The 53,964-nt window shown below is 71.4% G+C and carries 55 protein-coding genes; 28 read left to right on the top strand and 27 right to left on the bottom strand.

Going from position 1 to position 53,964, the window contains the following annotated elements; genetic code table 11:
* The 4 genes from AAG827_RS08445 to AAG827_RS08430 all read left to right on the top strand — a co-directional run.
* Window positions 1–3,609 (top strand): multifunctional oxoglutarate decarboxylase/oxoglutarate dehydrogenase thiamine pyrophosphate-binding subunit/dihydrolipoyllysine-residue succinyltransferase subunit (locus AAG827_RS08445; protein ID WP_341925472.1); only part of this gene is annotated, 3,609 nt, incomplete at its 5' end.
* A 10-nt stretch (window positions 3,610–3,619) separates the two neighbouring features.
* Entirely contained in the window at window positions 3,620–3,796 is a 177-nt protein-coding gene (locus AAG827_RS08440; protein ID WP_192143457.1) for a DUF6104 family protein, read from the top strand.
* A gap of 6 nt (window positions 3,797–3,802) precedes the next feature.
* Complete coding sequence (locus tag AAG827_RS08435; protein ID WP_341925471.1) at window positions 3,803–4,471, top strand: hypothetical protein; 669 nt, start codon at window positions 3,803–3,805, stop codon at window positions 4,469–4,471.
* Window positions 4,472–4,480: 9 nt separating this feature from the next.
* Window positions 4,481–5,107: an acetoacetate decarboxylase family protein gene (locus AAG827_RS08430; RefSeq protein ID WP_341925470.1), complete on the top strand. Its 627-nt coding sequence runs from the start codon at window positions 4,481–4,483 to the stop codon at window positions 5,105–5,107.
* Between the two features lie 4 nt (window positions 5,108–5,111).
* Here the strand turns inward: AAG827_RS08430 and AAG827_RS08425 are convergent, their stop codons facing one another.
* Genes AAG827_RS08425 through AAG827_RS08415 form a run of 3 tightly spaced genes read right to left on the bottom strand, consistent with a single transcriptional unit; the run spans window position 5,112 to window position 7,707 of the window.
* Complete coding sequence (locus tag AAG827_RS08425; RefSeq protein WP_341925469.1) at window positions 5,112–5,354, bottom strand: hypothetical protein; 243 nt, start codon at window positions 5,352–5,354, stop codon at window positions 5,112–5,114.
* Window positions 5,355–5,377: 23 nt separating this feature from the next.
* A complete protein-coding gene (locus AAG827_RS08420; RefSeq protein WP_341925468.1) occupies window positions 5,378–6,565 on the bottom strand; it encodes an acyl-CoA desaturase in 1,188 nt (395 codons plus the stop codon).
* Window positions 6,566–6,582: 17 nt separating this feature from the next.
* Window positions 6,583–7,707, bottom strand: a complete 1,125-nt coding sequence (locus tag AAG827_RS08415; protein WP_341925467.1) for a ferredoxin reductase — start codon at window positions 7,705–7,707, stop codon at window positions 6,583–6,585.
* A 128-nt stretch (window positions 7,708–7,835) separates the two neighbouring features.
* Between AAG827_RS08415 and AAG827_RS08410 the strand changes: the two genes are divergently transcribed.
* On the top strand, window positions 7,836–8,453 hold the full coding sequence (locus tag AAG827_RS08410) for a TetR family transcriptional regulator (protein ID WP_341925466.1): 618 nt from the start codon (window positions 7,836–7,838) through the stop codon (window positions 8,451–8,453).
* A gap of 21 nt (window positions 8,454–8,474) precedes the next feature.
* On the opposite strand, the gene AAG827_RS08405 is transcribed toward AAG827_RS08410, so the two are convergent.
* From AAG827_RS08405 to sodX, 5 genes are all read right to left on the bottom strand, one after another.
* Window positions 8,475–9,167: an SDR family oxidoreductase gene (locus AAG827_RS08405; protein ID WP_341925465.1), complete on the bottom strand. Its 693-nt coding sequence runs from the start codon at window positions 9,165–9,167 to the stop codon at window positions 8,475–8,477.
* The gene (locus tag AAG827_RS08400) at window positions 9,164–10,141 is read right to left on the bottom strand and encodes a zinc-binding dehydrogenase (RefSeq protein WP_341925463.1); all 978 of its coding nucleotides are present in this window, start codon (window positions 10,139–10,141) and stop codon (window positions 9,164–9,166) included. The genes AAG827_RS08405 and AAG827_RS08400 overlap by 4 nt, the downstream gene beginning before the upstream one ends.
* 68 nt (window positions 10,142–10,209) lie before the next feature.
* Entirely contained in the window at window positions 10,210–11,169 is a 960-nt protein-coding gene (locus AAG827_RS08395) for a hypothetical protein (protein WP_341925462.1), read from the bottom strand.
* 43 nt (window positions 11,170–11,212) lie between these two features.
* Entirely contained in the window at window positions 11,213–12,400 is a 1,188-nt protein-coding gene (locus tag AAG827_RS08390) for an NADP-dependent malic enzyme (RefSeq protein WP_341925461.1), read from the bottom strand.
* A 58-nt stretch (window positions 12,401–12,458) separates the two neighbouring features.
* Window positions 12,459–12,773 carry a nickel-type superoxide dismutase maturation protease gene (gene sodX / locus AAG827_RS08385; RefSeq protein WP_341925460.1) on the bottom strand — a complete coding sequence of 105 codons (315 nt, stop codon included), beginning with the start codon at window positions 12,771–12,773 and terminating at the stop codon, window positions 12,459–12,461.
* A gap of 49 nt (window positions 12,774–12,822) precedes the next feature.
* Here sodX and sodN point away from each other — a divergent pair, with 49 nt between their 5' ends.
* Window positions 12,823–13,221, top strand: coding sequence for a superoxide dismutase, Ni (gene sodN, locus AAG827_RS08380; protein ID WP_309647549.1), 399 nt, complete (start codon window positions 12,823–12,825; stop codon window positions 13,219–13,221).
* A gap of 97 nt (window positions 13,222–13,318) precedes the next feature.
* Here the strand turns inward: sodN and AAG827_RS08375 are convergent, their stop codons facing one another.
* Window positions 13,319–15,703 carry an excinuclease ABC subunit UvrA gene (locus AAG827_RS08375; protein ID WP_341925457.1) on the bottom strand — a complete coding sequence of 795 codons (2,385 nt, stop codon included), beginning with the start codon at window positions 15,701–15,703 and terminating at the stop codon, window positions 13,319–13,321.
* Window positions 15,704–15,735: 32 nt separating this feature from the next.
* The gene (locus tag AAG827_RS08370; protein ID WP_341925456.1) at window positions 15,736–17,127 is read right to left on the bottom strand and encodes a serine/threonine-protein kinase; all 1,392 of its coding nucleotides are present in this window, start codon (window positions 17,125–17,127) and stop codon (window positions 15,736–15,738) included.
* Window positions 17,128–17,308: 181 nt separating this feature from the next.
* Here AAG827_RS08370 and AAG827_RS08365 point away from each other — a divergent pair, with 181 nt between their 5' ends.
* The 3 genes from AAG827_RS08365 to AAG827_RS08355 all read left to right on the top strand — a co-directional run bounded on the left by AAG827_RS08365 (window position 17,309) and on the right by AAG827_RS08355 (window position 20,406).
* Window positions 17,309–19,027, top strand: a complete 1,719-nt coding sequence (locus tag AAG827_RS08365) for a serine/threonine-protein kinase (protein ID WP_341925455.1) — start codon at window positions 17,309–17,311, stop codon at window positions 19,025–19,027.
* Between the two features lie 133 nt (window positions 19,028–19,160).
* The gene (locus AAG827_RS08360) at window positions 19,161–19,586 is read left to right on the top strand and encodes an anti-sigma factor (protein WP_341925454.1); all 426 of its coding nucleotides are present in this window, start codon (window positions 19,161–19,163) and stop codon (window positions 19,584–19,586) included.
* Between the two features lies 1 nt (window position 19,587).
* Entirely contained in the window at window positions 19,588–20,406 is an 819-nt protein-coding gene (locus AAG827_RS08355; protein ID WP_341925453.1) for an RNA polymerase sigma factor SigF, read from the top strand.
* A 16-nt stretch (window positions 20,407–20,422) separates the two neighbouring features.
* Here the strand turns inward: AAG827_RS08355 and AAG827_RS08350 are convergent, their stop codons facing one another.
* On the bottom strand, window positions 20,423–20,851 hold the full coding sequence (locus tag AAG827_RS08350; RefSeq protein WP_341925452.1) for a hypothetical protein: 429 nt from the start codon (window positions 20,849–20,851) through the stop codon (window positions 20,423–20,425).
* A 203-nt stretch (window positions 20,852–21,054) separates the two neighbouring features.
* Here AAG827_RS08350 and AAG827_RS08345 point away from each other — a divergent pair, with 203 nt between their 5' ends.
* Window positions 21,055–21,306, top strand: coding sequence for a WhiB family transcriptional regulator (locus AAG827_RS08345; RefSeq protein WP_091111408.1), 252 nt, complete (start codon window positions 21,055–21,057; stop codon window positions 21,304–21,306).
* A gap of 3 nt (window positions 21,307–21,309) precedes the next feature.
* On the opposite strand, the gene AAG827_RS08340 is transcribed toward AAG827_RS08345, so the two are convergent.
* Complete coding sequence (locus AAG827_RS08340) at window positions 21,310–22,785, bottom strand: histidine kinase N-terminal domain-containing protein (RefSeq protein WP_341925451.1); 1,476 nt, start codon at window positions 22,783–22,785, stop codon at window positions 21,310–21,312.
* Window positions 22,786–22,843: 58 nt separating this feature from the next.
* Between AAG827_RS08340 and AAG827_RS08335 the strand changes: the two genes are divergently transcribed.
* From AAG827_RS08335 to AAG827_RS08315, 5 genes are all read left to right on the top strand, one after another.
* The gene (locus AAG827_RS08335; RefSeq protein WP_341925450.1) at window positions 22,844–23,722 is read left to right on the top strand and encodes a DUF2785 domain-containing protein; all 879 of its coding nucleotides are present in this window, start codon (window positions 22,844–22,846) and stop codon (window positions 23,720–23,722) included.
* Between the two features lie 13 nt (window positions 23,723–23,735).
* Window positions 23,736–25,406: an acetolactate synthase gene (locus AAG827_RS08330; RefSeq protein WP_341925449.1), complete on the top strand. Its 1,671-nt coding sequence runs from the start codon at window positions 23,736–23,738 to the stop codon at window positions 25,404–25,406.
* Window positions 25,406–25,909, top strand: a complete 504-nt coding sequence (locus AAG827_RS08325; RefSeq protein WP_341925448.1) for a GNAT family N-acetyltransferase — start codon at window positions 25,406–25,408, stop codon at window positions 25,907–25,909. Before AAG827_RS08330 ends, AAG827_RS08325 begins: the two co-directional genes overlap by 1 nt.
* On the top strand, window positions 25,909–26,304 hold the full coding sequence (locus AAG827_RS08320; RefSeq protein ID WP_341925447.1) for a hotdog domain-containing protein: 396 nt from the start codon (window positions 25,909–25,911) through the stop codon (window positions 26,302–26,304). The genes AAG827_RS08325 and AAG827_RS08320 overlap by 1 nt, the downstream gene beginning before the upstream one ends.
* Window positions 26,305–26,544: 240 nt before the next feature.
* On the top strand, window positions 26,545–27,000 hold the full coding sequence (locus tag AAG827_RS08315) for an NUDIX domain-containing protein (protein WP_341925446.1): 456 nt from the start codon (window positions 26,545–26,547) through the stop codon (window positions 26,998–27,000).
* Window positions 27,001–27,012: 12 nt separating this feature from the next.
* On the opposite strand, the gene AAG827_RS08310 is transcribed toward AAG827_RS08315, so the two are convergent.
* Window positions 27,013–27,183: a DUF1272 domain-containing protein gene (locus AAG827_RS08310; RefSeq protein WP_341925473.1), complete on the bottom strand. Its 171-nt coding sequence runs from the start codon at window positions 27,181–27,183 to the stop codon at window positions 27,013–27,015.
* Window positions 27,184–27,303: 120 nt separating this feature from the next.
* On the opposite strand from AAG827_RS08310, the gene AAG827_RS08305 reads away from it, so the two are divergent.
* Window positions 27,304–27,687: an NUDIX hydrolase gene (locus AAG827_RS08305; RefSeq protein ID WP_341925445.1), complete on the top strand. Its 384-nt coding sequence runs from the start codon at window positions 27,304–27,306 to the stop codon at window positions 27,685–27,687.
* Window positions 27,688–27,705: 18 nt separating this feature from the next.
* Here the strand turns inward: AAG827_RS08305 and rsrA are convergent, their stop codons facing one another.
* From rsrA to AAG827_RS08285, 4 genes are all read right to left on the bottom strand, one after another.
* Window positions 27,706–27,990, bottom strand: a complete 285-nt coding sequence (gene rsrA / locus AAG827_RS08300) for a mycothiol system anti-sigma-R factor (RefSeq protein WP_341925444.1) — start codon at window positions 27,988–27,990, stop codon at window positions 27,706–27,708.
* On the bottom strand, window positions 27,987–28,649 hold the full coding sequence (locus AAG827_RS08295; protein ID WP_341925443.1) for a sigma-70 family RNA polymerase sigma factor: 663 nt from the start codon (window positions 28,647–28,649) through the stop codon (window positions 27,987–27,989). Before AAG827_RS08295 ends, rsrA begins: the two co-directional genes overlap by 4 nt.
* Window positions 28,650–28,721: 72 nt before the next feature.
* A complete protein-coding gene (locus AAG827_RS08290; RefSeq protein ID WP_341925442.1) occupies window positions 28,722–29,369 on the bottom strand; it encodes an alpha/beta family hydrolase in 648 nt (215 codons plus the stop codon).
* Entirely contained in the window at window positions 29,366–30,130 is a 765-nt protein-coding gene (locus AAG827_RS08285; protein WP_341925441.1) for an SOS response-associated peptidase, read from the bottom strand. Before AAG827_RS08285 ends, AAG827_RS08290 begins: the two co-directional genes overlap by 4 nt.
* A 109-nt stretch (window positions 30,131–30,239) precedes the next feature.
* Between AAG827_RS08285 and AAG827_RS08280 the strand changes: the two genes are divergently transcribed.
* From AAG827_RS08280 to rsgA, 3 genes are read left to right on the top strand one after another with little or no spacing between them, the layout of a single operon-like run.
* Window positions 30,240–30,770 carry a DoxX family protein gene (locus AAG827_RS08280; RefSeq protein ID WP_341925440.1) on the top strand — a complete coding sequence of 177 codons (531 nt, stop codon included), beginning with the start codon at window positions 30,240–30,242 and terminating at the stop codon, window positions 30,768–30,770.
* A gap of 21 nt (window positions 30,771–30,791) precedes the next feature.
* Entirely contained in the window at window positions 30,792–32,060 is a 1,269-nt protein-coding gene (gene aroA / locus AAG827_RS08275) for a 3-phosphoshikimate 1-carboxyvinyltransferase (protein ID WP_341925439.1), read from the top strand.
* A 10-nt stretch (window positions 32,061–32,070) separates the two neighbouring features.
* Window positions 32,071–33,069, top strand: a complete 999-nt coding sequence (gene rsgA / locus AAG827_RS08270; RefSeq protein ID WP_341925438.1) for a ribosome small subunit-dependent GTPase A — start codon at window positions 32,071–32,073, stop codon at window positions 33,067–33,069.
* A gap of 3 nt (window positions 33,070–33,072) precedes the next feature.
* Here the strand turns inward: rsgA and AAG827_RS08265 are convergent, their stop codons facing one another.
* Entirely contained in the window at window positions 33,073–33,522 is a 450-nt protein-coding gene (locus AAG827_RS08265; protein ID WP_341925437.1) for a DUF2231 domain-containing protein, read from the bottom strand.
* Window positions 33,523–33,558: 36 nt separating this feature from the next.
* On the opposite strand from AAG827_RS08265, the gene AAG827_RS08260 reads away from it, so the two are divergent.
* The 3 genes from AAG827_RS08260 (at window position 33,559) to AAG827_RS08250 (ending at window position 35,595) form a co-directional block, all read left to right on the top strand.
* On the top strand, window positions 33,559–34,458 hold the full coding sequence (locus tag AAG827_RS08260; RefSeq protein WP_341925436.1) for an inositol monophosphatase family protein: 900 nt from the start codon (window positions 33,559–33,561) through the stop codon (window positions 34,456–34,458).
* A gap of 68 nt (window positions 34,459–34,526) precedes the next feature.
* Window positions 34,527–34,958 carry a CBS domain-containing protein gene (locus AAG827_RS08255; RefSeq protein ID WP_341925435.1) on the top strand — a complete coding sequence of 144 codons (432 nt, stop codon included), beginning with the start codon at window positions 34,527–34,529 and terminating at the stop codon, window positions 34,956–34,958.
* A 268-nt stretch (window positions 34,959–35,226) separates the two neighbouring features.
* Window positions 35,227–35,595, top strand: a complete 369-nt coding sequence (locus AAG827_RS08250) for an FKBP-type peptidyl-prolyl cis-trans isomerase (RefSeq protein ID WP_341925434.1) — start codon at window positions 35,227–35,229, stop codon at window positions 35,593–35,595.
* Window positions 35,596–35,665: 70 nt separating this feature from the next.
* Here AAG827_RS08250 and AAG827_RS08245 read toward each other — a convergent pair whose 3' ends face one another.
* Together AAG827_RS08245 and AAG827_RS08240 are read right to left on the bottom strand one after the other, a co-directional pair.
* Window positions 35,666–35,911, bottom strand: coding sequence for an RNA-binding S4 domain-containing protein (locus tag AAG827_RS08245; RefSeq protein ID WP_341925433.1), 246 nt, complete (start codon window positions 35,909–35,911; stop codon window positions 35,666–35,668).
* Window positions 35,912–35,916: 5 nt separating this feature from the next.
* Window positions 35,917–37,206: a DUF445 domain-containing protein gene (locus AAG827_RS08240; protein WP_341925432.1), complete on the bottom strand. Its 1,290-nt coding sequence runs from the start codon at window positions 37,204–37,206 to the stop codon at window positions 35,917–35,919.
* A gap of 68 nt (window positions 37,207–37,274) precedes the next feature.
* Between AAG827_RS08240 and AAG827_RS08235 the strand changes: the two genes are divergently transcribed.
* From AAG827_RS08235 to AAG827_RS08220, 4 genes are all read left to right on the top strand, one after another.
* Entirely contained in the window at window positions 37,275–37,685 is a 411-nt protein-coding gene (locus AAG827_RS08235; protein WP_341925431.1) for an adenylyltransferase/cytidyltransferase family protein, read from the top strand.
* A 98-nt stretch (window positions 37,686–37,783) separates the two neighbouring features.
* Window positions 37,784–39,358 (top strand): MXAN_6640 family putative metalloprotease, encoded by a 1,575-nt coding sequence (locus tag AAG827_RS08230; RefSeq protein ID WP_341925430.1) that lies wholly within the window; start codon window positions 37,784–37,786, stop codon window positions 39,356–39,358.
* Window positions 39,359–39,498: 140 nt separating this feature from the next.
* A complete protein-coding gene (locus AAG827_RS08225) occupies window positions 39,499–40,107 on the top strand; it encodes a hypothetical protein (protein ID WP_341925429.1) in 609 nt (202 codons plus the stop codon).
* A gap of 66 nt (window positions 40,108–40,173) precedes the next feature.
* Window positions 40,174–41,001: a patatin-like phospholipase family protein gene (locus AAG827_RS08220; RefSeq protein WP_341925428.1), complete on the top strand. Its 828-nt coding sequence runs from the start codon at window positions 40,174–40,176 to the stop codon at window positions 40,999–41,001.
* Between the two features lie 4 nt (window positions 41,002–41,005).
* On the opposite strand, the gene AAG827_RS08215 is transcribed toward AAG827_RS08220, so the two are convergent.
* Both AAG827_RS08215 and AAG827_RS08210 read right to left on the bottom strand, forming a co-directional pair.
* On the bottom strand, window positions 41,006–42,715 hold the full coding sequence (locus AAG827_RS08215) for a hypothetical protein (protein ID WP_341925427.1): 1,710 nt from the start codon (window positions 42,713–42,715) through the stop codon (window positions 41,006–41,008).
* A 425-nt stretch (window positions 42,716–43,140) separates the two neighbouring features.
* Window positions 43,141–45,009 (bottom strand): GMC family oxidoreductase N-terminal domain-containing protein, encoded by a 1,869-nt coding sequence (locus AAG827_RS08210; protein ID WP_341925426.1) that lies wholly within the window; start codon window positions 45,007–45,009, stop codon window positions 43,141–43,143.
* Window positions 45,010–45,150: 141 nt separating this feature from the next.
* Here AAG827_RS08210 and AAG827_RS08205 point away from each other — a divergent pair, with 141 nt between their 5' ends.
* The gene (locus AAG827_RS08205) at window positions 45,151–45,483 is read left to right on the top strand and encodes a metalloregulator ArsR/SmtB family transcription factor (protein ID WP_341925425.1); all 333 of its coding nucleotides are present in this window, start codon (window positions 45,151–45,153) and stop codon (window positions 45,481–45,483) included.
* Window positions 45,480–47,150, top strand: a complete 1,671-nt coding sequence (locus tag AAG827_RS08200) for a SulP family inorganic anion transporter (protein ID WP_341925423.1) — start codon at window positions 45,480–45,482, stop codon at window positions 47,148–47,150. The genes AAG827_RS08205 and AAG827_RS08200 overlap by 4 nt, the downstream gene beginning before the upstream one ends.
* 3 nt (window positions 47,151–47,153) lie before the next feature.
* On the opposite strand, the gene serA is transcribed toward AAG827_RS08200, so the two are convergent.
* The 5 genes from serA to AAG827_RS08175 all read right to left on the bottom strand — a co-directional run.
* Window positions 47,154–48,347, bottom strand: a complete 1,194-nt coding sequence (serA, locus tag AAG827_RS08195; RefSeq protein WP_341925422.1) for a phosphoglycerate dehydrogenase — start codon at window positions 48,345–48,347, stop codon at window positions 47,154–47,156.
* Window positions 48,348–48,447: 100 nt separating this feature from the next.
* On the bottom strand, window positions 48,448–49,431 hold the full coding sequence (locus AAG827_RS08190) for an ABC transporter substrate-binding protein (RefSeq protein WP_341925421.1): 984 nt from the start codon (window positions 49,429–49,431) through the stop codon (window positions 48,448–48,450).
* On the bottom strand, window positions 49,428–51,539 hold the full coding sequence (locus AAG827_RS08185; protein WP_341925420.1) for an ABC transporter permease subunit: 2,112 nt from the start codon (window positions 51,537–51,539) through the stop codon (window positions 49,428–49,430). Before AAG827_RS08185 ends, AAG827_RS08190 begins: the two co-directional genes overlap by 4 nt.
* Window positions 51,524–52,585, bottom strand: a complete 1,062-nt coding sequence (locus tag AAG827_RS08180) for a glycine betaine/L-proline ABC transporter ATP-binding protein (RefSeq protein ID WP_341925419.1) — start codon at window positions 52,583–52,585, stop codon at window positions 51,524–51,526. Before AAG827_RS08180 ends, AAG827_RS08185 begins: the two co-directional genes overlap by 16 nt.
* A gap of 100 nt (window positions 52,586–52,685) precedes the next feature.
* A partial coding sequence (locus tag AAG827_RS08175; RefSeq protein WP_341925418.1) for an NAD(P)-binding protein occupies window positions 52,686–53,964 on the bottom strand: 1,279 nt, incomplete at its 5' end.

Here is a 53,964-nt window from a genome sequence, read left to right as displayed (position 1 = left end):
ACCAGCAACGGGTCGGGCACCACCTCGACGAGCCAGGCGAGCAACGGCTCCGCCAACGGGACGACCGGCAAGGCACCGGCTGCGGCGACGCCGAAGCCCGCTGAGAAGACCGCGGAGAAGTCGGCGGCCCCCGCTGCCAAGGCCGAGGCCAAGCCGGCCCCGGTCGCCAAGCCGCGCCCGGAGTCCAAGGCTGCTGAGCCGGCCAAGGGCACCAGCAACCCGATGCCCAAGGAGACGCGCCCCGCCGAGCCCGCCGCGGCGAGCGACGAGCCGACCTACACCGTCCTGCGTGGCGCGCCTGCCCGCACCGCGGCCAACATGGACGCCTCCCTGACGGTGCCCACAGCGACGTCGGTGCGCTCGGTCCCGGTCAAGCTGCTGTGGGACAACCGCACCGTCATCAACAACCACCTGGCCCGCGCCCGCGGCGGCAAGGTCTCCTTCACGCACCTGATCGGCTACGCGCTGGTCAAGGCCGTGCGCTCGATGCCGGAGATGAACAACGGCTTCGAGGTCCGCGAGGGCAAGCCCAACCTGATCACGCCGGCCCACATCAACCTCGGTCTCGCGATCGACGTCCCCAAGCCCGACGGCTCGCGCCAGCTGCTCGTCCCGAGCATCAAGGCCGCCGAGACGATGGACTTCGCCGGCTTCTGGACCGCCTACGAGGAGATCGTGCGCAAGGCGCGCGACAACAAGCTCGCGGTGACCGACTTCCAGGGCACCTCGATCTCGCTGACCAACCCCGGTGGCATCGGCACCGTGCACTCCGTGCCGCGCCTGATGGCCGGCCAGGGCGCGATCATCGGCGTCGGCGCCATGGAGTACCCGCCGGAGTGGCAGGGCGCCTCGGCCGAGGCGATCGCCCGCAACGCGATCAGCAAGGTCATGACGCTGACCTCGACCTACGACCACCGCGTCATCCAGGGCGCCCAGTCGGGTGAGTTCCTCAAGCGCATGCACCAGCTGCTGCTCGGCGAGGACGACTTCTACGACGAGATCTTCCGCTCGCTGCGCATCCCCTACGAGCCGATCCGCTGGAGCAACGACATCTCGACGTCGCACGACGACGAGATCAGCAAGCAGGCCCGCATCCTCGAGCTCATCCACGCCTACCGCGTGCGCGGGCACATGATGGCCGACACCGACCCGCTCGAATACCGCCAGCGCAGCCACCCCGACCTCGAGGTGGAGTCGCACGGCCTGACGCTGTGGGACCTCGACCGTGAGTTCGCCACCGGCTCCTTCGGGGGCGAGGGCCGCCGCTTCATGAAGCTGCGTGGCATCCTCGGCATCCTGCGCGACTCCTACTGCCGCACCACCGGCATCGAGTACATGCACATCATGGATCCCGAGCAGCGCCGGTGGATCCAGGAGCGCGTGGAGCAGCCGCACACCAAGCCGCCTCGCGAGGAGCAGCTGCGGATCCTGCTCAAGCTCAACCAGGCCGAGGCCTTCGAGACGTTCCTGCAGACGAAGTTCGTCGGGCAGAAGCGCTTCAGCCTCGAGGGCGGCGAGACCACGATCCCCGTCATCGACGAGATCTGCGAGGCGGCCGCCGAGGCCGACCTCGACGAGGTCACGATCGGCATGGCCCACCGCGGCCGGCTCAACGTGCTGGCCAACATCGTCGGCAAGAAGTACAGCCAGATCTTCCGCGAGTTCGAGGGCAACATCGACCCGCGCACGGTCCAGGGCTCCGGCGACGTGAAGTACCACCTCGGCGCCGAGGGCGAGTTCGAGGCCGGGTCCGGTGACACCATCAAGGTGTCCGTCGCGGCCAACCCCTCGCACCTCGAGGCCGTCGACCCCGTCCTCGAGGGCATCGCCCGCGCCAAGCAGGACGTGCTCGACAAGGGCGCCGCCTACCCCGTGCTGCCTCTGCTGGTCCACGGTGACGCGGCGTTCGCCGGCCAGGGGGTCGTCGCCGAGACGCTCAACCTGAGCCAGCTGCGTGGCTACCGCACCGGCGGCACGATCCACGTGGTCGTCAACAACCAGGTCGGCTTCACCACCTCGCCCGGCTCGTCGCGCTCCTCGCTCTACTGCACGGACGTCGCGCGCATGGTCCAGGCGCCGATCTTCCACGTCAACGGCGACGACCCCGAGGCCTGCATCCGCGTGGCCCGCCTCGCGTTCGAGTACCGCCAGGCGTTCAACAAGGACGTCGTCATCGACCTGGTCTGCTACCGCCGTCGCGGTCACAACGAGGGCGACGACCCGTCCTACACCCAGCCGTTGATGTATGACCTCATCGAGCAGAAGCGCTCGGTCCGCAAGCTCTACACCGAGTCCCTGATCGGTCGTGGCGACATCACGATCGAGGAGGCCGAGCAGGTCCTGCGCGACTACCAGCAGCAGCTGGAGCGGGTCTTCACCGAGGTGCGCGAGGCCAGCAGCCAGCCCTCGGAGTGGACCACGGTCCCCGACTACCCGGACAAGCCCGCGGGCGAGACCGAGACGGCCATCTCGCTGGAGTTCCTCAAGCGGATGTCCGACGCCTACGTCACGCCGCCCGACGGCTTCACCGTGCACCCCAAGGTGATGCCGCAGCTGCAGCGTCGCGCGACGGCGATCACCGAGGGCCCCATCGACTGGGGCACCGGTGAGATCCTCGCCTTCGGCTCGCTCCTCATGGACGGACGCCCCGTGCGCCTGGCCGGCCAGGACTCGCGCCGCGGCACGTTCGTGTCGCGCTTCGGCACGATCATCGACCGCGTCAACGCCGACGAGTGGACCCCGCTGTCCTCGCTCACCGAGGACCAGGCGAAGTTCTACATCTACGACTCGCTGCTCTCCGAGTACGCCGCCCTCGGCTTCGAGTACGGCTACTCCGTGGCCCGCCCCGAGGCCCTCGTGCTGTGGGAGGCGCAGTTCGGCGACTTCGTCAACGGCGCGCAGACGGTCATCGACGAGTTCATCTCCTCGGGCGAGACCAAGTGGCGCCAGGAGTCCGGTGTCGTGCTGCTCCTCCCCCACGGCTACGAGGGCCAGGGGCCGGACCACTCGTCCGCGCGCATCGAGCGCTTCATGACGATGGCGGCAGACGAGGCGTTCGTGGTGGCCCAGCCGTCCACCCCGGCGTCGTACTTCCACCTGCTGCGTCGCCACTCGCTGGGCGAGAAGCACCGACCGCTCATCGTCTTCACGCCCAAGTCGATGCTCAAGCGCAAGGAGGCCGCCTCGCAGCCGGCCGACTTCACCTCGGGCTCCTTCCGCCCCTTCATCGGGGACGCGGACGCCAACCCCGGGAAGGTCGACACCCTGCTGATCTGCTCGGGTCGCGTGACCTGGGACCTCATGGTCGACCGTGCCAAGCGGGAGAACCCCGAGCGCTTCGCCATCGCCCGTGTGGAGCAGCTCTACCCGCACCCGATCGACGACATCAAGGCCGAGATCGCGCGCTATCCCCACCTCAAGGGTGTGCGCTGGGTGCAGGACGAGCCGGTCAACATGGGTCCGTGGCCCAACTACGCGCTCAACGTCTGGCCCGAGGTCGACGCCCAGGTGGAGGGCATCACGCGCACCGCCTCCAGCTCGCCGTCGGTGGGCACCGTCAAGCGGCACGCAGCCGAGCAGAAGGACCTGCTCGACCGCGCCTTCGCCTGATCGGAGCGGCATGTACTTCACCGATCGCGGCATCGAGGAGCTCGAGAAGCGCCGGGGTGACGAGGAGGTCACCCTGGCGTGGGTCGCCGACCGGCTGCAGGAGTTCACCGACACCCACCCGGAGTTCGAGACGGCCGTCGAGCGGCTGGCCACCTGGCTGGCCCGCCTCGACGACCCGGACGACTGAGAGCGCATGAGCGACGACTACGTCGACTATGCCGCCTGGGGCGTGGCGTTCTTCCGCAGCGCGGTCTCCGCCGAGCGCGTCCTGGCGGGCATCAACGTGCTGGCGGGGCAGCCCATCGACGTCGGCCCGCTCGGCGTCGGCCCCGGCCGGGTGGTCAAGATCCGGGCGACCGGTGCGATCGGCCAGGCGGTGGGGGCCCGCGTGGGCGAGGACCCGGTGAGCTTCCGGATCGAACTGCCGGTGACCCTGGAGTTCGCGATCGACCTGGGCGTGGACACCCAGCGCTTCGTGGCCGACATCGACGTCCCCCTGGTGCTGACCGCGCGCGCCCGCCGGGACCTGGCGATCGTCCTCGACGTCACCCCGCCGAACGCGCAGCAGGTCGTGGTGCGGGTGCAGGCCCAGGGTGTCCGGGCCTCCATCACCAAGCGCGCCGCCAACGTCGAGGGCGAGCTCCAGCGGTTCGTGGCGTCGTACGTCGCCCGGGAGCTCGACAAGCCCTACGTCGTGGCGGCGCGCACCATCGACGTCTCGGGTGCGATCGACAAGGCCATCACCACGCTCGGTCCGCGCGCTCCCCAGGCCGAGGAGATGACCTCGGACCTGCCGACCGCGCTCGAGGCCGAGATCCGCGAGCACGAGACGCTCTTCACCGACGACACACTCACGCCCTAGTCTGCGGCCATGGCCGAGCAACCGCACGAGACGACCGCCTATCCCGCAGCTCCGTGGCGGATGGTGGGCTCCTTGTGGCTCTCGCTCTTCAAGGTGCGCGACGACGTCGACGAGCTGCGTCCGGCCGGCATCTACGGAGCCGCCTTCGTCAGCTATGAGGAGGGCAGCCCGCTGACCTACTCCGAGCTGCTGGTGGCGCGCCCGGTCACGTCGGCCGAGCACGGGAAGCGGGTCAGCATCACCGACATCTGGGTCGACTCCCCGGCTTCGGTCGCCGGGGGCCGCGAGCTCTGGGCCATCCCCAAGGACCTGTGCGACTTCACCTTCGAGAGCAGCCACACGGGTCCGCTCTCACGGACCGAGTGGTCGGCGTCGGTGGCGCGACGACCGATCGCCAGCGCGCGCTTCACCGACGTCTCGCGCGGGATGCTGAGGGTGCCCTTCAAGGGCGGCACCTGGCAGCCCGGGCTGCCCGAGGGCGGTGGAGAGAAGACCGCCACGCTCCAGGGCTCCGCACGGACGCTGCCGTGCCGTGGGGTGTGGGACTTCGCCGCGGACGGGCCCCTGGGCTTCCTGCGCGACGCGCGACCGCTGGCGTCGGCCCGCATGGCGAGCTTCCGCATGTCCTTCGGCTGAGCGGTCAGTCGCCCTGCTCGTCGGCCGCCTTGCGGGCCGCCTCGCGGATCTCGAAGACCTCGGTCGCGAAGCCCCCGACGGCGCCTGCGACGTCCTGCACGGCCTTGGTGATGATGCTCGCGACCTCGCCCACGGCCGAGGCCGCCGCCTCGACCGTGGACTGCACGGCGTCCTTGCCGATCTCACCCTTGGACAGGTGGTCGGCCCCCGAGCGGTCGGCGCTGTCGTCGTGCATGCCCTCGTCCATGCCCTCAGTGTGACCCGTCGGGCTCACGCAGCCAACGAGGTGTCGGTCACGGTCTCCACGTCCGGCTTGCGCAGGAAGGACGGCACCAGGTCGCTCTTCTTGTCGGGCAGCGCGAAGCGGCAGATCTTCTTGGCGACGCTCAGCAGCTGCTGGCCGAGCGGGCCCTCGTTGTAGCCGATGCCGTAGCGGTCGCAGATCTCGCGGACCTCCTCCGCGATCTCCGGGTAGCGGCGCGCCGGGAGGTCGGGGAACAGGTGGTGCTCGATCTGGTGCGACAGGTTGCCGGTCATCACGTGGAAGAGCTTCCCGCCGGTGATGTTGGCCGAGCCCAGCAGCTGGCGGTAGTACCAGTGGCCGCGCGACTCGTTCTCGCACTCCTCCTCGGAGAAGGTGGCGACCCCGGCCGGGAAGTGGCCGCAGAAGATGATGTTGAACGCCCAGATGTTGCGGATCAGGTTGGCCGTCGCGTTGCCCGCGAAGGTGAGCGGGAAGAGCGGCCCGGTCAGTGCCGGGAAGAGCACGTAGTCCTTGAGCGCCTGGCGCTTGATCTTCTTCATCAGCCCCGGGTAGATCGCCTTGTTGTCCTCCAGCGACCGCTTGCCCGACACGATGTTCTCGACCTCGAGGTCGTGCATCGCGACGCCCCACTCGAAGAAGACCATCAGCAGGAGCGCGTAGAGCGGGTTGCCGAGGTAGTAGGGGTGCCACTTCTGGTCGGCGTCCATCCGCAGGATGCCGTAGCCGATGTCACGGTCCTTGCCGAGGATGTTGGTGAAGGTGTGGTGGATGTAGTTGTGGCTGTACTTCCACTGCTCACCGGGGCACACGTTGTCCCAGTCGTACATCCGGGAGTTGAGGCCCGGGTCGCCCATCCAGTCGTACTGGCCGTGCATGACGTTGTGGCCGATCTCCATGTTGTCGAGGATCTTGGAGACGCTGAGCGCGGCGACCGCGAGCGGCCACGCCGGCGGGAGGTAGAACAGCGCGCGACCGGCGACCTCGAAGCCGCGCTGGGCCTTGACGACCTTGCGGATGTAGTCAGCGTCCTCCTCGCCGAGCTGGCCGAGGGCGCGCTGGCGGATGGCGTCCATCTCGGCGCCGAAGGCGTCGAGCTGCTCGGTGGTGAGACGACGCAGCTCGGCGTCGCCGGGCACGCGCGCCTCGGAGGCGGTGCTGCCGACAGTGGCGGTGGGGTCCTGGGTGATGGTCATGAGTGGTGGTTCCTTCGTCAGAGGTCGACGACGCAGTCGCCGACGGGGGCGGAGACACAGATCTGGATGTCCTCGTCGGGCAGCGAGGACTCGGCACCGGTGACCACGTTGCGCACGGTGCCCTCGGTCTTGGTCTTGGTGCAGGAGAAGCAGATGCCCATGCGGCAGCCGAACTCGGGCTTGAGACCGAGCGCCTCGGCCTGCTCGAGGAGGCTCGCGCCGGTGTTGGCGGCCTCTGCGCCGGAGCGGCTGAACGACACCTGGCCCTCGGCCGTGCCGGAGACGGTCATGGGCGGCTTGAAGAACTCCACGCGCAGCCGGCTCGGCTCGGTGGAGCCGACCTCGACGCCGTACGCCGCGTGGACGAGCTCGATGAGCCCGCCCGGGCCGCAGGCCCAGGTGTCGACGTCGCGGAAGTCGGGCACCAGGCGACGCAGCTCGAACTCGCTGAAGACGTGGTCGCCGTAGCGCAGGTGCACGTCGACGTGGTTGTCGCCGGCGGCGATCTCGGCCAGCTCCTCGGCGAAGATCTGGTCCTCGGGCGAGCGGGCGTAGTGCAGGAACGTCACCTTGCGGTTGGCACGGCCGTCGTAGCCGTCGCGGAGCAGGGTGCGCACCATCGACATGACCGGCGTGATGCCCGAGCCGCCGCTGATCATCAGCAGGTGGTTGATCGTCGGGGTGGCCGGGCTCTCGGTGAGGGTGAAGTCCCCCATCGCCTGGCTGAGGTGGATCATCTGCCCCGGCTGCGCCTGGGTGACGAGGAACTTCGAGACCTGGCCCTCGTCGTGCGCACGGATCGTCAGCGTGAACTGCTCACCCGGCGCCGAGGCGGCCGAGGAGATGGAGAAGCAGCGGGTGAAGCGCTTGGCGCTGCCCGGCAGGTCGACGCCCACCTGGACGTGCTGCCCGGCGCGGTGGCCGCGCCATGTCGCGGTGGGCTGGAGGGTCAGGGTGGCGACGGGGGCGGTGTCGAGGCCGGCGGTCTCGCGGTGGACGCTGACCACCCGGGCGCGGACCTCGTGGGCGGCCCACATCGGGTTGACCTGCTCGAGGTAGCGGTCCACGCCGTGCGGCGAGGTGAGGGCGGCGAGCGCACGGGAGCGGAGCAGGCTCTGCAACGGGCTGGCGGTGAGGCTCATCCGGGGCTCCTTGGCGTGTCAGATTGAGTGTACGTTCGTACACTCAAAACTCTCGCAGCACCGATCGGCCGGGTCAACCGTCGTCAGCCGTGACAGTGCACACATGTGCACTGATAAACTCGACGCTTGTGACCGAGACCCGCGGCGAGCGCAAGGAGCGGACCCGCCGCGCCATCCTCGACGCGGCCCTCCGGCTCTGCGAGGACAGCAGCCTGGTGGCGTTGTCCCTGCGGCAGGTGGCCAAGGAGGTCGGCATCGTCCCGACCGCGTTCTACCGGCACTTCGACTCGATCGAGGCCCTCGGCCTCGAGCTGGTCGACGAGTCGTTCGTGTCCCTGCGGGCGATGCTGCTCGACGTGCGGCGCAGCGATCCCGCCTTCGACGACATCATCGACTCCTCGATCGGCATCCTGGTCGAGCACGTCCACCAGCAGCGGGCGCACTTCCAGTTCATCGTCCGCGAGCGCGCCGCGGGGCCGCTGCGCGTGCGCGAGGCGATCAACACCGCCATCGAGCAGTTCGAGAAGGAGCTGGCCACCGACCTGGTCCGCCTCACGGGCACGACCACGTGGTCGCCCGACGACCTGCAGATCCTGTCGGGCCTCATCGTGACGGCGATGGTGGGGCTGGCCGAGGCGATCCTGCGCACCCCCGACCCCGGCGCCGAGAAGGCGATCGTCGAGGGCGCCCGGGTGCAGCTGCGCATGGTGCTGGTCGGCGCCCTCAACTGGCGTTCGAAGCGCTAGGTCGGATCCGGGCAGGACAGGTCAGGTCGCCCGCGGCAGCACCGGACGCACGGTGACCTCGGGGATGCTCGCGTCGTCGGGCAGGTCGAGCACGTGCAGGATCGTGTCGACCACGGTCGAGGGTGCGATCCAGCGCGAGGCGTCGTAGGTGCGCCCCTCCTGCTCGTGCACCTTCTCCTGCATCGGGGTCGCGGTGCGGCTGGGGAAGATCGTCGTCACGCGCACGCCGTGCTCGACCTCCTCGGCCCGCAACGCGTCCGCGAAGCCGCGCAACCCGAACTTCGAGGCGGCGTAGGCGGACCAGTCGGCGTTGGCGCTCAGGCCCGCGGAGGAGTTGACGAAGACGACCGTGCCGCGCGTGCGGCGCAGGGCCGGCAGGCACCGTCGCGTGAGGATCGCCGGGGCGACGAGGTTGACCGCCAGGTGGTGGCTCAGCACCTCGCTCCCCTGCTCCGCCACGCACCCGAGCTCCACCACGCCGGCGACGTGGTGCAGTGAGTCGATCTCCTCGGGCAGCCCGCTGATCCGCTCCAGCGCGCTCGCGTCCGCCAGGTCGGCCACCACGACCTGGCTGCCGGGATAGCGCTCGGCGAGCTCGTCGGCGCGCGCCGTGGTCCTCGCCAGGAGGACCAGGTGGTCACCGCGCCCCTGCAGCCGGTCGGCGAGGACGGCCCCGATGCCGGAGCCCGCCCCCGTCACCAGGTGGGTGGTCATCGCGTGAAGACGACCTTGCCGAAGATGTCGCCCTGCGCCATGGCCGCGAAGCCGTCGCGGGCGTCGGTCATCGGGATCGCCCGGTCGATGAGCGGCCGGGCACCCGTCGCGTCGAGCAGGGCGACGAGCGAGGCCAGCTCGCCGCTGGTGCCCATGGTCGAGCCGATGACGCTGAGCTGGAGGAAGAAGATGCGGGTCAGCTCGGCGTCGTCGAGCGTCGGGCCCGACGTCGTGCCGCTGATGACGATCTTGCCGCCGGGGCGCAGGGCGCGCACCGAGTGCGACCAGGTCGCGCGACCGACGGTCTCCATCACCGCGTCGACCTTGACGGGCAGGCGGGCACCGGACTCGAACACCTCGTGGGCGCCGAGCTCCAGGGCCTTGGCCCTCTTGGTCTCGTCGCGCGAGGTGGCCAGCACCTTGAGCCCACCGGCGCGGGCCAAGGTGATGAGCGCCGTGGCCACTCCCCCGCCGGCGCCCTGCACGAGCACGGTGTCGCCGGCCTTGAGGTCGCCCTGGGTGTAGAGCATCCGGTAGGCGGTCAGCCAGGCGGTCGGCAGGCAGGCGGCCTCCTCGAAGGAGAGCGACGCGGGCTTGGCGATCACGTTGGAGGTCGGGACGACCACCTTGTCGGCGAAGGTGCCCTGGTGGCGCTCGGAGAGCAGGGAGCGTCGGGGGTCGAAGGTCTCGTCCCCACGCCAGCTCGGGTCGGAGATGACCGCATGCACGACGACCTCGTTGCCGTTCTCGTCGAGGCCGGCGGCATCGCAGCCCAGGATCATCGGCAGCGCCTCCTCGCGCAGGCCCACGCCGCGCAGCGACCAGAGGTCGTGGTGGTTGAGCGAGGCGGCCTTGACGGTGACGGTGGTCCATCCGTCCGGGGCGACCGGGTCGGGTCGTTCCCCGATGACCAGGCCCGCGAAGGGGTCCTCGGAGTCGGCGGCGGCAAAGGAATCGGCATAGACGGCGAACATGTCTCGGAGCCTAGTAGGACGGCCTCGAGCCGTGAGCCGCAGGCGACTCTGCGGTCACCCTCGGCGCGTCACCGCAGGGCGACCGACGCGGCCCCGAGCAGCTCGAGGATCGCCCGGGCCTCGGCCACGCCGTCCTCGCTCTCCTCGTCCGGCGTGACCTGGTAGGTCGCGTCCTGCGTGGCGGCCCAGGCGGTGACCCGGCTCGGGTCGTCGTCACGGACGCCGATGAACGCCTCGAGGAGACCGGGCGCCGTGACGTCCTCGACGGTGCCGGAGCGCTCGTCGAGGCTCCGAGCAGCGTCCAGGGACGGCCGGTCGGCGAAGTCGGAGACGCTGAGGTAGGAGAACGTGTCCTCGGGCGACGTGCGGAACAGGCACTGGCGCAGACCCTCGACCCCGTCGTTGCGCTCCGAGACCACGGCCTGGCCGAGCGCCTCGGCGACGGCCGCGTCACCCAGCAGGTCGCAGGGGTGAGGGACGTCCACGGGCGTGAAGACGGCATCGGCCGGCAGGTCCCCGCCGACGAGCATCGTCATGGCCGCCACCATCACCCGCCTCTCGTCCTCCCGCGTGGCGCCGACGAACGGCGTGATGGCATACCACCCGCCCTCGACCGTCGCAATCAGCGAGCGCGACGAGATGCCCGACATCGTGTCCTCCAGCTCGACGGCCTCGACGGTGCCCTCGATCTCCAGCGGCTCGGTGGAGTGGTCCTCGGAGGACGACGTCAGCTCGGTGACGATCTCGTCCAAGGACGCCTCCCGGCTCTCCGAGATGATGGCCAGGATCGGGAGGTCCTCCTCGCCGGTGACGCTGCAGTTGCCCGCGCCGAGGAAGCGCTTCTCCTCGATCGTCACCGGCTCGCCGACGAGCTTCTCCACCTCCGCGGCGTCCAGCGCACCACAGATCGGCAGGGACGGACCCTCGTCGCGGTCGGCGCGCTCCCGCTCACCGCCCTCGGAGCAGGCGGTGAGGGCCACCACGAGCGTCGTCAGCGAGCAGGTCAGGGCGAGGGAGGCGCGGCGCATGCCGGGTCTCTTCCCCCGCCGGGGTCATGTCAACCGTCGACGGTCAGCGGCGCGCGACGCCGTCGCGACGGGCCGCGGCTGCCACCGCGCTCGAGACGGCAGGGCCCACCCGCGGGTCGAACGGCGAGGGGATGATCATCTCCTCGGTCAGCTCGTCGCCGACCAGCTCGGCCAGCGCCTCGGCCGCGGCGAGCTTCATGCCCTCGGTGATCGCGGTGGCGTGGACGTCGAAGGCGCCGCGGAAGATCCCAGGGAAGGCCAGCACGTTGTTGATCTGGTTGGGGAAGTCCGAGCGACCCGTCGCGACCACGCGGGCGTGGCGGCGAGCCACGTCGGGGTGGACCTCCGGCGTCGGGTTCGCCAGGCCGAAGACGATCGAGTCGGGCGCCATGGTGGCGACGTACTCCTCCGGCACGGTGCCACCGGACAGGCCGATGTAGACGTCGGCGCCGTCCAGCGCGTCGGCCAGGGTGCCGCTGCGGCCGTAGCGGTCGGCGGTGTCGACGGCGAGCGCGCGCTTGACCGGGGTCAGGTCGGCACGCTGCGAGTTGAGCACGCCCTTGCGGTCGGTGACGGCGAGGTCGGTGATGCCGGCCTCGAGCAGGATGCGGGCCACGGCGACACCGGCGGCTCCGGCCCCGGAGATGACCACGCGGGTCGTGCCCGGCTCGCGACCGGTCAGCTTGAGGGCATTCGTGAGCGCGGCCAGCACCACGACGGCGGTGCCGTGCTGGTCGTCGTGGAAGACCGGGATGTCGAGCATCGCCTTGAGCCGGTCCTCGATCTCGAAGCACCGGGGCGCCGAGATGTCCTCCAGGTTGATGCCGCCGAAGCTCGGGGCCATCCTGGCGACGGTCTCGATGATCTCCTCGACGTCGGTGGTGTCCAGGCAGATCGGGACGGCGTCGACGCCGCCGAACTGCTTGAAGAGGACCGCCTTGCCCTCCATGACCGGCATCGCCGCGGCGGGGCCGATGTCGCCCAGGCCGAGCACGGCGGTGCCGTCGCTGACCACGGCGACGACGTTGGGGACCCAGGTGTAGTGCTGGGTCATCGACGGGTCGGCGGCGATCGCCTCGCACACCAGGGCGACGCCCGGTGTGTAGGCGAGCGAGAGGTCGTCAGCACCGTCCAGCGGCGCCGTGGACACGATCTGCATCTTGCCTCCGACATGGAGGTCGAAGACCGGGTCGCCGGCGTGCGGGTGCGAGGGGGAATCAGCAACAGCCACGATCCGGGATCCTCCCACAACCGTCCTGACCCCCTCGGGCCGTCCCAGATGAGTCATCTCACAACCGACGGGGGCGGGGCCAGACCCGCGCCAGCACGACCGCCACCACGTCCTCCTCGCGCACCGGCCCCCGGTGCCGGGAGTCGACCCCGACGTCGGGGGCGTCGCTGAGCAGCCACCACCCCGTCGTACGACGCTGCGCCGCGCGCTTGACCGCGAGGGTCCCGTCGGGGAAGCGGGCCACGACCACCGCCCCGGGGCGGGGCCGGCGTCGGTGACTGACCAGGAGGCGGTCGCCGGCCGTCAGCGTGGGCTCCATCGAGTCACCGCGGACGAGGGCCCACCCATAGGGAGGTCGTGAGGTCCGTGGCATGCGGAGTAGTGTCCCAACGACAAGCTCTGTTGACGACGAGAGGACACGCATGTTCGCGCGACTGTTCGCCCCCACTGTCGAGGTCTCCGCCCACTGCGACCTGCCCTGTGGTGTCTACGACCCCGCTCAGGCACGCATCGAGGCCGAGTCCATCAAGGCCCTGATCGGGAAGGTGGCCGACAACGACGACCCCGACTTCCGCACGCGGGCGGTGCTGATCAAGGAGGAGCGCTCCGAGCTGGTCAAGCACCACCTCTGGGTGCTGTGGACCGACTACTTCAAGCCCCCGCACTTCGAGAAGTACCCCCAGCTCCACACGCTGGTCAACGAGGCCACCAAGCTCGCCGGCGCCTCGGGCACCAAGGGCACGCTCGACGCCGACGTGGCCGACCAGCTGCTCGCGAAGATCGACGAGATCGCCGAGATCTTCTGGGAGACCAAGAAGTGAGCCCGAGGGGCGAGCTTGCTCGTCCCCTCGCAGGTCGCTGACCTGCTGCACGTCCCTCGCCCCCGGCCCCGCACAGGAGCCGGGGGCGAGGTGCGTCTCAGCCGCCGACGTACGACGACAGGTGCTGGCCGGTGAGCGTCGAGGCGTCGGCGACGAGGGCGGCCGGCGTGCCCTCGAAGACGATCGTGCCGCCGTCGTGGCCGGCACCCGGGCCGAGGTCGATGATCCAGTCGGCGTGGGCCATCACCGCCTGGTGGTGCTCGATGACGATCACCGACAGCCCGGAGTCCACGAGGCGGTCGAGGAGCCCGAGCAGCTGCTGGACATCGGCGAGGTGGAGACCGGTCGTCGGCTCGTCGAGCACGTAGACCGCGCCCTTCTCGGCCATCTGGACGGCCAGCTTGAGCCGCTGCCGCTCGCCTCCGGAGAGGGTCGTGAGCGGCTGGCCCAGGCTGAGGTAGCCCAGCCCGACGTCCGAGAGCCGGTCGAGGATCTTGTGCGCGGCGGGCACCCTGGCGGCACCGTCGGCGAAGAACGCGGTGGCCTCGCCGACCGACATGGCCAGGACCTCGCTGATGTCCTTGCCACCGAGCGTGTAGTCCAGCACCGACGCCTGGAAGCGCCGCCCCTCGCACTCCTCGCAGAGGGACTCGACGGTGGCCATGACGCCCAGCTCGGTGAAGATCACCCCGGCGCCGTTGCAGGTCGAGCAGGCCCCCTCGGAGTTGGAGCTGAAGAGCGCCGGCTTGACACCGTTGGCCTTGGCGAACGCCTTGCGGATCGGCTCGAGGAGCCCGGTGTACGTCGCCGGGTTGCTGCGCCGCGACCCCTTGATCGCGCTCTGGTCGACCGACACGACGCCCTCGCGGCCCAGCACCGAGCCGGTCACCAGCGAGCTCTTGCCTGAGCCGGCGACCCCGGTGAGGACGCAGAGCACGCCCAGCGGGATGTCGACATCGACCTGCTTGAGGTTGTGCGCCGCCGCTCCTCGGACCTCGAGCACCCCGGTGGCCGGCCGCACCTCGTCCTTGAGCCGCGCGCGGTCGTCGAGGTGACGACCGGTCGTCGTGTCGCTCGACCGCAGGCCCTCCACCGAGCCCTCGAAGCAGACCGTGCCGCCGCCGGTGCCCGCCCCGGGGCCGATGTCGACGACGTGGTCGGCGATCGCGATCGTCTCCGGCTTGTGCTCGACGACCAGGACGGTGTTGCCCTTGTCGCGCAGCTGGAGCAGCAGCTGGTTCATCCGCTCGATGTCGTGCGGGTGCAGGCCGATGGTGGGCTCGTCGAAGACGTAGGTGACGTCGGTGAGCGAGGAGCCCAGGTGGCGGATCATCTTCGTGCGCTGGGCCTCACCACCCGACAGCGTCCCGGAGGGCCGGTCCAGCGAGAGGTAGCCCAGACCGATCTCGGTGAACGAGTCGAGCAGGTGCTGCAGCCCGGTCAGCAGGGGCGCGACCGACGGCTCCTCCAGCCGGCGCACCCAGACGGCCAGGTCGCTGATCTGCATCGCGCAGAGGTCCGCGATGTTCTTGCCGGCGATCTTGGACGACAGCGCCTCGCGCGTGAGCCGCGTGCCTCCGCAATCGGGGCAGGTCTGGAAGGTGACCGCCCGCTCGACGAACCGTCGTACGTGCGGCTGCATGGCCTCGGGGTCCTTGGAGAGCATCGACTTCTGGATCTTGGGGATGATCCCGTCGAAGGTCAGGTTGATGCCCTCGACCTTGATCTTGGTCGGCTCGGCGTAGAGCATCGTGTCGAGCTGCTTCTGGGTGAACGAAGCGATCGGCTTGTCCATCGGCAGGCCGACGCCCTCGAAGAGCCGCCCGTACCACCCCTCCATCGAGTAGCCCGGGATCGTCAGCGCACCGTCGCTCAACGACTTGGTCTCGTCGTAGAGCGCCGTGAGGTCGATGTCGCTCACGTTGCCCATGCCCTCGCACCGCGGGCACATGCCGCCGAGGTAGACCGCGTCCTTCACCACGCTCTTCTCGACACGGCCACCCTTGTCGGTCGACATCACCCCACTGGCCTTGCGTGTCGGGACGTTGAAGGAGAACGCCGTCTGCGGACCGATGTAGGGATCACCGAGACGGCTGAAGAGGATGCGCAGCATCGCGCTGGCGTCGGTGGCGGTGCCCACGGTCGAGCGCGGGTTGGCCCCGAGCCGCTCCTGGTCGACGATGATCGCGGTCGTCAGTCCCTCGAGGAGGTCGACCTCCGGGCGCGCCAGGGACGGCATGAACCCCTGCACGAAGGCGCTGTAGGTCTCGTTGATCATCCGCTGCGACTCCGCGGCGATCGTGCCGAACACCAACGAGCTCTTGCCCGAGCCCGACACCCCGGTGAAGACCGTGAGGCGACGCTTGGGGATCTCGACGTCGACGTCACGCAGGTTGTTGACCCTCGCGCCGTGCACGCGGATGAGGTCGTGGCTGTCGGCGGGGTGCCGTGTCGTGGGGGGGCCTGCCGGCTGGTCATTCATGGTGACGACGCTACGGCGTGCGCGGAGAGCCGTCACCGGGTCCGTCGACCGCGACAGGTGTAGCCCACCAGGGCGCTGTCGTGCACCGAGTCGGGGCGCAGCACCGTCAGCACCGCGGCCCCTTCCAGCGGACGAGACCCCCGCATGGTGAACTCCAGTCGTGCGGACACGCGCTGCTGTCCCGCCGCCACCCGCACGGTGCGCTTCGCGTTCGGCACGCCGTCGGGTCGGGTCCACTGCAGGGTCAGCGTGCCCGCCTCTCCGTTCGTGCGCACCAGGCCGGTGAAGACGAACGCGGCGCGCGGGCAGGTCCCCTGCCGCGTCGAGGCCTCCACCTCCACCGAGGTCACCTCCAGCGGGGAGTCCCACGGCGAGACCAGGACGACGACGGCGACCAGGGCGGCGACGGCCGCGGCGGCGACGGCGGCGCCCACGGCCCGCAGCCGCTCCTTGCTCGACCGCGACCTGGCCGACGACGCCCTCCGCGCAGGGGCCGGGTCGTCCCCTGCCCGCGTCGCGGGCTGAGCGACCGCCACGACGGTCGGGTCGCTCCTGGCGGAGTCCGCTGCAGGCTCCCGCCAGGCAGCCGGCGGCCACGCACCAGCGGGGACCGCCGCCAACCGGTCGACGAGCGCGAGGGGGAGCAACCGCTGGCCCGGATCCTTGTCCAGCCCAGCCAGGAGGGCGTCGGCTGCAGCCGCCGGAACGCCGGGCAGGACGTCGCGCGGCGGCACCGGCGGGTGCTCCCAGTGAGCGATCACGAGAGCCACGGCGTCACCGGCATCGAACGGCCGTCGACCGAGCAGCGTCTCGTAGGCCATCACGGCGAACGAGTAGGCGTCCGAGGCGGGACTCGGCTCCGCGATGCCCTGGCTCACCTCCGGAGGGAAGTACGCCGGTGTCCCCGACGGCGCCCCGCCGCCCGTGCGGAAGCCGGACGCGTCCGCGACGGCCCGCGCCAGACCGAAGTCGCCCAACCGTGCGTGGCCGTCGGGCAGCACGAACACGTTGCCCGGCTTGACGTCGCGGTGCACGACCCCCTGCTCGGCCATGGCAGCGAGCGCCTCGGCGACGTCGCGCAGGACCACCATCGCTTGGTCGACCGGCAGCCGCTCGCCGTCGAGCAGGTCGAGGAGGTTGACCCCGGGGACGTACTCCATGACGAGCAGTGCACCGCCGTCGCCGGTCATGAGGTCGTAGACCTTCACCACCGACCGGCAGCGGGTGCTCGCCAGGATCCTCGCCTCACGGCGGAACCGCTCCAGGTTGTCGGTGTCGGTCAGGGCGTGGGGCAGGATCCGCTTGATCGCGACGAGCCGCCCGATCGCCGGCTGCCGGGCGAGGAACACCTCGCCGAACCCCCCGGCCCCGAGCCGTCGGACGAGCTCGTAGCCGGGCGGCAGGTCGAGCGCCGCATCTGCCATAGAGCGCAGTATCGAACAGCCCCCGCCGGTTGGCCAGACGCCCCATTTTGGGTGGTGCTGCCCGGGGACGTTCAGGCGTAGCGTCGACGGGGCATCCTCCTCCCGCCTCGGGGGGCAGCACGACGGCGGACGGTCGCTGCATCCGCACGTGCCCACTCTCGGGGTAGCCCAGGGAGTCAGCATGGACAAGTTCGGAGCCTACGAGGTCGTCGCAGTGGCCGGCTCGGGAGTCTTGGGCAGCGTCTACCGCGCCCGTCACACGGAGCTCGGTCGCGAGGCGGCCATCAAGGAGCTGTCGGCAGCGGTGCGCGGCGCTCCCGGCCAGGCTGCGCGGCTCCGCACGGAGGCGCACACGCTGGCCGCACTGTCGCACCCCAACATCGTGGAGCTCTACGACTACGTCGAGGAGCCCGGTCGAGCCTGGTTGGCCGAGCAGTGGGTCGACGGCACGACCCTCGAGGACATCCTGGCGGAGCACGGTCGCCTGAGCGCCGAGCAGGCGGTCGGCGTGATGCGCGGTGCGCTGCTCGGCCTGGCCCACGCCCACGAGCACGGCGTCCTGCACCGCGACATCTCGGCGACCAACATCCTCGTCGACCGGGCCGGGACCTCCATGCTCCTGGACTTCGGTCTCGCCGCGCCGGCCACGACCGGAGTCCCCGGCGGGAGCGCGGGGACCGAGACCGTCGTGGGCACCCTCGCGCCCACGGGGTCGACCGCGCCCATGGTGCTCGGCACCCCCGCCTACCTGTCGCCCGAGGCAGCACGCGGGACGGCGCTGTCGACCAGGAGCGACGTCTACTCGGCGGCTGCGCTGCTGCACCACCTGCTCGCCGGAGCACCACTCTTCTCCGGCTCCTCGCTGGACATGGTGCGTCAGCACCTCGAGGCGCCGGCACCCCACCTCACGAGCGAGGGGGCCGAGATGGAGCAGCTGCTCGTCGACGCCCTCTCCAAGGATCCCTCCGACCGGCCCGCTGACGCCTCCGCCCTGCTGCTCCGGCTCGAGCAGGCCGCCGAACGTCGCTACGGCCCTGGCTGGCTGAGTCGTGCCTCGATCGCCGGCCTGGTCGGGGGCACCGGCGCAGCCTTGGGCATGGTCACGGTCCTGGGCAGCACCGGCACCGGGGTGCGTGCGGCGGAGCAGGTCCTCGACACCGCCGTCGGCGGCCAGGTGGCTCGCCAGGTCGCCTCGTCCGCCGGCCGGAGCACGCGCAAGCTCGCGATGACGCTCGGGGCGACGGCGGCCGCCTTCGTCGTCGTGGCGGTGACGACCGTCGTGCTGACCAACGGTGACGGCGAGACCGCTGTGGGCGCGGACATCAGCCAGGTGAACGACGTGTCGTCGCGCGACCCGGAGCCCAGCGAGCCGGTCGAGCCTCCGCCCGACCCGGTCGTCACCTCGGTGCCCGATGGGAGGTACCGGCTGGTCGTGACCGTGTCGAAGACCGACAACCCCGGCTACGGCAAGGTCGGTGACGTGGCCGGCCGGGTGACCTGGACGCTGCGACCGTCCTGCCCTGATGCCGCGTCCTGCTCGGGCGTTATCAAATCCAGCAGCGGCAACAGGTTCGACTACGCGTGGAACGGGTCGGTGCTCCGGGTGTCGGCACCCGAGCCTCGGGTCGAGGAGGGGCTCTGCTTCGACGTGGAGACCGGTGAGGATGTGCCGGGCACGCACTTCAAGACGACCAGCACGACGAGTCGGATCGTGCTGCGCGCCGTCGGCTCGGCCCCCGAGGGGCAGGCCCCGCGTCGCTTCGTCGGCGACGCCACGGAGCACGTGGTGGTCAGCGAGCTCCGTGGCGACTGCACCAACAGCTACGCGGACACCGGGGCGCCCGAGCCGACTGTCACCCTCCGCTACGTGGCGACGCTCCAGGGCACGTCCACGCGCTGACGTCCGCGTTTGTCCGGACCGGTCACGGGGTACAGCCCCGTCGTCCCTCCGCTGTCTCCTCCGTCCTCCCCTGGGAAGACGGCGGCGGGCAGTAGGGTCAGCCGACCGCTTCGCACCAACGAAGGACGTAGACATGTCTGTGACGGGCACCGCCCACCCGGGCGGCCACCAGAGCGATCGAGCCGACGTCGAGCTGCGCCTCCCCGCCGACAGCGCCTACGCGTCGGTGCTGCGCACCACCGCGGCCGGGCTCGCCGCACGGCTGGACTTCACCATCGACGACATCGAGGACCTGCGCATCGCGGTGGGCGAGGCCAACGCGATGGTGCTGCCGGAGGCGGACCCCGGCTCGGACCTCAACTGCCGCTTCTACCTCGCGCCCGGCACGCTCACGATCGCCGTGAGCGTGTCGTCGCTCGGCGCGGCCGCGCCCGATCGCGACAGCTTCGCCTGGCAGGTGCTGACCACGCTGGCGACCAGCGCGACCGCCGAGTCGGTCGACGACCAGTTCGTGGTGACGATGACGATGCACTCCTCCATCGCCGGAGTCGGCCTCTGACATGGACCGTCACCCCTCTCGGGACGACCTCCCCGACGACGAGGCGCAGCTGACCGGGGTCGAGCTGACCCGCAAGCGCAGTGCCGCGCTCTTCGTCGTCTTCCACGACGAGGACGAGTCGCAGGCGAGACGAGACAGCGCCCGTGACGGGCTGGTGCACCTGCACCTCCCGCTCGTCGAGCACTGTGCGCGACGCTTCCGCAACCGCGGGGAGCCTCTCGAGGACCTCGTCCAGGTCGGCACCATCGGTCTCATCAAGTCGATCGACCGTTTCGACTCCTTCCGTGGCGTGGAGTTCTCGACCTACGCCACGCCCACCATCATCGGCGAGATCAAGCGCTACTTCCGCGACAAGGGCTGGGCCATCCGCGTCCCGCGGCGGCTCCAGGAGCTGCGGATGCAGATCGGTGCCGCCACGGCCGAGCTCACCCAGTCGCTCGGACGCTCCCCCACGGTGCGCGAGCTCGCCGAGAGCATCGGGTGCAGCGTCGAGGAGATCGTCGAGGGCATCGAGTCCAGCAACGCCTACTCCACGCTCTCCCTCGACGCCTCGGACGACTCCGACGACTCGGCCGCGTCCATGCTCGACGCCATCGGGGTCGACGACGCCGGGCTCGAGCACGTCGAGATCCGCGAGTCGATCAAGCCGCTGCTGGACCGTCTGGAGCCCCGCGAGAAGAAGATCCTGCTCCTGCGCTTCTTCAAGAACATGACGCAGTCGCAGATCGCGGAGGAGATCGGGGTCTCCCAGATGCACGTCTCACGCCTGCTGACGCGCACGCTCGAGCAGCTGCGCACGTCGTTGGAGCAGCAGGACTGAGCCCCTCCGTTCCCGGTCAGTGCCCGGCGGTGCCGCGCTCCCCGGTCGGGTCGTCGGCCAGCACGTCGGTCGTGGCCGGGTGGATCATCCCGGCGATCACGACGAGCGCCGTCACGGCCATCACGGTGGCCACCGGCCAGAACTCCCGCAGGTTCCAGGCCAGTCCCAGCTGGATGAGCTGAGTCAGCAGGACCGGACCGCGAGCCCAGCCCTGCCGGCGGGTGAGCGCGACGGCGCAGCCGACCAGGGCGAGGCCGTAGACCCCGAAGAAGACGCTGGTCGTGACACCCAGCGACATCCGCTGCGAGGACAGGTGGGCGATCTCCAGCAGGGCGAGCAGCACCAGGAGCCCACCCTGGACGGCGGCCAACGACGCCGCCACGGTCAGGGGCGGCGGGTTGCCGGGTCGCTGGTGGGGACCCTCGTGGGGAGCAGGTGTCGACACCCTGGCAGCGTACGGGGCATCCATGGGCTGTGCCTCTGACATCGCTGTGATCCAACGAACCACCCGAAAGGCTTGATCCGGGAGGCAAATGTTGCAAGTCTGTTCGTGCGCTCGTGATCACCTTCACTATTGCACCCATCCGCGCGCCCGCAGGCCTGAGAACCCCTGCCTGCACTCAATGCGAAAGAGAGATCCACCACCCCATGGATTGGCGTCACCGTTCCGCGTGCCTCGATGAGGATCCGGAGCTGTTCTTTCCGATCGGCAACACCGGTCCGGCCATCCTCCAGATCGAGGAGGCCAAGCAGGTCTGCCGACGCTGCGACGTGCGCGAGCTCTGTCTCTCGTGGGCGATCGAGGCCGGGCAGGACCACGGCGTGTGGGGTGGGCTCAGCGAGGACGAGCGCCGCGCGCTCAAGCGTCGCAACGCCCGGTCGCGCGTCCGGACCGCCTGAGCGTCACTCCAGCGGGACGTCGATCCCCGCCCGGGTGCCGGCGCCGGCGGGGCGCGGCCCCAGCGTGAGCTGACCGCCCAGCTCCGACTCCACGAGCGTCCGCACGATCGACAGCCCCAGGTTCGTCGACCGGTCGAGGTCGAAGCCCTCGGGCAGACCCCGGCCGTCGTCGTCCACGATCATCGTCAGTCGCCCGACCAGGCGCTGCACCGTGACCGTGATCAGGCCGCTGGTCGCCGCGTCCTCCGCGTCGTAGCCGTGCTCGACGGCGTTCTGGAGGACCTCGGTGAGCACCATGGCCAGGGCCGTGGCGGACTCGGACGGCAGCACCCCGAACGATCCCTCGCGGCGCACACGGACCCGGCCACCGGACGAGCCGACGTCGGTCACCATGCTGCCCAGACGGTCGGCGATCTCGTCGAACGCCACGGTCTCCTCGACGGCCTGGCTGAGCGTCTCGTGCACGATCGCGATCGACCCGACCCGGCGTACGGCCTCCTCGAGGGCCAGCTTGGCCTCCTCGGAGTCGATCCGTCGCGCCTGGAGGCGCAGCAGCGCCGCCACGGTCTGGAGGTTGTTCTTCACGCGGTGGTGGATCTCGCGGATGGTGGCGTCCTTGGTGATCAGCTCGCGGTCGCGACGTCGCAGGTCGGTGACGTCGCGGACCAGGATCAGGCCGCCGATGTGCTCCCCCTCCGGTCGCAGCGGGATGGCGCGCACGATCAGGGAGACCTGGTCGCTGCCGATCTCGGTGTCGCGGTGCGCGCGACCGCCCAGCACGGCGCTGAGCGTCTCCTCGTCGGGACGGCGCCGCGGCGGCACCAGCTGACGGGTCAGGTCGGCCAGGCTGAGCCCCGAGAGGTCGCCCGACAGTCCCAACCGGCGATAGACCGACAGCGCGTTGGGGCTCGCGTAGACGACCATCCCGACGGCGTCGACCCGGAGGAACCCGTCACCGACCCGCGGTGAGTCCGCATGGTCGCTGCGCTGGCCGACCTCGGGGAAGAAACCGCCGGAGATCATCTGGGTGAGGTCGGCGGCGGTCTGGAGGTAGGACAGCTCGAGGCGGCTCGGGGTGCGCACTCCGAGCAGGTTGGTGTTGCGGGCGATCACCGCGATCACGCGCTCGGAGCGACGCACGGGGATGGCCTCGACCCGCACCGGCACGTCGTCACGCCACTCGGGGTCACCCTCCCGCACCAGTCGGCCGTGGGCCCATGCCTCGTCGAGCATCGGTCGGCGGCCCGCGGGGACGAACGTGCCGACGATGTCGTCGATGTAGGCCGTCGGGCCGGTCGTCGGGCGCATCTGGGCGGCGGCCCAGAAGCCGTGACCGCGCTGGTCGGGCAGCCACAGCACCAGGTCGGCGAAGGAGAGGTCGGCGATGATCTGCCAGTCGGCCATGATCAGCTGCAGCCAGGCCACGTCCTCCTCGCCGAGGTCGGTGTGGCTGCGCACGAGCTCGATCATCGAAGGCACACCCCTGAGCGTAGGTGTTCACGACCCCGACATCCCCGCGGTCGCGACCTTTGACAGGATGGTCGACATGTCGGCGGCGTACTGGAAGCAGGTTCACGACGACGACTTCGCCGTCCCCACCGACCGGTCGCTCTCGGACCTCACCGCGGAGCTGACCCGGCTGCTCGGAGACGCCGACCCCGACCTTCGTGACGGCCTGGCGCTGCCGGCCCTGGCGACGTGGGTGGAGCGAGGCGTCTACGACGACCTGCTGCCCGGCCTCGGCGACGGCATGGCCGCCGGCCTGCGGGTCGGTCTCGGGGAGACGGGCACGGACTCGGTCTTCCGCCGCAGCTTCTCCGTGCTCGTCCTCGCCTGCTGCATCGAGCGCGACAACGACCGACCGCTGGTCCCGGGCGGCAAGGTGCTCGAGTGGGGCGACCGGATCGCGACCTGGATGCTGACCGAGCAGGACCTGCGCGGCTACGTCCCCGGCAAGGGCTGGGCGCACGCCGTGGCCCACGGCGCCGACGCCCTGGGCGCCCTCGCCTCCTCGCCCCACGTCGGTGTCGGCGAGCTGACCGTGCTGCTCGACGTCATCGCCGAGCGGCTGGTCGCGCCGGTGGACGCGCTCTTCAGCGCCGGTGAGCCCGACCGGCTGGCGCTGGCCGCCATGAGCGTCCTGCGACGCAACCACGTGCCCCTCGACCTCATCGAGATTTGGGTCGACACGATCGCCGCGGCCGCGCGCCACCAGCACGACGGCTCCGACCAGGACCCACACCTGCGCGCCGGCAACGCCGAGGCCTTCCTGAGGGCGCTCTACCTCCAGCTGGCCCTCGGGCAGCGGCCGCCCGCCGTACGCGCGGACCTGCTGCTGCTGCTCGTGGAGGCCCTGCGCTCGACCAATCCGCACTACCTCGGAGCCAGGGTGGCTGCTCCGGCCGGGGAGTCCTGAGTAGCCTGCGGGCATGACTCAGGAAGAGACCACCGACGCCGTCCTCGAGGGACACTCCGGCGAGCTCGCCGTGGCCGTCGCCCGCGCCTACGGCGTCGAGACCATGTTCACGCTGTCGGGGGCCCACGTGTTCCCGATGTACGACGGGGCCGTCAAGGCCGACCCGCCGATGCGTCTCCTCGACGTTCGCCACGAGCAGACCGCGGCCTTCGCGGCGGAGGCCACGGGCAAGCTGACCCGCGTGCCCGGCCTCGCGGTGCTGACCGCCGGCCCGGGCGTGACCAACGGCGTGAGCGCGATCGCGCAGGCGCAGTTCGCCGGGTCCCCGATGGTGGTCGTCGGTGGTCGCGCCCCCGCCAACCGCTGGGGCAGCGGCAGCCTCCAGGAGCTCGACCAGCCGCCCATCGTCGCCTCGGTCTCCAAGATGGCGACCACGCTCCACACCGCCGGCGACATCCTCGGCGGGATGGACCAGGCCTTCGCAGCCGCCGCCTCCTCGCACCGTGGGCCGGTCTTCGTGGACGTCCCGATGGACGAGTTCTTCAACGCCTCCTCCGGCCCGGCCCCGGTGCGCTCCTCCACGCGGGGCGCGGAGCCCGACGGTGACGCCGTCGCGACCATCGCCGGGCTGCTGGCCTCGGCCACGCGCCCGGTCCTGATCCTCGGCACCGACGTCTGGGCCGACGGCGCCGAGGTGGCCGCGCTGCGCTTCGTCGAGGCGATCGGCATCCCCACGATCACCAACGGCATGGGCCGCGGCGTGATCCCGGGCGGGCACGCCCTCCTGGCGACCAAGGCTCGCGGCCAGGCGCTGGGCGGTGCCGACCTCGTCGTCGTGGTCGGCACCCCGCTCGACTTCCGTCTCGGCTACGGCATCTTCGGCGGCAAGGACGGCGCGACACCGGCCCAGGTCGTGCACGTCGCGGACTCCCCCGGCCAGGTCTCCGGTCACGCGACCTTGGCCGCGTCGGTCTCCGGCGACCTCACGTCGGTCTTCGACGGACTTCAGGCTGCACTGGAGCGTGGCTCCAAGCCCGACTGGAGCACCTGGGTCTCCTCGCTGCAGGACACCGTCGCCGCCGCCACCGCGCGCGACCTGGACCTGCTGCGCGCCGAGGCCGACCCGATCCACCCGGCCCGCATCTACGGCGAGCTGGTGCCCCGACTGGCCGAGGACGCCGTCGTCATCGGCGACGGCGGCGACTTCGTGTCCTTCGCCGGCAAGTTCGTCGAGCCGAAGCGCCCCGGCGGCTGGCTCGACCCCGGTCCCTACGGCTGCCTCGGTGCGGGCCTGGGCGCGGCGATCGCGGCGCGCCTGGCGCGACCCTCCTCGCAGGTGGTGCTGCTGCTCGGTGACGGCGCGGCCGGCTTCTCGCTGATGGACGTCGACACCCTCGTGCGCCACAACCTGCCGGTCGTCATGATCATGGGCAACAACTCCGCCTGGGGCCTGGAGAAGGGCCCGATGCAGATGCTCTACGGCTACGACGTGATCGCCGACCTCGCGCCGCGCACGGCCTACGAGGAGGTCGTCAAGGCGCTCGGTGGGGCCGGGGAGATGGTGACCGACCCGCGCCAGATCGGGCCCGCGATCGACCGCGCCTTCGCGTCCGACGTGCCCTACCTGGTCAACGTCATCACCGACGTGGACGCGGCCTACCCTCGCGCCACCTTCGGCATCTGATGCAGCTGCGCCTCGCGACGCCCGACGACCACGAGGTCGTCGGGCGCGCCACGGTGGCCGCCTATGCCCCGTTCCTCGGCGGCGACCGGCCCGACACGGGCTACGTCGAGCACCTGCGCGACGCGGCACGTCGCGCCGCGGAGGCCGAGCTGTGGGTGGCCTGCTCCGAGGCGGGCGAGGTGCTGGGCTCGGTCACGATCTGCCCTGAGGGCTCACCGTGGCGCGAGCTGGCCCGACCGGGCGAGGGCGAGTTCCGGATGCTTGCCGTCGACCCGACCGCCCAGGGTCAGGGAGTCGGGCGGGCGCTCGTGGAGCACGCCTTGACCCACTTCCGCTCGGGCGGCGCCACCGGGGTGGTGCTGTGCAGCATGGCCGAGATGACCGCGGCCCACGCTCTCTACGGCCGGCTCGGGTTCGTCCGCGAGCCCGCGCTCGACTGGTCGCCCGCGCCCGGCGTCGAGCTGCTCTCCTTCCGCCTCACCTTCGCCCCGCAGGAGTCCTGATGACCGATCCCGCCCCGGCCACCCTCACCTTCACCGTCGGCGAGGCCGACACCGCGATCGCCGTGGGCTCGGGCGCGCTGCCGGTGCTGGGCACCCCGCGACTCCTGGCCTGGCTGGAGGCCGCGACCTGCGCGGCGATCGAGCCAGCGCTCCCCGAGGGCTCGACCAGCGTCGGCACGCGCATGACGATCGAGCACCTCGTCGCGAGCCCCGTCGGCCAGGAGGTGGAGGTGACCGCCTCGTCGTCGTACGTCGACGGGCGGCTGCACCGCTTCACCGTGGCCGCGCGGCACGTGAGCGGCGGTGCCCCCGGGAAGGTCGTCGGCACCGGTGAGGTGACGCGGGTCGTGGTCGACGCCGAGAAGTTCCTGGGGCGGATTTCGCCTCCGTCGTGAAGTTTGGGAGACTGTCGTCTGAATGGCCCTCGATGGGTCGCTGAGATTCCAGGAGGACACCATGGGCAAGACCGGACGCAAGCGCCGCGCTCGCAAGAAGAAGGCCGCAAACCACGGCAAGCGCCCCAACGCCTGAGCACACGCTCGGCAGTTGATGCACTGGACCCCCGCCCCTCAGGGCCGGGGGTTCGTTGCATTTCGGGGTGCGGGCCACCGCGGGTCTGGGGCAGGCTGACGCCGGTGACCTCCTCCCCGCTGCCGGTCCTCGTCGCCGCCGGCGTGCTCGTGCGTCGCGACGACCTCCTGCTGCTGCAGCGTCGCGGTGACGACCGCACCTGGGGCGTCCCCGGCGGCGCGCTGGAGCCCGGCGAGACACTGGAGCAGACGGCACGACGCGAGCTGCTCGAGGAGACGGGGCTCACCGCGGGGGCCCTGACCCTGCTGGACGTCTACTCCGGACCGGACTTCCGGGTGCGCTACCCGGACGGGTTCGAGGCCTACGTCGTCGGCGCGACGTTCGAGACCAGCGACGTTGCGGGGTCGCTAACGGTCGACGGGGAGGAGACCCTGGAGCTCGGGTGGTTCCCCGTCTCGTCGCTGCCGGCGCCCATGAGCGCCTACACGCGCGCGCTGCTGGCGCGGGTCGGCATCAGCTCGCCGACGCAGGTCCCCGAGCGGCCGGGTCCCGGCACGTGATCCACTCGATGCTCATCCGAGGCGCCGCGGCCGCTGCAGCAGCTCTCCGGAGCAGGTGGGACAGGCCATCGCCAGGTCACCCTCGGCGCAGCCGCGGCACCAGGTGCACTCGAAGCTGCAGATGAAGGCGTCGGTCGTGGTCGGTGGCAGGGCGCTGTCGCAGCGCTCGCAGGTGGGGCGCATCTCCAGCACCGTCCCAGGGTGGCGTCGCCGACGACCAGTCACCAGCAGGATCGCTGCCGTCCACCCTCGAGATCCGGCCGTGGTGCCGGCGGGTGCGCCAGGTGGCCGCGTGCCGGTCGTGTGCCGCAGAGCGCGCCAGGCCGCCGTCTCCGGCACACGACTAGCGGTCAGGTCGAGCGGCACGAGAGCCCCGAGCAGGGCGCGGCTCGCGAGCTCGCCGAGGAGACCGGGCTGCTCGTGGCGCCCGACGACCTCCGGCTGGTCAGCACCTCGGAGACGTCGAGCGCCCGCTCGCTGTCCCGGGCGTGGAACTACACCACCGAGGTCGACGACCGCACCCTGCGCGTCGACGACCCCGACCAGCAGGTCCGTGAGGCGCGGTGGTTCACCGCCGACGAGGCGGTCGCCCTGCTCGTCACGCTGCCCTACGCGCCCCTGGCCGAGCCGGTCCTCGCGCACCTGCGTGGGGAGCACGGGACGCGGCACTGGGCCTACGCCCTCTGACCCGGGACGTTGCCGCGATCAGCTCTCGGTGATCTGGACCTGCACGGCGCGCAGCTTGAAGAGCACCCGCTCACGCAGGTCGCTGGGCGCGGTCTCGGAGCACGAGCGCGCGACGACGGACTTCACCGTGCGCTGCAGGTCGTACTTGACCAGGCAGGGGTTGCAGGTGTCGAGGTGGAGCTGCACGGCGGCACAGTCGGCCTCGTCGAGCTCGTTGTCGATGAAGTAGACGATGCGCTCGAGGTAGTCGACGCACTCCTCCTTCGACATCTCGTCGTGGGTGTGGTCCTGGCCGTGGCTCATGACGCTCCTCCGTCGGTGCCGACCCGGAGCAGGTCGTTGGTGCGGACGTAGTCGGAGAGCATGTCGCGGAGCTGACGGCGACCGCGGTGCAGTCGCGACATCACCGTGCCGATGGGGGTGTCCATGATCTCGGCGATCTCCTTGTAGGCGAAGCCCTCGACGTCGGCGAGGTAGACCGCGAGGCGGAACTCCTCGGGCAGGCGCTGCAGCGCGTCCTTGACCTGCGAGTCGGGCAGGTGCTCGAGCGCCTCCATCTCGGCGGACTTCAGCCCGGTCGAGGTGTGCGACTCGGCACGCGCGAGCTGCCAGTCCTCGACGTCCTCGGACATCGACTGCTGGGGCTGGCGCTGCTTCTTGCGGTAGGTGTTGATGAACGTGTTGGTGAGGATCCGGTAGAGCCACGCCTTGAGGTTGGTGCCGGGACGGAACTGGTGGAACGAGGAGTAGGCCTTGGCGAACGTCTCCTGCACCAGGTCCTCGGCGTCGGCGGGGTTGCGGGTCATCCTCATCGCGGCCGAGTAGAGCTGGTCGAGGAAGGGCAGGGCGTCCCGCTCGAAGCGCGCGCCACGATCGGCCTCGGACTCCGTGGCCACGTCGATGTCGAGGTCCGGGTGCGGGGCTGCGAGGTCGACGTCAGGGTCGACAGGAGTGTCAGTCATCGCCCCCCAGCCTAGCGGGGAGGTGACCACGGTCGGTCGTTCCAGCAAGTCCATCACGCCAGCAAGAACACGTCATCGCGCAGATGAATTCCCCGTGACCTCTCGGACGATCCACTCCAGGGTCGCCTCGACGACGATCCCCATCGCCTCGTCCTGGCTGATCTCGGCTCGCGCGGGGACCTTCAGGCCGTGGTCGGCGCTCGGCACCACGCAGAGCTCCGTGCTGCTGGGGAACTCCTCGGGGCGGCCCATCGCGTCGCGCTCCCCCTGGATCACCAGGGTCGGCAGCCGCGACCCGCGCAGCTCGTCGACCCGGCTCTTCTCAGGGCGCCCCGGCGGGTGGAGGGGGAAGGACAGGGCCAGGCAGCCGACGGCGCCCAGCAGGTGTGCCGTGCGTACGGCGGAGCGCGCGCCCGCCGAGCGGCCCCCGACGACCAGCGGCACTCGCCCGCGCAGGTTGTCGGCCGCCGAGCGGAGGCCGGCGTCGAGGGTGGCCGGCGGCGTGGCGATCTTGCGACCGGCCCGGCGCCAGGGCTGCTCGAACCGCACGACCGTGATGCCGTGACGGGGCAGGTGTCGCGCCAGCGCCTCGAGGTCGCGCGACTCGATGCCACCGCCGGCGCCGTGGCTCACCAGCAGCGTGGCCAGCGTGTGGCGGGCCCGGTCGGTGACCAGCCTCCCCTCGCCGTGAGGGGTGGCGATGATCCGCTCGGTGCTCACCCGAGGACCTCGTCGCCCAGCTCGTCGAGCGGCAGGGGTGCGATCAGCTCGGGGCCGTTGTTGCGCACGTTCGAGACGAGGGTGGACACGGGGTAGGCCTCCAGGTTGCCGGGCGCCGCGGGCACGAGCAGGTCGAGAAGCGAGCCCTGCGGCGCGGTCGGGTCGAGCCAGGCCGACCACCGGTCCGGCTCGACCATGAGCGGCATCCGGTCGTGGATGTGGCCCACCGCGTCCTCGGCCTGCGTCGTGAGGACCGTGCACGTCCACCGGAAGCGCTCCGGGTCGTCGTCGGCGCGGGTCGGGTCGCGCCAGATCTCGTAGAGCCCCGCCATGGCCAGCGTCCCGTGGTCCTGCGGCCGGATGAAGAAGGGCTGCTTGCGCGGCTTGCCGGCCTTGGTCAGCTGCGAGGTGGGGTACCACTCGAAGTAACCGTCGGCCGGGAGCAGGCACCGGCGCTTGGCGAACGCGCGCTTGTAGGCCGGCTTCTCGGCCACGGTCTCCATGCGCGCGTTGATCATCTTGTTGCCGATGGAGGGATCCTTGGCCCAGGAGGGCACCAGCCCCCAGCGCAGCACCCGCAGCTGACGCTCCGGAGGCTCTTCGCCCTCCTTCGACGGCGGTCGCTCCACCACGGCGTAGACCTCCTTGGTCGGAGCCACGTTGAAGTCCGGCGCCAGCGGGGTGTCGACCCGGCTCTGGACGATCTCGAACTCCTCGACCAGGTCCTCAGGTCGGCGGCTGGAGGCGTAGCGACCACACATGCCAGCAATCTAGTGCCCCGCTCGTGACCCGCTCCCCCGCCCGGTCGCGCGCCGAGGTCTCACCCCCTCAGGTGGGTGTGGGTGCCGGCACGTCGGGTAGGAATGAGGCATGACCGTCAGCCGACTCATCGCCCGTCCCATGCTCGCCTCGATCTTCGTCGTCGGAGGCGTCGCCGCGCTCCGCAACGCCCCGGCCCTGGCCTCGAAGGCCGCGCCGGTCACCGACAAGATCGTGCCCGCGGCGAAGAAGGCGGCGCCGTCGCTGCCGCTGACCGAGGACCCCGCGACCCTCGTGCGGATCAACGCTGTCGCCCAGATCGTCGCCGCCGGTGCCCTCGCGACCGGCCGCGCGCCGCGTCTCTCCGCGGCCATCCTCGCGGCCTCCCTGGTGCCCACCACGGTCGCCGGGCACCGCTTCTGGGAGGTCGACGACGCCCAGACCAAGAGCCAGCAGCAGCTGCACTTCTTCAAGAACGTCTCGATCGTGGGCGGCCTCGTGATCGCCGCCGGCGACACCGACGGCAAGCCGGGCGTGGCCTGGCGTGCACGACGGGCCGCCAAGGACGCCCGCCGCGAGGCCAAGCACCTGGCCGGCTCGGCTCGTCGCGAGGCCAAGCTGGCCAAGGCGCAGCTCACCTGAGCACGCCCTAGAGTTCGGGCTGTGACCGTCGCCGACCCGTGGCCCGCCCCGCGCTGCACCGAGCCCGTGGAGGCCGTTGTCTCCCTGCCCGGCAGCAAGTCGCTCACCAACCGTGCGCTCGTCCTGGCGGCGATCGCCGACCGGCCCTCCGTCGTACGACGGGCCCTGCGGTCGCGGGACACCTCGCTGATGGCGTCGGCCCTGACCGCCCTGGGGTCGACGGTCGACACCTCGACCGACGACTGGGTGGTCACGCCCGGCCCCTTCGACCGTGACGCGACCGTCGACTGCGGGCTCGCGGGGACCGTCATGCGTTTCGTGCCTCCCGTCGCGGGGCTCGCCCACGGCAGGGTGAGCTTCGACGGCGACCCCCACATGCGCAAGCGGCCCGTGGGCGAGGTCCTCAACGCCCTGTCCACGCTGGGCATCCGCGTCGAGGACGAGGGTCGCGGCGCGCTGCCCTTCACCCTCCACGGCGACGGCCACGTCAAGGGCGGGACCGTGGTGGTCGACGCCTCCGCCTCGTCCCAGTTCATCTCGGCGCTGCTGCTCGCGGGCGCACGCTACGCGCACGGCGTCGACGTGCGCCACGACGGCAAGCCGGTGCCGTCCCTGCCCCACATCGACATGACGGTCGCGATGCTGCGCCAGCACGGCGTCGAGGTCGACGACGGCGACGCCAACCGCTGGACGGTGGCTCCGGGCCCGGTCCACGGCGTCGACCACCTGATCGAGCCCGACCTCTCCAACGCCGCGCCGTTCCTGGGGCTGGCCGCACTCTCCGGGGGCTCGGTGACCGTGCGCGACTGGCCGCGCGAGACCACCCAGGCCGGGGACGCGCTGCGCGAGATCCTCACGCTCATGGGCTGCACGGTCGACTTCGTGCCCGACGGCCTGCGGGTGACCGGTCCCGACGAGCTCCAGGGCATCGACCACGACCTGCACGACGTCGGTGAGCTGGCCCCGGCGGTCGCCGCCCTGTGCGCCCTGGCGACCACGCCGTCGCACCTGCGCGGCATCGCGCACATCCGCGGCCACGAGACCGACCGCCTCGCCGCGCTCGCCACCGAGCTCAACGCCCTCGGCGCCGACGTCGTCGAGCACCCCGACGGCCTGTCGATCACGCCGGCACCCCTCCACGGCGGGGTGTTCCACACCTACGCCGACCACCGCATGGCCCACGCCGGCGTGCTGGTCGCCGCGGCGGTCGACGGCGTCCTGGTCGAGGACGTCGCGACCACGAGCAAGACCTTTCCCGACTTCGCCGCGTTCTGGGCGGGCCTGCTGTGAGCGGCCTGCCGTGAACCGCGTCCGGGGTCGCTACGACGAGAACGACCACGAGCACTACGAGCGACCGCGCCGCCGCACCCGTCCCCGCACCAAGGAGCGCCCGACCTACGACGACGCCGTCGACGGGGTCGTCGTCACCGTCGACCGCGGCCGCTACACGTTGCTCGTCGACGGGCGCACGGTCATGGCGATGAAGGCGCGTCCCCTGGGCCGCAAGGGCGTCGTCGTGGGTGACCGGGTGCGCGTCGTCGGCGACGTCTCCGGCGACGACGGCGCGCTGAGCCGCATCGTCGAGGTGACCGAGCGGGTCACCACCCTGCGTCGCACCGCCGACGACGACGACCCGGTCGAGCGCATCATCGTGGCCAACGCCGAGCAGCTCGTCATCGTCACGGCGCTCGCCGATCCCGAGCCCCAGCCGCGCCTGATCGACCGGGCTCTCGTGGCGGCCTTCGTCTCCGGCATGCAGCCGCTGCTCTGCCTGACCAAGGCCGACCTCGCCGATCCCGAGACGCTGCTCTCGACCTACCGGTCCCTGGGGGTGCACTGGGTCGTCACCCAGCGCGGTGGCGAGCTCGAGGCGGTGCGCGAGCGTCTCAGCGGCAAGACCAGCGTGCTCATCGGCTCCAGCGGGGTCGGCAAGTCCACCCTGGTCAACGCCCTGGTGCCCGACGCGCACCGTGACGTCGGTGTGGTCAACGCGGTCACCGGGCGCGGTCGGCACACCTCGACGTCGGCCTACATGCTCGAGCTGCCCGGTGCCGACGGCTGGATCATCGACACCCCGGGCATCCGCTCCTTCGGGCTCGCCCACGTGCGGCCCGAGGACCTCATCGAGGCCTTCCCCGACCTCGACGAGATGACCGAGGAGTGCCCGCGCGGCTGCACCCACGGCACCGACGAGCCCGAGTGCGGGCTCGACATCGCGGTGGCAGCCGGGGACACCGACCCGGAGCGTGTGGAGTCCTTCCGCCGGTTGCTCACCGCGCGGAGCATCTCCGACTACTGAGGCTCAGCCGTTGGTGCCGTACCACGCGATCTGCGCCCCCGCGTCGCCCGTGAGCACCACGTAGACGAGCGTGAGGATCGCGGTCGCACCGACCAGCAGGCGCAGCACGGTGCGCAGGACACCGGTGCGGGTGTGCCACCACGCCGCGGCGAACGACGCGACGGCGAAGGCGGTCATCGAGAGGCGCAGGACCTCGGCGCGCTCCTCGTGCTCCTCGAGCAGCGGCTCCAGCGGGCCGCCGTAGGTGTTGGCCTCCTCGACCTGCTCGCCGGAGAGGTAGGCGACCCAGATGGAGACCAGGGCGACGGCCGCGAGGCCCACGAGCGGCCAGCGCAACCAGTCGCGCCAGCGCGGGACCGCGGCGTGGAGGAGCCCGGCGAGGGCGGCGAGGGGCCCGAGGACGACGGCGGCGTGGACCACCAGGGCGTGCAGGGGCAGACCGTTGATCTCCATGGGGAAAAACCTAGGGGACGCACATGAAAGTAGCCTGTGCGCGTGGCGACCGATTACACCGACGACCTCAGGCTCGCGCACGTGCTCGCTGACGATGCCGACTCCCTGACCACCGCTCGGTTCAAGGCACTCGACCTGCACGTGATGAGCAAGCCCGACCTGACCCCGGTGACCGATGCCGACCAGGCCGTCGAGGAGGGCATCCGACGCACCCTTTCGCGGGTCCGCTCGCGTGACGCGGTGACCGGCGAGGAGACAGGCTCGACGGGGCACAGCCAGCGTCGCTGGATCGTGGACCCCATCGACGGCACCAAGAACTTCGTGCGCGGCGTGCCCGTCTGGGCGACCCTGATCTCGCTCGTCGTCGACGAGGAGGTCGTGCTGGGGGTCGTGTCGGCGCCGATGCTGCAGCGTCGGTGGTGGGCCTCGGTCGGCAACGGCGCGTGGACGGGCCGGTCACTGCTCAAGGCGACCCAGTGCCAGGTCTCCGACGTACGACGCCTCGAGGACGCCTCCCTCTCCTACGCCTCGCTCCACGGCTGGGACGAGCGCGGCCGGCTCGACGACTTCGTCTCGCTCATGCGGCGCTGCTGGCGCACCCGGGCCTACGGCGACTTCTGGTCCTACATGCTCCTCGCCGAGGGTGCCGTCGACCTGGCCGCCGAGCCGGAGCTGGAGGTCTACGACATGGCCGCCCTCGACATCATCGTGCGCGAGGCCGGGGGCCGCTTCACCTCCCTCGACGGCTCCGACGGTCCCTGGGGCGGCAACGCGATCGCCTCCAACCGCCACCTGCACGACGCGGCCCTGTCGTTCCTCGGCGCCTCCGCCGGCGGCGACGACGACGACCCCGACTGGCGCCAGCCCGGCTCCGCGTCGGTCTCGGACCTCAGCGCCCACCGGCGCCCACGCCCCGACACCCCCATCGCCGACTGACGACCGACCACTGACGACCCACCTGTGACCCTGGTCAGGGTGAGCCCCCGGCGAGTAGCGTGCGTCACATGCACATCGGCGACATCCTCCAGGCCAAGTCCTCCCAGGACGTCGTGACGATCGCACCCGGGGCGGGGGTGCGCGAGCTGCTGGCCACGCTGGCGGAGCACAACATCGGCGCGCTGATCGTCAGCTCCGACGGGACCAGCCTCGACGGGATCGTCAGCGAGCGCGACGTCGTGCGCCACCTGCACAGCGACGGCACGGTCATCAACAACACCGTCGCCGCGATCATGACCTCGGTGGTCGAGACGTGCTCGTCGGGCGACGACCTCGACGGGGTCATGCAGACGATGACCGAGCGCCGCTTCCGCCACGTCCCCGTCGTCGACGACGGCACCCTGGTCGGCATCATCAGCATCGGCGACGTCGTCAAGCACAAGATCGGCCAGCTCACCTTCGAGCGTGACCAGCTCGACCACTACGTCCACCAGACCTGACCGCCGCGACCCGCCGCGACCCGCCGGTCGCCTGGGGCCCGTCGTGCTGGTCGGCCGCGTGCACTGACGTGACAAGGCTCTCCCCGTGGGACGACCCGCCGACGCGGCCCCGTGGCGGCCGTGCACGCCGGTCACCTCTGGGACCTGCACACCAAGCGCGACCGCTTCCGCCACCAGGTCGGCGCCGGCTGAGGATCCACCCGGGGCTTCGTTAGTCTCGACCGACCACATCACCAGCTCCACCACCAGCACCACCGAGAGGACCCCCATGGACAAGCCTGAGATCGACTTCTTCGACCCCGAGCCGCCGACCGACCTCGTCATCACCGACGTCACCGTGGGTGAGGGCGCCGAGGCTGCCGCCGGCCAGACCGTCTCGGTGCACTACGTCGGTGTGGCGCACTCGACCGGCGAGGAGTTCGACGCGTCCTACAACCGCGGCGAGCCGCTGCAGTTCCGCCTCGGCATCGGCCAGGTCATCTCCGGGTGGGACACCGGCGTGCAGGGCATGAAGGTCGGCGGCCGACGCCAGCTCGTCATCCCGCCCCACCTCGGCTACGGCGACCGTGGCGCCGGTGGCGTCATCAAGCCGGGCGAGACGCTGATCTTCGTCGTGGACCTGCTCGAGGTCCGCTGACCCGACGCACGACCCGCACCACCGCACGACACCGCTGAGGCCGGTCCCCGCCGGGGGCCGGCCTCGCGTGTCACCAGGGGAGGTTGTCGGGCACGTCGCCGCTGGCGACGCGGGCGGACTGGCCCGCCAGGGCGACCACGTCGCCCTGGGCGAGCTGGCGACCACGACGGGTCTCGACCTCGCCGTTGACCAGCACCTGCCCCGACGCGATGAGCGGCTTGGCCTCGGCGCCGCTCTCGACGAGGTTGGCGAGCTTGAGGAACTGCCCGAGCCGGATCGACTCGTCACTGATCGGGACGTCCTGGGGCTCGCTCATGACCGCTAGTGAACCAGCAGCGAGACCGCGTGGATGAGCACCCCCACGAGACCACCCACGATGGTCCCGTTGATCCGGATGAACTGCAGGTCCCGACCGACGTGGAGCTCGATCCGGTCGGCCGCCTCCTTGCCGTCCCAGCGCTCGATCGTGTGCGTGATGACCGCCGTGACCTCCTCGCCGTAGCGCTCGACGGCAAAGACCGCGATGTCACTGGCGCGGGTGTCGATCCGGTGGCGCAGCGCCGCGTCGGTGGAGAGCCGCTCGGCGAGCGAGGAGACCTCCAGCATCAGGCGACGTCGTACGGCGCCCTCGGGGTCCTGCAGCGAGGTGGTCATGGCGCGACGCAGGGCGTTCCACAGCGACACGCTCGAGGCGAGGACCGAGGGGTGGTCCAGGAGGCGGTCCTTGAGCCGCTCGGTGCGGGCCTGGGTGCTGGGGTTGTCGAGCAGGTCGCGCGCCAGCTGGTCGAGCATCGAGTCGAGCGCCTGGCGCGCGTGGTGGCGCGGGTCGGAGCGGATGTCGGCCACCCACTTCACCATCTCCAGGTGGACGCGGGCGGTGACGCGGAGGTTGAGCCCCGGCGGCGCCCACCAGGGCGCCCGCTCCCCCAGCACCTCCTGGACGGTGTCGGGGTTGTCCTCGAGCCAGGCGTGCAGCTCGGCGAGCGCCAGGTCGACGAGACCGTGGTGCAGGTCGTCGTTGAGCGCCTCGGTGAGCAGGCCTCCGAGCAGCGGCGAGATCGGCTCCTCACGGAAGCGGGGCACCAGCGCGTCGTGGACCAGGCTCTCGATGTGGTCGTCGCGCACCTTGGAGAGCGCGATGGCGGCGACCTCGGCCACCTCGTCGACCACGCGGCGCGCGTTGTCGGTGTCGGAGAGCCAGACCCCGACCCGCTCCGCGACCCGCGCCGAGTCGATGCGCTCGCGGATGATGTCCTCCTGGAGGAAGTTCTCCCCCACGAACTCCTCCAGGCCCTTGCCCAGCTCGTCCTTGCGACGAGGGATCAGGGCCGTGTGCGGGATCGGCAGCCCCAACGGGTGCCGGAAGAGCGCCGTCACGGCGAACCAGTCGGCGATCGCGCCGACCATGGAGGCCTCGGCCCCGGCGTTCACGAAGCCCCAGAAGCCCTCGTCGCCGATGGTGAGGACGTAGACGGCAGCGGCCAGCAGCAGCAGCGACACGGCGACGCTGCGCATGCGCCGCAACGCGCTGCGGCGCAGGGCGTCGGCGGCGGGGTCACCGGCTGCGAGGGCGCTGGGACGCGAGGGCGAGGGCGGAGCGGTCGTGGGCATCGACGCCATCCTTGCCTACCCGACCACGTGCGCGGCTCCCCCTCACGGGCGTGCGAGAATCTGGCCCCATGTCCACCGACGGGCCGCGCACGGTCATCACCTTCGGCACCTTCGACGTCTTCCACGTCGGCCACCTCCGCGTGATCGAGCGTGCCGCCGCGCTGGGCGACCGCCTCGTCGTGGGGGTCTCGGCCGACGAGCTGAACCTGCGCAAGAAGGGCCGCGAGCCGGTCTTCAGCCAGCGCGAGCGACTCGAGATCGTGGCCGCCCTCAAGGCGGTCAGCGAGGTCTTCGTCGAGGAGAGCCTCGAGCTCAAGCGTCACTACATCGAGCACCACGGCGCCGACGTCCTCGTGATGGGCGACGACTGGGCCGGCAAGTTCGACGAGTTCGGCGACATCTGCGAGGTCGTCTACCTCACCCGCACTCCCGCCATCTCCACCACCGCCCTGATCGAGAAGATCTCCGCGGGCAGCTGAGAGGGCGTTTGTCCCCCCACGTCGGGGGGAGGCTCCGCACGAACCCGGACCGCCGCTCCCGCGGCCGGGGCATCTCGAGATCGAGGGGAACCACCTCCATGCGTCGCACCATCGCTGCCGTCGTCGTGGCCATGAGCACGGCGGTCACCGTCCTGCCCGTGGTGTCCAGCCAGGCAGCCACGACCGCCGCCCCCACTGCCACCGCCGCCATCACCCGCAACGCCGCGACGATCGCCCCGGTGGCCGTCGACGACTCGCCGGGAGCCGTGCTCGACCGCGCGGTCCGGGCCCTGCGGGGCACCGGCTCCGAGCGCGCCGCGTCCCCGCGCCCGGACGCCACGCTCGCGCTCACCGACCTCTACGCCGTCCGCTCACGGCTCAGCGGCGACGACCGGCTCCGGGCCGACGCGCTGCTGGCCCGGCCCAGCGACGGCGGAGGCGACCCCTTCGGTGACGGCTACAGCACCCGCTCCACCAAGAAGTGCTCCCCCGTCATCTGCCTGCACTGGGTGCGCTCCTCGGCGGACGCTCCGCCCAGCGACCGCTGGGCGAAGAAGTCGCTCGCGACGATGAACAAGGTCTGGAAGTTCGAGGTCGGCAAGCTCGGCTACCGCCGCCCCGTCGCCGACCGTGGGGTCGGGGGCAACAACAAGTTCGACGTCTACCTCAAGGAGCTCGGCAGCCGCGGCGTCTACGGCTACTGCGCCCCGGAGTACCGCGCGCCGGGCAGCAAGTTCGTCGCCTCGGGCTTCTGCGTCCTCGACGACGACTTCGCCAAGGCCCAGTTCGGCGCCCCGCCGGCGCAGAGCCTGAAGGTGACCGCGGCCCACGAGTTCTTCCACGCGATCCAGTTCGCCTACGACTACCACGAGGACAAGTGGCTCCTGGAGTCCACCGCCACGTGGATGGAGGAGCGCTTCGCCGATGCCGTCGACGACAACCGTCAGTACCTCGGCGCCGGCCAGGTCCGCAACCCCGGCATCCCGCTCGACGTCTTCAACCCCGAGGGCCTGACCCACTACGGCAACTGGGCCTTCTGGGAGTACCTCACCCAGCGCTACGGCAACGCCCTGGTCAAGAGCGTGTGGGTGCAGGCCGGGGCCTTCAAGGGCGCCGGCAACCTCTACTCCACCAAGGCGCTGAAGAAGGTGCTCGCCCGACGGGGCGGCTTCACCACCGTGTTCCGCGCCTATGCCGCCGCCAACGCGATCGCCTCGAAGGCCTATCGCGAGGGCAGGGCGTGGCCGTCGGCCCGCGTCAAGAAGGCCTTCGTCCTGGGCAAGGCCTCGCGTCGCGGCGTCACCTCCACCCGCATCGACCACATGGCCGCCAACCACGTGGTCTTCCGTCCGGGCTCCTCCCTCAAGGGCAAGCGCTGGAAGCTGCGGGTCGTCGTGGACGCCCCCAACCGCGCCTCCGGCAGTGCGGCCTACCTCATCGTCAAGAAGCGGAAGGGTGCCTGGACGAAGAAGCCGATCACCCTGACCCGCAAGGGCGTCGGCTCGGCCAGCTTCACCTTCAGCCGCAACGCCGTGCAGAGCGCGATCGTGACGCTGGTCAACGCCAACACCAGCTTCCGCTGCTTCAAGCGCCAGCCGTTCTTCTCCTGCCAGGGCGTGCCCACGGGAGACAACCGCAAGTTCGTCGTGAAGGGCCAGGTCCTGCGCCGCTGAGGACTCCCCGCAGGCCGCCGCCGCGACGCTCGGGGCAGGTCTGGACCACCGCGAGGCCTGACCGGTCATCCGATCGGTCAGGCTTCGCGATTTTCCCCAACATAGGGGATGCGGGTCCGGTAACTTGCTCCGCTGTGATGGTGATCCACCGACCCCGGAAGCGACCGCTCTCGCGCTACCAGCGCGACGCGCGGATCGGCTACGGCGCCCTGGGGGTCAGTGCCGTCGCCTTCGTGATGGTGCTGGTCGCCTCGTTCGTGGTCATCAAGGTGGCACCCGACCTCGACCTCGGCGTGCCGTCGGCCCTGGCGCCGGCCCAGGCGATCGTGAAGCACCCCGCGCTGACCCCGGTCGCCGCGCGCACGTCCCCGGGCCAGGACGACGACCGACCGGAGGCGGACCCGGCCGTCGTCCCGGCCGCGACCGACGACCAGGCTCCCGCGACGCCCGGTGTCACCGACCCGGGCCCGGTCGACCCCGTGGAACCCGGCCCGGTGGACCCCGAGCCGATCGACCCTGAGCCGGTCGATCCCGGGCCGGTCGACCCCGGACCGGGGCCCGACCGCCCCGGCCCCGCGTCAGCCCTGGTGGACCCCGTCGTCGAGGGCCTCACCGGGACGCTCGACCAGGTCACGGGCGGGGCCACGCAGCCCGTCACCGGCCCGGTGGGCGGACTGACCGACGACGTCACCGACGCCGTCGACGGTCTCGTCGGCGGCCTGGCCGGCGGCTTGCTCGGCACCCCCTGACCCTCAGGTAGGCGCCCTCCCCGCCGATGGAGTCCTCACGGACACACCGGAGACGGGGAGGCATCCATGAGGCACCACGACGTCCCGCGAGCAGCGGGACAGACAGCGACCGCCGTCCCGCTTGCCCCGCTCCCCCCGCTCCGCCCGTTCGCGATGGTCTACGGCGGGGGTGGCGTCTTCGGGATCAGCTACACCGCCGGCGTCGCCGCCGGGCTGGCCGCAGCTGGCGTGCCGGTGGCCACGGCGCCCGCCCTGGGCACCTCGGCCGGGTCGTGGACGGCGTCGGCGATGGCGCTGGGCCTGACCTACGACGACCTGGCCGCGCTGGAGGTGCCGTCCCTGCCGACGCGGCGGCCCGGCGTCCTCGCTGACATCGCACGTGAGGCCTTCGGCGAGGCCCGACACCCCCTGGTGTCGGCCTCGGCCCTGTGCCTGCGCACCGCCCGCCGCCACATCCTCGACGGCGGCGGCCACGCCCTCGCCGACCTGGTCGCCGCCTCGTCGGCCGTGCCGGGGCTGCTGCCACCGCACCGCGTCGACGGCCGGCTCTACGTCGACGGCGGGATGTGGTCCGCCACCTCCGTCGACGCCGCCTCCCGCGCGGCCCACGTCATCGTGGTGGCACCGCTGTCGGGCGTCGTCCTCGGCCCCCTGGGACGCACGACGGGCTTCCTGCTGGAGCGCGAGCTGCGGCGCCGGCGGGTGCGCCACCCCGAGAGCGAGACCACGCTGATCCGTCCCTCGCGTGACATGGCGCGGATTGCCGGCATCCTGCCCACCGGCCTGTTCGACAAGGCGCGGGCGACCGACCTCTATCCCGTGGCCTTCGAGCAGGGGCTGCGACGCGGGCACCTGCTGATGGGCACGACCGCCGCGGCCCGGCCCGCCGCCTGATGGGTCAGCCGCCCGGCACCGGCCCCGGCTCGCCCCCGGGCAGGCCCACGTCCACCCGGTCGGAGAGGCTGCACGTGGCGTCGACCTCGCACACGAGCGTGGCGTAACCGGTCTGGAGACCGGAGGTCACGTCGACGTACTGCAGGCGCACGGAGACCGGCTTGAGGGGCACCGAGACCGGCGTGCTGAAGCGGTTGAAGGTCGGGGCGTTCTCCACACCGCCCGAGGTGCCGAGCTGGTCGACCACCGTCCAGGTGACCTGGTCACCGTCGGTGTTCCAGATGACCCAGGGACCGGCGGTCTCGTGGAGGTGGCCGATGCTCACCGTGCCGGGCAGCTGGTCGGGGATCCCGTCCTCGACCGGCGTGGTCAGGCTGGGGGGCAGCTCACGCACGGCGTCGAGGTCATCGATGCCGAGGAAGCCGGCCGCGGCGTCGGGCTGGTGCAGCAGCACCACGGACGGGTCGTCACCCACGGCCTCGCGCAGCTGGGCGCCGAGCTCCTCCTCGCTGATGCCGGCGGTGTTCTCCACCAGCGCGCCGAAGAGCGCCTTGTGCTCCCGGTCGTGGGCTCCCGCGACGCGCAGGTCGCCGACGTCGACGGAGTCGAGGTCGGGGGTCTCCATCCCCGCGTCCTCCATCTGCTGCCAGGTGGCCTCCGTGTCGTGGTCGCCGGCGACCGCGACCACCGGCAGGTCGCCTGCGGCCCGAGCCTCGTCCTCCACGAAGGCCTTCTCGGCCACGGTGCCGTTGGAGGTGATGTCGCCGGAGATGGTGCGGACGGTGACCGCGTCAGGTCCCAGGTAGGTCAGGAGGTCGGCGTAGATCGCGGACCGCGCCCGGGTGCCGACGAGGCTGCCCTGCGGGTCGCCCTCGGCGAGCACCAACGTCTCGCCCTCCCGGGGTCGCAGCGCCTCACCGCGGACCTCGAGCGTCGCGGCGAAGCTCTCCTGCGCCTCGGCGACGTAGGCCGCGCCCCGCTGCTCGATGCGCTGGGTGTTCTTCTCGATGAAGGGCTGCACCTGGCGGGCGACCTCGAGGGTCTCGGGGCTGTCGAAGCTGAGCCGGTCCACCCCGGGGAGCCTCAGGTCACCCGTCACCGGCTTGCTGCCCTCCCAGGCGTCGAAGCGCAGCACGGCGGCACCGGCCGAGAGCCCGGTGGCCGCCACGGCCAGCACGCCCACGACCACGACGGTGCCGGTGCGCGAGGCGCGGCGCAGCCGCTGCCACGGGACGATCAGGAGCAGCACCCCGCCGCCGAGCAGCCCGGCGACGAGCTCACCCTTGACGATCTCGTCCCGGAGCGTCGCCGAGAGCTGGGCGGCGTAGGCGTCGACGACCACGTCGGGGTCGTTGATCAGGGCGACGTTGGTGCTGATGAAGCGGCTGTCGGCGTAGGACGCCAGCGTCCCGCCCGCCTCGGGCGGCCCGGTGACGCGCGCCTGGGCGCCGATGCCGAAGGGGCCGGTCTCGCGCCAGTAGACCTTCCCGAAGATGCCGGTGTCGAGGGTCGAGCGCCCGTTGCGGGTGAGGGAGACCTCGACCGGCAGGGTGCCCAACCGGTCGTCGAAGCGGGTGGCCTCGACAGCGCGGACCACGACGACGGGAGCGGCGCCGATCGCCACGACGAGGCAGCACGCCGTGTAGTGCCCGAGGAACCGGCCCCAGCGGCGCCACGGCACGCGGCGCAGGAGGTCACGTCGCAGGCTGGGCATGCGGTCGACGCTACAAGGGGCGCGTGGGCGTCTCGCGACACGGTCTCGTCACAGATGACCAACTCGATCTTCGTGCACCTCGGACCCGCGCGCAGCGACGTCTCGGCACCCGACAGGTGGGCACCCGTGGTGCACTACGCCACCCAGATGCAGGCGGTGTGGTGGGCCTGGCAGGCGGCGCACGGTCGCACGCAGCACCCCCGCCTTCGCCTGCTGCTCGGCGCCGGACTCGCGCCCCTGCACCACGAGCTGGTCGACACCTGGCACCCACCCCGAAGGAGGCACCAGCATGACCGCCGCTCCCGCTGTGGCGGATGGGGCAGTACGCCGTCAGCGAGACCGGGGTCCTCCGGCGGGCTGCGCCCAGGTCTGCGTCGTGGTGCACCCGCCGGCCCGAGGCCGGAGGCCGGCGGGTGCGCGACGCGTCAGCCGACCATCGAGGTCAGCGTGAGCTGGTGGTCGCCGGCGATCATCTCGGCGGCCCGCTCGCCGATCATGATCGTGGCCGCGTTGGTGTTGCCACTGACCACCGTCGGCATGACGCTCGCGTCGGCCACGCGCAGCCCGGCCACGCCCATGACGCGCAGCTCGGCGTCGACCACGCTGCCCATCCGGCACGTCGAGGTCTCGTGGTAGACCGTGAGCGCGTAGTGGCGCGCCAGGTCCTCCAGCAACGCGTCGCTCGGCGCCTCGCCCGTCGTGTGTCCGTGGGCCTGCGCCAGCGCCGGCGGCACCATCAGGGGGCCGATGCCCGCGCCCGGCCAGTTGTCCACGATTTCCAGCGCCCGCCGCATCACCGCGACCATGACCCTCACGTCGTGCGGGTCGTCGAGGTAGTTGAGGTCGATGCGGGGGGCGTCGGCCACGTCGGCGCTCACCAGGCGCACCTCGCCCTCCGAGTGCGGCTGCACCGGGTTGGGCAGGACCACGACGGTCTCGGCGTCAGCAGACAGTGCGGTGTCGGGGTCGGCGAAGTAGTCAGCCGGCTCGACGCGGAAGAGGTGGCGCCAGATGTCGGGCGTGTAGCCGCATGCCAGCAGGCCGATCTGCGCGTCGTGGGTGTGCTCGTCGCCGAGCCCGGTGGAGAAGAACGCGACCGCGTCGTAGAACGACGAGGAGGCCAGGCCCTTGCCGGTGGTCGCCCACTCCGTCACACGTCGCTCCGCCTCGGCCTTGAGGGCAGCCAGCTCCGGCGGCAGGCCCGCGTCGTCGGCCGGGTCGGCGGGCAGCGGCCCCGCGGGCGCGCGCAGCGCGTCGGGACCCAGCGAGATGGCGATCTCGGTCATCGTGAGCGCCACCCCCGGCGCCGGGAAGGCCAGCGGCACGTGCAGGTGGTCCTTGAGGTGCTTGCCGACGTGGGGGTTGTCGAGCAGGCACTCGACGCCCACCTCGGCCAGCTCCGCGCTCGGACCGATCCCGGAGAGCAGCAGCAGCTGTGGCGACCCGATCGCACCGGCACTGACCACGACCTCACGGTCGGCGCGGATGGTCGTCGTACGCCCGTCCGAGCGGTAGCGGACGCCCGTGGCGCGCAGGCCGCCGCCGTCGGGCTCGAGCAGCACCTGCTCGACCTGGGCGTGCGTGATGATCGTGAGGTTGGGCCGGTCCAGGGCCGGCTCGAGGAAGGCATGGTACGTCGACGAGCGCTTGCCCTCGCGCGTCGTGGTCTGGAAGAGCGAGGCGCACCCCGTGGGGCCGCCACGGTCGCGACCGTTGTAGTCGCCCATCGGGATGCCGGTCGCCTCCGCGGCCTCGACGAACTGCTCGGCGGCGACCGTGCGCGGTGAGCGCACGGAGACCCCGAGCGGGCCGCCCACGCCGTGGGCCTCGTCGTCGATGACCACGCCGTCGGGCGGCTCAGGAGCAGCCAGGTCCTCGCTCTTCAGGAAGTAGGGCAGCACGTCGTCGTAGGACCAGCCCTTGCCGCCGTCGGCGGCCCAGCCGTCGAAGTCACCGGGGTGGCCGCGCACGTAGGCCATGTAGTTGAGACCCGACGAGCCACCGAGCATCTTGCCGCGCGGCACCATCATCCGACCGTCGGTGAGGCCCTTGCCGGCCCCACCGGGGTCCCCGGTGTACATCCAGTCGACCTCGGGGTCGAGCTGGAGCGACGCGACGGCGGCCGGCATCGCCTCGTGGGGCGGCGGGGTCCCGCCGGCTTCCACCAGGGCGACCCGCACCGACGGGTCCTCGGTCAGCCGGGCGGCGATGACCGCTCCCGCGGACCCGCCCCCGACGATGATCACGTCGAAGCGATCCGTGCTGCTCTCGGACGGGGTCGTGGCATCAGGCATGGACGGCACCTCTCAGATCGGTTGGTGTGACGGCGGCCACACGAGAGTCCCTCACCGAGGTTGGTCAACGGCTGCTCGGTCGACCGGGGCCTGCCGAACCCAATACATGAAGACTTCTTCACTTCGTGTAGTCTTCATCTCATGACGGTGCCGCTCTACCAGGCCAAGGCCGAGTTCTTCAAGACGCTCGGCCACCCGGCGAGGATCCGGATCCTCGAGCTCCTCACGGAGCGCGACCACGCCGTCCACGAGCTGCTGGAGCTGATCGCGATCGAGCCGAGCAACCTCTCCCAGCAGCTCGCCGTGCTGCGCCGCACGTCGTTGGTGGTCTCGCGGCGCGAGGGCGGCGAGGTCGTCTACTCCGTCAGCGTCCCCGAGGTGCGCGACCTGCTCCTCGCGGCGCGGAGCATCCTGTCCGGGATCATCGCCGCACAGGGCGAGCTGGGCGACGAACTCTCCGTCCGCCGGGCATGAGGAGGGCCGGCCTCGCGGCCCTGGCCCGGACCCGCCAGCTGCTGCCCCGACGGGCCGACTGGAGCCACGGCCGACCACTGCGCGACCTGGTCGCCGGCGTCATGGTCGGCCTCGTCGCCCTCCCCCTCGCGCTCGGCTTCGGCGTCAGCTCCGGCATGGGCGCCACCGCCGGCCTGGTGACCGCGATCGTGGCCGGCGCGGTCGCCGCGGTCTTCGGCGGCAGCCGCTTCCAGGTGAGCGGACCGACCGGCGCCATGACCGTCGTCCTGGTGCCGATCGTCGCGAGCCACGGACCCGACGGGGTGCTGGTCGTCGGTCTGCTGGCGGGGCTCCTCCTGGTCGGTCTCGGGGCCGCCGGCGCCGGACGCTTCATCCGCTACGTGCCGGTGCCCGTTGTGGAGGGCTTCACGCTGGGGATCGCGGCGATCATCGCCCTGCAGCAGCTGCCCGGGGCCCTCGGGGTCGACGTGCGCGCCGAGAAGGTGCTGGTCCTCTCCTGGCGCGCGCTCACCGCCTTCGCGAGCGACCCCCAGTGGGTGCCGCTGGCGATCACCGTCGGCGTGATCGCCCTGGTCCTCGCCCTGTCCCGAAGGCTGCCCCTGGTCCCCGGATCGCTGGTCGCCGTGGTCGTCGCGACGGTCGCGACCTCGGCCCTCGGGTGGGACACGGCGACCATCGGCCACGTCCCCTCCAGCCTGCCGAGCCCGTCACTCCCCCGGATCCCCTGGGGCGACCTGGACGCGTTGCTGCTGGCCGCCGTGGCCGTCGCCGCACTGGCCGCCCTGGAGAGCCTGCTGTCCGCCACGGTCGCCGATGCCATGAGCGTCGGTCAGCGCCACGACCCCGACCGGGAGCTCGCCGGGCAGGGCCTGGCCAACCTGGTCGCCCCGCTCTTCGGCGGTATCCCCGCGACCGCAGCCATCGCCCGGACGGCCGTCAACGTCCGCTCGGGCGCCACGACCAGGCTCGCTGCGCTGACGCACGCCCTGGTGCTGCTCGTCATCGTGCTGGTCGCCGCTCGCTGGGTCGGCGAGATCCCCCGTGCGGCGCTCGCCGGGGTGCTGGTGGCGACCGCGATCCAGATGGTGCGCGTCTCCAGCACCGCCGCCCTCCTGCGCTCGACACGCGGAGACGCCGCGGTGCTGGCGATCACCACAGTGGCGACCATCGCCTTCGACCTGGTGACCGCGGTCCTGGTCGGGCTCGTGCTGGCCGGGTTCTTCGCCGTGCGAGAGACCGCCCGGTCGGCGCGGCTCGAGGAGGTGCCGCTCGAGGACACCGATCACGTCGACGAGGAGCTGGCCCTCCTGGACGAGCACATCGTCGCCTACCGGCTCGACGGACCGCTCTTCTTCGCCGCCGCCCACGACTTCCTGCTGGAGCTGACCGACGTGACCCGGGTGCGCGTGGTCGTGCTCCGCATGTCCCGCGTCACCGCCATCGACGCGACCGGCGCCCACGTCCTCGCCGACACCATCAGCCGGCTCGAGGGGCGCCACGTCACGGTCCTGCTCTCCGGCGTCCGGCCCGAGCACGAGCAGGTGCTGCGCGAGCTCGGCGTCCACGACCGGCTCGCCCATCGCCGACACCTGTTCACCAGCACGCCGGACGCGATCGCCCACGCCCGCGAGCACGCCGCGAGGGTCGCGCACCCGGTCGATGGCTGAGGACTACCAGGTGCGCGCCCACAGGCAGTGCTCGGAGGCCAGGAGCTGCTCCATCGCGTGGCCGGACAACGGGGCGGACGCGTCGGTGACGACATAGCCCAGCGCGTCCCGGGTGGACAGCTGCTGCCCGACCACGTTGTCGCCGTCGGCGGCGAAGAGCGCGTTGAAGCCGGCGAGCACCCCGGGGACGTTGTGGTGCAGGAAGCCCAGGCGGTGGCCCGCGTTGAGCGGTGGGGTCGCGACGGCCGGCAGGTTGACCGAGAGCGCCGTGCTGCCTTCGAGCGCGAAGCCCGTGAGCTTGCCGGCCACGAACCAGCCGATCTCTGCCTGCGCCTCCTGCGTGGAGCCCCCGATGTGGGGCGTGAGGATGACGTTGTCGAGCCCGCGCAGGACGGACTCGAAGGTGTCGCCCTGCACCTTCGGCTCCACCGGGAAGACGTCCAGCGCGGCGCCGGCGATGTGGCCCGAGACCAGGTGGTCGCGCAGGGACTCGTTGTCGACCACCATGCCGCGCGAGGCGTTGATGAACATGGACCGCGGCTTCATCATCGCGAACTCACGGGCGCCGAAGAAGCCCGCGTTGCCGGGCCGCCCGTCGACGTGCAGGGTGACCACGTCGGAGATCTCGAGGAGCTCGTCCAGCGAGCGCATCCTGCGGGCGTTGCCGTGCGCCGGCCGGTCGGCGGTGTCGAAGAAGACCACCCGCATGCCCATCGCCTCGGCGAGCGTCGAGAGCTGGGTGCCGATGTTGCCGTAGCCGACGATGCCGATCGTCCGGCCGCGCACCTCGTGGCTGCCCTGCGCCGACTTGTCCCACACCCCGTCGTGCATGCGGAGGGTCTTCTCCGGCAGTCGCCGCGCGAGCGCGATGATCTCGCCGATGACCAGCTCGACCACGCTGCGGGTGTTGGAGTAGGGCGCGTTGAAGACCCCGACACCGCGGGCCGAGGCCGCGGCGAGGTCGACCTGGTTGGTCCCGATGCAGAAGCAGCCGATCGCCAGGAGGTCCGGTGCCGCCTCGATCACGCGAGACGTCACCGTGGTGTTGGAGCGGATCCCCAGCAGGCTCACACCGTCGAGCGAGTCGATCAGCTCCGGCTCCGAGAGCGCGCCGGAGCGCAGGTCGACGTCGTAGCCCCTGCTCTCGAGCACCTCGACCGCCGAGGGGTGGATGTTCTCCAGAACCAAAGCCTTCATGAGGCAACCGTAGAGGCAGCGACACCGGGGCCCGCAACTCCCGCCGGAGCGTCCATCAGCCGGTCGTCATCCAGGGGCCGGGACCTACCGGAGCGCGAGGTCACGGCATCCAGGCCGCGACCTTGTCGGGGTTCTCCTCGACCCACCTGGCTGCCGCGTCCTCGGCGGACATGCCGTCCACAGCGATGTACTTGGCGACGAGGTTCTGGTCGTCGTTGGTCCACTGGAAGTTCTTGACCAGGTCGACGGCCGGGCTGCCGGACTCCGCGAACTCGGTGGAGACGACCTTCTTGAGCTCGGTCTCGGGGTAGTCGCAGGCGACGGCCTGGGCGTCGTCCTGGCATCCGTCGGAGAACGCCGGGAGGTCCACCTTGACCAGCGGCACCTCGGAGAAGAACCACTGCGGCTCGTAGAAGTAGCCGAGGAGGGGGGTCCTGTTCTCCTCCGCCTTCTCGAAGGCGGCGATCGAGGCGGCCTCGCTCCCCGAGAACACGACCTGGAAGTCGAGGCCGAGGTTGGCCACGATCGCCTGGTCGAACTGGACGTAGGACGGGTCGGCCCCGAGGAACTGTCCCTTGCCGCCCGACTCCGGCGTCTCGAACAGGTCGGCGTAGTCGTTGAGGTTCTCCCAGTCCGTGATGTCGGGGTACTCCTCGGCCATCCACGGCGCGACGTACCAGCCGATGATCCCGACATTGCCGGTCGGACCCAGCTCCATGGCGCTGCCGTCACCGCCCTGGTCCTCGAAGTAGAGCTTCTCGAGGTCCGGGTGGCCCCAGTCCTCGATCACGACGTCCACCTCGCCGGTGCCGAAGCCCTGCCAGGAGACCTCCTCCTTGAGGTCCTTGTAGTTCACCGTGCAGCCGAGCTCGGTCTCGGCCAGGTGACCGACCACGTAGGCGTCGGCCTCGAAGCCGACCCACGGGTTCACGGCCATGTCGAGCTCGCCGCAGTCGCCTGCCTCGGCGGCCTGCGCCTCGTTCTCCTGCTCCGCCGCCGCTATCTCACCCCCACCGCACGCGCTCAGGACGAGCGCGAGGGTGGCGAGGGACCCGGCGACGGGGCTGATCTTCTGCAGCTTCACAGGTGTACTTCCTTCTTTCGGGGGGAGCGGTCACGTCGACGTAGATCGGGGTGGGGGCGGTCGGGGCGGGTGCGGGCTCCGGGCGCGGGCCCGGCGGCGCCCCGGGCCACCCGGTCCACCATGATCCCGAGGAGCACGATCGCGATGCCGGCGGCGACGCCCTTGCCGAAGAACTCACCGCGCGAGAAGCCGAGGACGGCGTCATAGCCGAGCGCGCCGCCTCCGACCAGGCCGCCGATCACGACCATGGACAGCACGAAGAGCAGCCCCTGGTTGGCAGCCAGGACCAGGTGCCCGCGCGCCATCGGCAGCTGCACCTTGGTGATGAGCTGCCACGGCGTCGATCCGGCGGCCGTGGCCGCCTCCACGGTGGTCACGGGGACCTGCCCGACGCCGTCGGCCACGAGCTTGGTCGTGACCGGCACGGCATAGACGAACGCAGCAACGATCGCGGTGAACCGGCCGGGTCCGAAGAGCGCCAGCACCGGGATGAGGTAGACGAACGACGGCATCACCTGGGCGGCGTCCAGCAGCGGTCGGAGCAGCCGGTCGACGATCCGGCGCCGCGCCATCCAGACACCCAGCACGAGGGCCACGAGCATCACGAAGAGCGTGGCCACGAGGACGCTGGTGAGCGTGACCATGGCGTCGTACCAGAGGTCGGTGGCGTAGATGCCGGTCAGGCAGACCAGGCTGCTGAGCAGCCCTCGCCATCCGGCGAGCAGCTGGGAGATCGCCAGCAGAGCCAACCCGGTGACGAACCACGGCGAGCCGGCGACGACGTCCTGGAGCGGGTTGATGAGGACCGTCGTCACGCTCTCCTGGACCCCGGTGGTCAGGACGGAGAAGTGCGACGTCGTCCAGTCGGTGGCCGACTGGACCGCGTCGGCGACCTTCGGGCCGACCTCGGTGTCCGGGAACTCGGCGAACGAGAAGTAGGTGCGCGACACGTGGACAGCGACCAGTGCCGCAGCGCCTGCCCCCGCGAGGACGAGTCGGTCGGCCCGGCGGTTGCCGCCACCGCCCCGGGCGACCCGCTCGCTGCGCAGGCTGGCGGCGGTGGTCACCCGGTCGAGCATGATCGCGATGAGCACGATCGACGCGCCCGCGACGAACGCCACCCCCACCTGGTTGGGGCCTGCGGTCAGCGCGCGGAGCACGGGCCTGCCGAGCCCGGGACCGTTGACGAAGCCCGCGACCACCGACATCGACAGTGCCGCCATCATCGTCTGGTTGACGCCGACGATGATCGACGGCCTCGCCATCGGGAGCTGGACCTTGACCAGCCGCTGCCACCCGGTCTGCCCGAGCGAGGTCGTCGCCTCGAGGGTGGTCGCGGACACGCCGCGGAGGGCGTGCGCGGAGATCCGCACGGCCGGCGGCAGTGCGTAGAGGACGGTGACCGCCACGGCGATGGCCGGCCCGAGGCTGAAGAACAGGGCCATGGGCGCCAGGTAGACGAAGGCGGGAAAGGTCTGGAGGACGTCGAGGACCGGTGTGACGACCGCGTCGACCCGGCGACTGGCGCTCATCCACACGGCCAGCGGCAGGCCGAGGACCAGGCACACCGCGACCGCGAAGAAGGTGATGACCAGGGTGTCCATGCCGTCGGACCAGAGACCGAGGAGCCCGATCGCTGCCAGCGCCGCCATGGTCCCCAGGGCGTGGCGCCACCCGGCGACCGCCAGGCTCACCCAGCCCGCGATGCCGAGCACCCCGAGCCATCCGACCTGCGGAGCGGGCCGCGGGAGGTCCGGCGTGGAGACGAGTCCCTGGAGGTGCTCGACGATCCCGTTGAAGGCGTCGGACAGCGCGCCGACCACCTGCATCAGCACGTTGGTGTCGCGGCCCGCGATCAGGTCGGTCTTCAGGTCGGTGAAGCGGTCGTGGACGTCGGTGGTCCCCTGCCCCGGCAGGTAGAGCACCGCCCTGCCGTCGCCGATCCGCGACGCCACCCACCAGATCACGACGATCCCGAGCAGCCAGGCCCACCGACGCGCCGCGCGCTGCGGGCGCCGAGCGAGCGGTCGCGGCGCCTCGTCGCCACCCCCCGACGCCGGGGAGACCCGAGCGTGCTCGGTCGTCGCCGCCGTCACCGCGCCTGCCACGACGTCGCGCCGGGACCCGGCTCCTCGGACACGAGCACCCGCAGGACCGCCTCGTCGTCGACGATGCCCACGAGCGACCCGTCGTCGACCACCTGGACGGGGTGGGCCGAGGCCAGGGCCGCCCGGGCTGCGTGCCGCACGGTCGTGTCGACCGACATCACCGGCCCCTCGAGGGAGTCCTCCGGAGTGGGATCGCGCATGACGTAGGCCAGGGTCAGCACGTGCGAGCGGGGCACGTCGCTGACGAAGTCGCGGACGTAGTCGTCGACCGGGCGGGCGACCACCTCGGCCGGAGTGCCGACCTGGACCACCTCACCGTCGCGCATGATCAGGATCCGGTCCCCGAGGGTCAGGGCCTCCTGGAGGTCGTGGGTGACGAAGACCATCGTCTTGCGCAGCTCCGCCTGGAGCCGCACTACCTCGCGCTGCATGTCACGACGGATCAGCGGGTCGAGCGCGGAGAACGGCTCGTCGAGCAGCAGGATCGCCGGGTCGTTGGCCAGCGCCCGGGCGAGACCGACCCGCTGCTGCATGCCCCCGGACAGCTGGTCCGGATAGGCGTCGGCGTAGCCGGTGAGCCCCACCAGGTCGAGCAGGTCCCCCGCCTGCTGGCGACGCTCCGCCCTCTTGACCCCGCGGACCTCCAGCCCGTAGGCCACGTTGTCGATCACCTGCCGGTGCGGCAGCAGACCGAAGTGCTGGAAGACCATCGACACCGTGTGACGACGCAGCTCGCGCAGCTGGGACTCCGACGCCCGGGTCACGTCCTCGCCGTCGATGGTGACCTGACCGGACGTGGGCTCGATGAGCCGGGCCAGGCAGCGCACCAACGTCGACTTCCCGGACCCCGAGAGACCCATGACCACGAACACCTCGCCCGGGGCGACGTCGAAGGACACGTCCTTGACGGCGCTCACGCAGCCGGTCCTGGCCTTCAGCTCGGCGCGGGAGAGATCGGCGTCGGGCGTGCCGATCACCCGGTCGGCACGGTCACCGAAGATCTTCCACAGACCCTCGACCTGCAGCGCGTGACGTGACTCGCGCATGGTGTCTCCTCGGGGGTCGCCGTCGCGGCCGGCGTGCGGGGGGTCCCCAGGGGGGATGAGCGGTGAGCCACACCATACCCGCAGTACGACGCGCGGCCCGCTAGACCTCCTCGGGGCTCATGGCGATCGCCCCAGCCGGGCACTCCTCGGCACAGAGACCGCAGCCCTTGCAGTAGTCCAGGTCGATGGCGTAGGGCTGCCCGGGCATCCCGAGCTTGACGACCGCGTTGTCGGGGCAGACCGCGAAGCAGTTGTCGCACGAGAAGCAGCTGCCGCACGACAGGCACCGGCGGGCCTCGAGGAGCGCGTCGTCGCCGTCCAGGCCCTGCACCACCTCGTCGAAGGTGGACCCACGACGCACCGTCTCCAGCCGGGGTCGGTGGGTGCGGTCGGCGTCGGAGAAGTACCACGTGTTCAGGGCTGCGAACTCCGCCAGCTGCCGGTCCGCCGGACGGTCGGGCTCGCGACCGGCGAGCCAGGCATCGATCGCGCCGGCCGCGCGGCGCCCGTGGCCGACGCCGACCGTCACCGAGCGGACGTCGGGCACCATGTCGCCACCGGCGAAGACACCCGGACAGCCGGTCATCAGCTGGTCGTCGACGCGCACCACACCGTCGTCCACCACGACGCCGGGCACATCCGTGAGGAACCCCAGGTCGGCCTCCTGGCCGAGGGCCAGCACGAGTGCGTCGGCAGCCAGCTGCACGACCTCACCGGTCGGCTGCGGGAAGCCGGTGTCGTCCAGCTCCATCCGCTCGAGCGTCAACGCGCCCTCGTCGACCTGGGTGACGGTCGAGAGCCAGGTGAAGACCACCCCCTCCTCCTCCGCCTCGCGGACCTCGGACTCGTGGGCGGGCATCTGGTCGCGGGTGCGTCGGTAGACCACCACGGCGTCGTCGGCACCCAGCCGCTTGGCCGTGCGGGCAGCGTCCAGCGCGGTGTTGCCGCCGCCGTAGACCGCGACCCGCCGGCCCAGCAGCGGCCGCTCCCCCTCCTCCAGGCCGTGCAGCATCGTCACGGCGTCGACCACCCGGGCGGCCGAGCCAGCGGGCAGGTAGGTGCGTCGGCCCAGTTGGGCACCGACGGCGAGGAAGGCGGCATCGAAGGCACCCTCGCGCATGGTCGCTGCCAGGTCGGTCACGGTGGTGCCGAACCGGACCTCGACCCCGAGGTCGACGATGCGCGCCACCTCGGCGTCGAGGACGTCACGCGGGAGGCGGTAGGCGGGGATGCCATAGCGCATCATGCCGCCGGCCTGGTGACCCGAGTCCACGACCACGACCTCGTGACCGGCGCGCACCAGGTGGTAGGCCGCCGAGAGTCCGCTCGGCCCCGCCCCCACGACCAGGACGCGCGAGCCCGACGCCGGCACGTCGACG

Source organism: Nocardioides psychrotolerans, assembly GCF_943371775.1.
In the GTDB taxonomy this organism is placed as follows: Bacteria; Actinomycetota; Actinomycetes; order Propionibacteriales; family Nocardioidaceae; genus Nocardioides; species Nocardioides psychrotolerans_A.
The sequence above is the reverse complement of the archived record's forward strand: the minus strand, read 5'-3'. Positions and strand labels throughout refer to the sequence as shown.

Bases quoted from the DNA above. Each gene is read 5' to 3' on its own strand.
- AAG827_RS08355 (WP_341925453.1), top strand. From the start codon at position 19,588: ATGGACCGTCACCCCTCTCGGGACGACCTCCCCGACGACGAGGCGCAG.
- AAG827_RS08345 (WP_091111408.1), top strand. From the start codon at position 21,055: ATGGATTGGCGTCACCGTTCCGCGTGCCTCGATGAGGATCCGGAGCTG.
- AAG827_RS08230 (WP_341925430.1), top strand. From the start codon at position 37,784: ATGCGTCGCACCATCGCTGCCGTCGTCGTGGCCATGAGCACGGCGGTC.
- sodX (WP_341925460.1), bottom strand. From the start codon at position 12,773: ATGCCACGGACCTCACGACCTCCCTATGGGTGGGCCCTCGTCCGCGGT.
- AAG827_RS08310 (WP_341925473.1), bottom strand. From the start codon at position 27,183: ATGCGCCCCACCTGCGAGCGCTGCGACAGCGCCCTGCCACCGACCACG.
- AAG827_RS08265 (WP_341925437.1), bottom strand. From the start codon at position 33,522: ATGGAGATCAACGGTCTGCCCCTGCACGCCCTGGTGGTCCACGCCGCC.
- rsrA (WP_341925444.1), bottom strand. From the start codon at position 27,990: ATGAGCCACGGCCAGGACCACACCCACGACGAGATGTCGAAGGAGGAG.
- AAG827_RS08200 (WP_341925423.1), top strand. From the start codon at position 45,480: ATGAGGAGGGCCGGCCTCGCGGCCCTGGCCCGGACCCGCCAGCTGCTG.
- AAG827_RS08405 (WP_341925465.1), bottom strand. From the start codon at position 9,167: ATGACCACCCACCTGGTGACGGGGGCGGGCTCCGGCATCGGGGCCGTC.
- AAG827_RS08430 (WP_341925470.1), top strand. From the start codon at position 4,481: ATGGCCGAGCAACCGCACGAGACGACCGCCTATCCCGCAGCTCCGTGG.
- AAG827_RS08240 (WP_341925432.1), bottom strand. From the start codon at position 37,206: ATGCCCACGACCGCTCCGCCCTCGCCCTCGCGTCCCAGCGCCCTCGCA.
- AAG827_RS08180 (WP_341925419.1), bottom strand. From the start codon at position 52,585: ATGCGCGAGTCACGTCACGCGCTGCAGGTCGAGGGTCTGTGGAAGATC.
- AAG827_RS08285 (WP_341925441.1), bottom strand. From the start codon at position 30,130: ATGTGTGGTCGCTACGCCTCCAGCCGCCGACCTGAGGACCTGGTCGAG.
- AAG827_RS08360 (WP_341925454.1), top strand. From the start codon at position 19,161: ATGTCTGTGACGGGCACCGCCCACCCGGGCGGCCACCAGAGCGATCGA.
- AAG827_RS08295 (WP_341925443.1), bottom strand. From the start codon at position 28,649: ATGACTGACACTCCTGTCGACCCTGACGTCGACCTCGCAGCCCCGCAC.
- AAG827_RS08420 (WP_341925468.1), bottom strand. From the start codon at position 6,565: ATGACCATCACCCAGGACCCCACCGCCACTGTCGGCAGCACCGCCTCC.
- sodN (WP_309647549.1), top strand. From the start codon at position 12,823: ATGTTCGCGCGACTGTTCGCCCCCACTGTCGAGGTCTCCGCCCACTGC.
- AAG827_RS08375 (WP_341925457.1), bottom strand. From the start codon at position 15,703: ATGAATGACCAGCCGGCAGGCCCCCCCACGACACGGCACCCCGCCGAC.
- AAG827_RS08330 (WP_341925449.1), top strand. From the start codon at position 23,736: ATGACTCAGGAAGAGACCACCGACGCCGTCCTCGAGGGACACTCCGGC.
- AAG827_RS08205 (WP_341925425.1), top strand. From the start codon at position 45,151: ATGACGGTGCCGCTCTACCAGGCCAAGGCCGAGTTCTTCAAGACGCTC.
- AAG827_RS08235 (WP_341925431.1), top strand. From the start codon at position 37,275: ATGTCCACCGACGGGCCGCGCACGGTCATCACCTTCGGCACCTTCGAC.
- AAG827_RS08425 (WP_341925469.1), bottom strand. From the start codon at position 5,354: ATGGACGAGGGCATGCACGACGACAGCGCCGACCGCTCGGGGGCCGAC.
- AAG827_RS08415 (WP_341925467.1), bottom strand. From the start codon at position 7,707: ATGAGCCTCACCGCCAGCCCGTTGCAGAGCCTGCTCCGCTCCCGTGCG.
- AAG827_RS08435 (WP_341925471.1), top strand. From the start codon at position 3,803: ATGAGCGACGACTACGTCGACTATGCCGCCTGGGGCGTGGCGTTCTTC.
- AAG827_RS08245 (WP_341925433.1), bottom strand. From the start codon at position 35,911: ATGAGCGAGCCCCAGGACGTCCCGATCAGTGACGAGTCGATCCGGCTC.
- AAG827_RS08370 (WP_341925456.1), bottom strand. From the start codon at position 17,127: ATGGCAGATGCGGCGCTCGACCTGCCGCCCGGCTACGAGCTCGTCCGA.
- AAG827_RS08220 (WP_341925428.1), top strand. From the start codon at position 40,174: ATGAGGCACCACGACGTCCCGCGAGCAGCGGGACAGACAGCGACCGCC.
- serA (WP_341925422.1), bottom strand. From the start codon at position 48,347: ATGAAGGCTTTGGTTCTGGAGAACATCCACCCCTCGGCGGTCGAGGTG.
- AAG827_RS08440 (WP_192143457.1), top strand. From the start codon at position 3,620: ATGTACTTCACCGATCGCGGCATCGAGGAGCTCGAGAAGCGCCGGGGT.
- AAG827_RS08400 (WP_341925463.1), bottom strand. From the start codon at position 10,141: ATGTTCGCCGTCTATGCCGATTCCTTTGCCGCCGCCGACTCCGAGGAC.
- AAG827_RS08335 (WP_341925450.1), top strand. From the start codon at position 22,844: ATGGTCGACATGTCGGCGGCGTACTGGAAGCAGGTTCACGACGACGAC.
- AAG827_RS08325 (WP_341925448.1), top strand. From the start codon at position 25,406: ATGCAGCTGCGCCTCGCGACGCCCGACGACCACGAGGTCGTCGGGCGC.
- AAG827_RS08320 (WP_341925447.1), top strand. From the start codon at position 25,909: ATGACCGATCCCGCCCCGGCCACCCTCACCTTCACCGTCGGCGAGGCC.
- AAG827_RS08280 (WP_341925440.1), top strand. From the start codon at position 30,240: ATGACCGTCAGCCGACTCATCGCCCGTCCCATGCTCGCCTCGATCTTC.
- AAG827_RS08365 (WP_341925455.1), top strand. From the start codon at position 17,309: ATGGACAAGTTCGGAGCCTACGAGGTCGTCGCAGTGGCCGGCTCGGGA.
- AAG827_RS08215 (WP_341925427.1), bottom strand. From the start codon at position 42,715: ATGCCCAGCCTGCGACGTGACCTCCTGCGCCGCGTGCCGTGGCGCCGC.
- AAG827_RS08395 (WP_341925462.1), bottom strand. From the start codon at position 11,169: ATGCGCCGCGCCTCCCTCGCCCTGACCTGCTCGCTGACGACGCTCGTG.
- AAG827_RS08250 (WP_341925434.1), top strand. From the start codon at position 35,227: ATGGACAAGCCTGAGATCGACTTCTTCGACCCCGAGCCGCCGACCGAC.
- AAG827_RS08210 (WP_341925426.1), bottom strand. From the start codon at position 45,009: ATGCCTGATGCCACGACCCCGTCCGAGAGCAGCACGGATCGCTTCGAC.
- AAG827_RS08255 (WP_341925435.1), top strand. From the start codon at position 34,527: ATGCACATCGGCGACATCCTCCAGGCCAAGTCCTCCCAGGACGTCGTG.